55 protein-coding genes (1 of these 55 only partly in view) are annotated in these 56,254 nt (G+C 63.0%); 14 read left to right on the forward strand and 41 right to left on the reverse strand.

Translation table 11 applies throughout. The features are described from left to right. The 8 genes from ABIC75_RS13050 to ABIC75_RS13085 all read right to left on the reverse strand — a co-directional run. Positions 1-214: the 5' portion of a sensor histidine kinase gene (locus ABIC75_RS13050; RefSeq protein ID WP_354014286.1), read on the reverse strand. The gene continues 1,220 nt to the left of window position 1, outside the view; 214 of the gene's 1,434 nt are visible here — the first part of the coding sequence; the start codon lies at positions 212-214; the stop codon falls past the left edge of the window. Beyond that, positions 211-909, reverse strand: a complete 699-nt coding sequence (locus ABIC75_RS13055) for a response regulator transcription factor (protein WP_354014287.1) — start codon at positions 907-909, stop codon at positions 211-213. Before ABIC75_RS13055 ends, ABIC75_RS13050 begins: the two co-directional genes overlap by 4 nt. Before the next feature lie 112 nt (positions 910-1,021). Next, on the reverse strand, positions 1,022-1,879 hold the full coding sequence (gene rpoH, locus ABIC75_RS13060; protein ID WP_354014288.1) for an RNA polymerase sigma factor RpoH: 858 nt from the start codon (positions 1,877-1,879) through the stop codon (positions 1,022-1,024). A gap of 186 nt (positions 1,880-2,065) precedes the next feature. Further along, the gene (ung, locus tag ABIC75_RS13065; RefSeq protein WP_354014289.1) at positions 2,066-2,767 is read right to left on the reverse strand and encodes a uracil-DNA glycosylase; all 702 of its coding nucleotides are present in this window, start codon (positions 2,765-2,767) and stop codon (positions 2,066-2,068) included. Beyond that, the gene (locus tag ABIC75_RS13070; protein WP_354014290.1) at positions 2,764-3,606 is read right to left on the reverse strand and encodes a response regulator; all 843 of its coding nucleotides are present in this window, start codon (positions 3,604-3,606) and stop codon (positions 2,764-2,766) included. The genes ung and ABIC75_RS13070 overlap by 4 nt, the downstream gene beginning before the upstream one ends. A gap of 148 nt (positions 3,607-3,754) precedes the next feature. Next, on the reverse strand, positions 3,755-4,741 hold the full coding sequence (gene ftsX / locus ABIC75_RS13075; RefSeq protein WP_354014291.1) for a permease-like cell division protein FtsX: 987 nt from the start codon (positions 4,739-4,741) through the stop codon (positions 3,755-3,757). Next, positions 4,738-5,415, reverse strand: a complete 678-nt coding sequence (ftsE, locus tag ABIC75_RS13080) for a cell division ATP-binding protein FtsE (protein ID WP_354014292.1) — start codon at positions 5,413-5,415, stop codon at positions 4,738-4,740. The genes ftsX and ftsE overlap by 4 nt, the downstream gene beginning before the upstream one ends. Before the next feature lie 386 nt (positions 5,416-5,801). Then, positions 5,802-7,526, reverse strand: a complete 1,725-nt coding sequence (locus ABIC75_RS13085) for a DEAD/DEAH box helicase (RefSeq protein ID WP_354014293.1) — start codon at positions 7,524-7,526, stop codon at positions 5,802-5,804. A gap of 445 nt (positions 7,527-7,971) precedes the next feature. Between ABIC75_RS13085 and trxA the strand changes: the two genes are divergently transcribed. The 3 genes from trxA (at position 7,972) to ABIC75_RS13100 (ending at position 11,483) form a co-directional block, all read left to right on the forward strand. Beyond that, the gene (gene trxA, locus ABIC75_RS13090; protein WP_354014294.1) at positions 7,972-8,322 is read left to right on the forward strand and encodes a thioredoxin TrxA; all 351 of its coding nucleotides are present in this window, start codon (positions 7,972-7,974) and stop codon (positions 8,320-8,322) included. 166 nt (positions 8,323-8,488) lie between these two features. Further along, positions 8,489-10,231, forward strand: coding sequence for a transcription termination factor Rho (rho, locus tag ABIC75_RS13095; RefSeq protein ID WP_354014295.1), 1,743 nt, complete (start codon positions 8,489-8,491; stop codon positions 10,229-10,231). Positions 10,232-10,706: 475 nt separating this feature from the next. Continuing rightward, the gene (locus ABIC75_RS13100; protein WP_354014296.1) at positions 10,707-11,483 is read left to right on the forward strand and encodes a hypothetical protein; all 777 of its coding nucleotides are present in this window, start codon (positions 10,707-10,709) and stop codon (positions 11,481-11,483) included. Positions 11,484-11,576: 93 nt separating this feature from the next. On the opposite strand, the gene ABIC75_RS13105 is transcribed toward ABIC75_RS13100, so the two are convergent. The 4 genes from ABIC75_RS13105 to ABIC75_RS13120 form a co-directional block, all read right to left on the reverse strand. After that, complete coding sequence (locus ABIC75_RS13105) at positions 11,577-12,194, reverse strand: OmpA family protein (RefSeq protein WP_354014297.1); 618 nt, start codon at positions 12,192-12,194, stop codon at positions 11,577-11,579. A gap of 253 nt (positions 12,195-12,447) precedes the next feature. After that, positions 12,448-12,696: a hypothetical protein gene (locus ABIC75_RS13110; RefSeq protein WP_354014298.1), complete on the reverse strand. Its 249-nt coding sequence runs from the start codon at positions 12,694-12,696 to the stop codon at positions 12,448-12,450. 211 nt (positions 12,697-12,907) lie between these two features. Continuing rightward, entirely contained in the window at positions 12,908-13,345 is a 438-nt protein-coding gene (locus tag ABIC75_RS13115) for a GFA family protein (protein ID WP_354014299.1), read from the reverse strand. Then, a complete protein-coding gene (locus tag ABIC75_RS13120; protein ID WP_354014300.1) occupies positions 13,338-13,865 on the reverse strand; it encodes a GNAT family N-acetyltransferase in 528 nt (175 codons plus the stop codon). Before ABIC75_RS13120 ends, ABIC75_RS13115 begins: the two co-directional genes overlap by 8 nt. Positions 13,866-13,976: 111 nt before the next feature. Here ABIC75_RS13120 and ABIC75_RS13125 point away from each other — a divergent pair, with 111 nt between their 5' ends. After that, the gene (locus tag ABIC75_RS13125; protein WP_354014301.1) at positions 13,977-14,813 is read left to right on the forward strand and encodes an endonuclease/exonuclease/phosphatase family protein; all 837 of its coding nucleotides are present in this window, start codon (positions 13,977-13,979) and stop codon (positions 14,811-14,813) included. A gap of 42 nt (positions 14,814-14,855) precedes the next feature. Here ABIC75_RS13125 and rsgA read toward each other — a convergent pair whose 3' ends face one another. The 5 genes from rsgA to ABIC75_RS13150 all read right to left on the reverse strand — a co-directional run bounded on the left by rsgA (position 14,856) and on the right by ABIC75_RS13150 (position 18,349). Continuing rightward, positions 14,856-15,914 carry a ribosome small subunit-dependent GTPase A gene (rsgA, locus tag ABIC75_RS13130; RefSeq protein ID WP_354014302.1) on the reverse strand — a complete coding sequence of 353 codons (1,059 nt, stop codon included), beginning with the start codon at positions 15,912-15,914 and terminating at the stop codon, positions 14,856-14,858. Positions 15,915-16,211: 297 nt separating this feature from the next. Further along, positions 16,212-16,601, reverse strand: a complete 390-nt coding sequence (locus tag ABIC75_RS13135) for a hypothetical protein (protein WP_354014303.1) — start codon at positions 16,599-16,601, stop codon at positions 16,212-16,214. 72 nt (positions 16,602-16,673) lie between these two features. Then, positions 16,674-17,147: a PH domain-containing protein gene (locus ABIC75_RS13140; protein WP_354014304.1), complete on the reverse strand. Its 474-nt coding sequence runs from the start codon at positions 17,145-17,147 to the stop codon at positions 16,674-16,676. 175 nt (positions 17,148-17,322) lie between these two features. Then, positions 17,323-17,676: a hypothetical protein gene (locus ABIC75_RS13145; RefSeq protein WP_354014305.1), complete on the reverse strand. Its 354-nt coding sequence runs from the start codon at positions 17,674-17,676 to the stop codon at positions 17,323-17,325. Between the two features lie 22 nt (positions 17,677-17,698). Then, a complete protein-coding gene (locus ABIC75_RS13150) occupies positions 17,699-18,349 on the reverse strand; it encodes a glutathione S-transferase family protein (RefSeq protein WP_354014306.1) in 651 nt (216 codons plus the stop codon). Between the two features lie 113 nt (positions 18,350-18,462). Between ABIC75_RS13150 and ABIC75_RS13155 the strand changes: the two genes are divergently transcribed. Continuing rightward, positions 18,463-19,053 carry a TetR/AcrR family transcriptional regulator gene (locus tag ABIC75_RS13155; protein ID WP_354014307.1) on the forward strand — a complete coding sequence of 197 codons (591 nt, stop codon included), beginning with the start codon at positions 18,463-18,465 and terminating at the stop codon, positions 19,051-19,053. On the opposite strand, the gene ABIC75_RS13160 is transcribed toward ABIC75_RS13155, so the two are convergent. The 3 genes from ABIC75_RS13160 to ABIC75_RS13170 form a co-directional block, all read right to left on the reverse strand. After that, the gene (locus tag ABIC75_RS13160) at positions 19,040-19,519 is read right to left on the reverse strand and encodes a hypothetical protein (RefSeq protein WP_354014308.1); all 480 of its coding nucleotides are present in this window, start codon (positions 19,517-19,519) and stop codon (positions 19,040-19,042) included. The two genes, ABIC75_RS13155 and ABIC75_RS13160, sit on opposite strands and share 14 nt — an antisense overlap. A 177-nt stretch (positions 19,520-19,696) precedes the next feature. Next, positions 19,697-20,293 (reverse strand): hypothetical protein, encoded by a 597-nt coding sequence (locus ABIC75_RS13165; protein WP_354014309.1) that lies wholly within the window; start codon positions 20,291-20,293, stop codon positions 19,697-19,699. 146 nt (positions 20,294-20,439) lie between these two features. After that, complete coding sequence (locus ABIC75_RS13170; RefSeq protein ID WP_354014310.1) at positions 20,440-20,967, reverse strand: DUF6630 family protein; 528 nt, start codon at positions 20,965-20,967, stop codon at positions 20,440-20,442. Between the two features lie 93 nt (positions 20,968-21,060). Between ABIC75_RS13170 and ABIC75_RS13175 the strand changes: the two genes are divergently transcribed. The 3 genes from ABIC75_RS13175 to ABIC75_RS13185 all read left to right on the forward strand — a co-directional run bounded on the left by ABIC75_RS13175 (position 21,061) and on the right by ABIC75_RS13185 (position 23,853). Continuing rightward, positions 21,061-21,657 (forward strand): TMEM175 family protein, encoded by a 597-nt coding sequence (locus ABIC75_RS13175; protein ID WP_354014311.1) that lies wholly within the window; start codon positions 21,061-21,063, stop codon positions 21,655-21,657. Between the two features lie 115 nt (positions 21,658-21,772). After that, positions 21,773-22,777, forward strand: coding sequence for a restriction endonuclease (locus tag ABIC75_RS13180; RefSeq protein WP_354014312.1), 1,005 nt, complete (start codon positions 21,773-21,775; stop codon positions 22,775-22,777). 221 nt (positions 22,778-22,998) lie between these two features. Beyond that, complete coding sequence (locus ABIC75_RS13185) at positions 22,999-23,853, forward strand: hypothetical protein (RefSeq protein ID WP_354014313.1); 855 nt, start codon at positions 22,999-23,001, stop codon at positions 23,851-23,853. A 430-nt stretch (positions 23,854-24,283) separates the two neighbouring features. Here ABIC75_RS13185 and ABIC75_RS13190 read toward each other — a convergent pair whose 3' ends face one another. The 8 genes from ABIC75_RS13190 to ABIC75_RS13225 all read right to left on the reverse strand — a co-directional run bounded on the left by ABIC75_RS13190 (position 24,284) and on the right by ABIC75_RS13225 (position 31,902). Then, the gene (locus ABIC75_RS13190; protein ID WP_354014314.1) at positions 24,284-25,171 is read right to left on the reverse strand and encodes a hypothetical protein; all 888 of its coding nucleotides are present in this window, start codon (positions 25,169-25,171) and stop codon (positions 24,284-24,286) included. A gap of 128 nt (positions 25,172-25,299) precedes the next feature. Beyond that, on the reverse strand, positions 25,300-25,854 hold the full coding sequence (locus ABIC75_RS13195; RefSeq protein ID WP_354014315.1) for a hypothetical protein: 555 nt from the start codon (positions 25,852-25,854) through the stop codon (positions 25,300-25,302). 143 nt (positions 25,855-25,997) lie between these two features. After that, positions 25,998-26,312, reverse strand: coding sequence for a HigA family addiction module antitoxin (locus tag ABIC75_RS13200; protein WP_354014316.1), 315 nt, complete (start codon positions 26,310-26,312; stop codon positions 25,998-26,000). Positions 26,313-26,451: 139 nt separating this feature from the next. Beyond that, entirely contained in the window at positions 26,452-26,784 is a 333-nt protein-coding gene (locus ABIC75_RS13205) for a hypothetical protein (protein ID WP_354014317.1), read from the reverse strand. Positions 26,785-27,048: 264 nt separating this feature from the next. Further along, positions 27,049-27,834, reverse strand: a complete 786-nt coding sequence (locus ABIC75_RS13210; protein WP_354014318.1) for an RNA-directed DNA polymerase — start codon at positions 27,832-27,834, stop codon at positions 27,049-27,051. Between the two features lie 183 nt (positions 27,835-28,017). Then, positions 28,018-28,770 (reverse strand): TSCPD domain-containing protein, encoded by a 753-nt coding sequence (locus ABIC75_RS13215; RefSeq protein ID WP_354014319.1) that lies wholly within the window; start codon positions 28,768-28,770, stop codon positions 28,018-28,020. A gap of 285 nt (positions 28,771-29,055) precedes the next feature. After that, positions 29,056-29,640: a histidine biosynthesis protein HisIE gene (locus ABIC75_RS13220; RefSeq protein WP_436407919.1), complete on the reverse strand. Its 585-nt coding sequence runs from the start codon at positions 29,638-29,640 to the stop codon at positions 29,056-29,058. Positions 29,641-29,754: 114 nt separating this feature from the next. After that, positions 29,755-31,902, reverse strand: coding sequence for an adenosylcobalamin-dependent ribonucleoside-diphosphate reductase (locus ABIC75_RS13225; protein ID WP_354014320.1), 2,148 nt, complete (start codon positions 31,900-31,902; stop codon positions 29,755-29,757). A 350-nt stretch (positions 31,903-32,252) separates the two neighbouring features. On the opposite strand from ABIC75_RS13225, the gene ABIC75_RS13230 reads away from it, so the two are divergent. The 5 genes from ABIC75_RS13230 to ABIC75_RS13250 all read left to right on the forward strand — a co-directional run bounded on the left by ABIC75_RS13230 (position 32,253) and on the right by ABIC75_RS13250 (position 39,873). Beyond that, positions 32,253-33,623, forward strand: coding sequence for a Do family serine endopeptidase (locus ABIC75_RS13230; RefSeq protein WP_354014321.1), 1,371 nt, complete (start codon positions 32,253-32,255; stop codon positions 33,621-33,623). A 424-nt stretch (positions 33,624-34,047) separates the two neighbouring features. After that, positions 34,048-35,232, forward strand: coding sequence for a LysM peptidoglycan-binding domain-containing protein (locus ABIC75_RS13235; protein ID WP_354014322.1), 1,185 nt, complete (start codon positions 34,048-34,050; stop codon positions 35,230-35,232). An 11-nt stretch (positions 35,233-35,243) separates the two neighbouring features. Continuing rightward, a complete protein-coding gene (locus ABIC75_RS13240) occupies positions 35,244-35,936 on the forward strand; it encodes an HAD family hydrolase (RefSeq protein ID WP_354014323.1) in 693 nt (230 codons plus the stop codon). Positions 35,937-36,620: 684 nt separating this feature from the next. Then, complete coding sequence (locus tag ABIC75_RS13245; protein ID WP_354014324.1) at positions 36,621-38,000, forward strand: leucyl aminopeptidase family protein; 1,380 nt, start codon at positions 36,621-36,623, stop codon at positions 37,998-38,000. Positions 38,001-38,136: 136 nt separating this feature from the next. Next, a complete protein-coding gene (locus tag ABIC75_RS13250) occupies positions 38,137-39,873 on the forward strand; it encodes a M1 family metallopeptidase (RefSeq protein WP_354014325.1) in 1,737 nt (578 codons plus the stop codon). Between the two features lie 647 nt (positions 39,874-40,520). Here the strand turns inward: ABIC75_RS13250 and ABIC75_RS13255 are convergent. The 12 genes from ABIC75_RS13255 to ABIC75_RS13310 form a co-directional block, all read right to left on the reverse strand. Beyond that, positions 40,521-42,773 carry a carboxy terminal-processing peptidase gene (locus ABIC75_RS13255; protein WP_354014326.1) on the reverse strand — a complete coding sequence of 751 codons (2,253 nt, stop codon included), beginning with the start codon at positions 42,771-42,773 and terminating at the stop codon, positions 40,521-40,523. A gap of 18 nt (positions 42,774-42,791) precedes the next feature. After that, positions 42,792-43,793, reverse strand: a complete 1,002-nt coding sequence (gene lipA / locus ABIC75_RS13260) for a lipoyl synthase (RefSeq protein ID WP_354014327.1) — start codon at positions 43,791-43,793, stop codon at positions 42,792-42,794. Positions 43,794-43,803: 10 nt separating this feature from the next. After that, entirely contained in the window at positions 43,804-44,472 is a 669-nt protein-coding gene (lipB, locus tag ABIC75_RS13265) for a lipoyl(octanoyl) transferase LipB (protein WP_354014328.1), read from the reverse strand. Positions 44,473-44,602: 130 nt separating this feature from the next. Continuing rightward, the gene (locus ABIC75_RS13270) at positions 44,603-44,893 is read right to left on the reverse strand and encodes a YbeD family protein (protein WP_354014329.1); all 291 of its coding nucleotides are present in this window, start codon (positions 44,891-44,893) and stop codon (positions 44,603-44,605) included. A 13-nt stretch (positions 44,894-44,906) separates the two neighbouring features. Then, positions 44,907-46,139: a D-alanyl-D-alanine carboxypeptidase family protein gene (locus ABIC75_RS13275; protein ID WP_354014330.1), complete on the reverse strand. Its 1,233-nt coding sequence runs from the start codon at positions 46,137-46,139 to the stop codon at positions 44,907-44,909. Between the two features lie 58 nt (positions 46,140-46,197). After that, positions 46,198-47,133: a septal ring lytic transglycosylase RlpA family protein gene (locus ABIC75_RS13280; protein ID WP_354014331.1), complete on the reverse strand. Its 936-nt coding sequence runs from the start codon at positions 47,131-47,133 to the stop codon at positions 46,198-46,200. Further along, complete coding sequence (gene mltB / locus ABIC75_RS13285) at positions 47,130-48,158, reverse strand: lytic murein transglycosylase B (protein WP_354014332.1); 1,029 nt, start codon at positions 48,156-48,158, stop codon at positions 47,130-47,132. Before mltB ends, ABIC75_RS13280 begins: the two co-directional genes overlap by 4 nt. Positions 48,159-48,300: 142 nt before the next feature. Next, on the reverse strand, positions 48,301-49,419 hold the full coding sequence (gene rodA / locus ABIC75_RS13290; RefSeq protein WP_354014333.1) for a rod shape-determining protein RodA: 1,119 nt from the start codon (positions 49,417-49,419) through the stop codon (positions 48,301-48,303). Further along, positions 49,416-51,431: a penicillin-binding protein 2 gene (gene mrdA, locus ABIC75_RS13295; protein WP_354014334.1), complete on the reverse strand. Its 2,016-nt coding sequence runs from the start codon at positions 51,429-51,431 to the stop codon at positions 49,416-49,418. Before mrdA ends, rodA begins: the two co-directional genes overlap by 4 nt. A gap of 4 nt (positions 51,432-51,435) precedes the next feature. After that, on the reverse strand, positions 51,436-51,921 hold the full coding sequence (mreD, locus tag ABIC75_RS13300) for a rod shape-determining protein MreD (RefSeq protein ID WP_354014335.1): 486 nt from the start codon (positions 51,919-51,921) through the stop codon (positions 51,436-51,438). Further along, positions 51,918-52,916 (reverse strand): rod shape-determining protein MreC, encoded by a 999-nt coding sequence (mreC, locus tag ABIC75_RS13305; protein WP_354014336.1) that lies wholly within the window; start codon positions 52,914-52,916, stop codon positions 51,918-51,920. Before mreC ends, mreD begins: the two co-directional genes overlap by 4 nt. Positions 52,917-52,938: 22 nt before the next feature. After that, positions 52,939-53,985 carry a rod shape-determining protein gene (locus ABIC75_RS13310; RefSeq protein WP_204635946.1) on the reverse strand — a complete coding sequence of 349 codons (1,047 nt, stop codon included), beginning with the start codon at positions 53,983-53,985 and terminating at the stop codon, positions 52,939-52,941. A 282-nt stretch (positions 53,986-54,267) separates the two neighbouring features. Between ABIC75_RS13310 and ABIC75_RS13315 the strand changes: the two genes are divergently transcribed. Continuing rightward, entirely contained in the window at positions 54,268-55,203 is a 936-nt protein-coding gene (locus ABIC75_RS13315) for a carbohydrate kinase family protein (RefSeq protein WP_354014337.1), read from the forward strand. A gap of 146 nt (positions 55,204-55,349) precedes the next feature. Here the strand turns inward: ABIC75_RS13315 and ABIC75_RS13320 are convergent, their stop codons facing one another. Further along, positions 55,350-55,910 (reverse strand): TIGR00645 family protein, encoded by a 561-nt coding sequence (locus ABIC75_RS13320; protein WP_354014338.1) that lies wholly within the window; start codon positions 55,908-55,910, stop codon positions 55,350-55,352. Positions 55,911-56,254 lie beyond the last annotated feature (344 nt).

A 56,254-nucleotide genomic window follows, 5' to 3' on the forward strand; every position in this document is an offset into this window, starting at 1 on the left:
CGGCATCCACCGTGGCGGCAAGCCGCGCAGGATCGGTCGATGCGATGTAATGCATGCGCTGCTGCAGCATCTGGTCGATGACGCTGTTGAGGTAGCGCGTGGTTTCCCACTGGATCACGCCGACGAGCACCGCGCCCCACACGACGAACAACGCGCCGTAGATGAGGATCAGCCTCGACGTGGTCGAATGCCAGCTGTTGGGACGTGCGTTCATGACACCACCGGAGCAGTTTCGTTGGCGGCCGAGATCATGTAGCCGGTGCCGCGCACCGTATGGATCAGCGCCGGCTGGCCGGTGCCGTCGATCTTTCGCCGCAGGCGCGCGATGTGCACGTCGATCACGTTGGTGCCGGGATCGAAATGAAAACCCCACACCGTCTCGAAGATCATCGTGCGTGTAAGCACCTGCCCCGAATTGCGCATCAGGAATTCGAGCAGGCGATATTCGGTGGGCAACAAGGTGAGCGGCTGACCACCGCGGTAAGCGACGTGGCTCACCAGGTCCAGTTCCAGATCGGCCACACGCAAGCGCTGCACCGATTGGGGTTGGCGACGGCGCAGCAGCACCTCCGCGCGCGCGGACATTTCGTCGGGCGCGAAGGGCTTGGTGAGGTAGTCGTCGCCGCCGGCACGCAGGCCGCGCACGCGTTCGTCCACATCGCTCAAGGCGCTGATCATCAACACCGGCGCGTCGCTGCCGGCCCGGCGCAGTTCCGCCACCACGTCGATACCATCCATGCCGGGCAGCATGCGGTCCAGGGTGATCAGGTCGTAGCCACCTTGCAGCGCGCGGGTCAGCCCGTCGCGGCCGTTCGCCACCCATTCGGCCAGCATGCCGTGCGCACTCAACTCCGCGATGATTTCGCGCGCGGTGGTTTCGTCGTCTTCGATGACCAGCACTCGGGACATGGGGGCAATGACACGCAGTGATCCTGTGAGGGAATGCATGGGTCAACCGTGACCCCGCAAAGCCAAACGGCCCCGGGAGGGGCCGTTGGTCATCTTACGCCGACGATGAAGATCAGGCAGCGAAGAGGCCGCGCATCTTCTTCATGGCGTTGGCCTCGACCTGGCGGATGCGTTCGGCGGAGACGCCGTACTCGTCCGCAAGATCCTGCAGCGTGGCCTTTTCTTCGTTGAGCCAGCGACGCTGGATGATGTCGCGCGAGCGCTCATCCAGATTCCGCAGCGCGGTCGACAACGTATCGAGCTGGTTGTCGGCCTGGTCGGCATCGGCCACGTTGTCGTACGGGTCGGCGCCGTCGTCGATCAGGAACGCTTCCGGCGCCGGCTTGGCATCGTCCTCGGCGTCGGCCGGAGCTTCGAAGCCGATGTCGCGACCGGACAGGCGCGATTCCATCTCGCGCACCGTCGCTTCCGGCACGCCCAGATCCTTCGCCACCGTGCGCACTTCCTCGGCGTTCATCCAGCCCAGGCGCTTCTTGCTCTTGCGCAGGTTGAAGAACAGCTTGCGCTGCGCTTTGGTCGTGGCGACCTTGACGATGCGCCAGTTGCGCAGGATGAACTCGTGCATTTCGGCACGGATCCAGTGCACAGCAAAGCTCACCAGGCGAACGCCCTGGTCGGGGTTGAAGCGCTTGACGGCCTTCATCAGGCCGATGTTGCCTTCCTGGATGAGGTCGGCCATCTGCAGACCGTAGCCGCTGTAGCCACGGGCCACGTGGACCACGAAACGCAGGTGCGACATCACCAGTTTGCGGGCGGACTCGAGGTCCTCCTGCTCGTTGTAACGGCGCGACAGCGATTGTTCCTCGTCCTGGCTGAGCACCGGAATCCGATGGACCGCCGAGATGTAGGCATCCAGACTGCCGACGACACTCGGCACCGGCAGGTTGGCGGTCACCAAAGCTTGAGACATGTGTGGAACCTCCTGAATAGGGGATCAGCTTAGCACTCGCATAGTGGGAGTGCTAAAGGCCCCGAAAGGTTCCGGGACCTTTGATGAACTGAATAGTACAGGAATTTGAGGCGCCTGTCCAGCAGGGCACCCCGGGGAGGGTCCACTATGCGTTTCCGGCGGTTCAGCAGCCGTGAAAAGCCTGTTTCAGGCCAGTTCCGACCGCTTCGGCAGAGACCAGTCGATGGGGGCGACGCCTCGGCTCTCCAGATACTGGTTCGCGGCCGAGAAGTGCCCGCAGCCGATAAAACCGCGATGCGCTGACAACGGAGATGGGTGCACCGAGCGCAAAATGCAATGCCGGCGCCCGTCGATCAGCTGGCCCTTCTTCTGGGCATACGAGCCCCACAGCATGAACACCAGCCCTTCCCGCTCGCGGTTGAGGGCGTCGATGGCCGCGTCGGTAAAACCTTCCCAGCCCTTGCCCTGGTGCGAGCCGGCCATGCCCTGCTGCACGGTGAGCGTGGCATTGAGCAGCAGCACGCCGCGGTCGGCCCAGGGCGTGAGGCAACCGTGGTCGGGTGCACGGAAACCCAGGTCGCGCTGGATCTCCTTGAAGATGTTCTGCAGCGACGGCGGCGCCGGAATGCCCGGCCGCACGGAGAAGCACAACCCATGCGCCTGGTTCGGGCCGTGGTACGGGTCCTGCCCCAGGATCACCACCCGCACCGCGTCGAATGGCGTGTGGTCGAAGGCCGCGAAGATCTCAGGACCGGGCGGATAGATCACCTTGCCGGCCTGCTTCTCGGCGCGCAGGAAATCGGACAGCGCGCGCATGTCCGGTCGCGCCAGATACTCGCCGATGCGATCCTTCCAGGACGGCTCCAGCTTCACGGGATGATCGGTCACGCCGCCTCGCCCCGCTCGCGCAGGTGCTGGGATACGCGCAGCTGGAACAGCAGCTTGGTCATCAGCAGTTTTTCCTCGATGGGCTTCTCGACCAGATCGTTGGCACCGGCGCGCAGCAGCGCAGCTTGGTTGGCCGGATTCTCGTCGCCCGTCATCACCAGCACGGGCAGCCGGCCCTTGCTGTAGTGGTATTCGCGGCGGATGCGTTCGAGCAGGTCGCCGCCAGTGAGTTCGCCCTTGAGGCTGACGTCGGTGAGCACGATGTCGGCGCCCACCTTGCCTTCGTCCTTGGCCTTGTCGAGCAGGACCAGCGCATCTTCCACGCTGACCACGTGATAGACGGTGAGGCCGTGCTTTTCGAGGATGCGACGCGTGGCCAGCGCCACCACGCGACTGTCTTCCACGTACAGCACTTCGCCCTCGGCGGAATCGGAAGGCTTCACGTAGCCACGGATGAATTCCGCCAGCGCCTGGAAGCCCAGCGACTTGTCAAAGTAATCGGTGACGTGTTCGCCCAGCGTGCGATTGTGCAGACGATCGTCGACGTCGCCCGACACCACCACGATGGGAACATAGGCCTGCGCGGCGGATTCGCGCACGTGACGGGCAAGCTCCAGCCCATCCACGTCGGGCAGGCGCAGCGAGATGGTGATGAAATCGAACGCACCGCCGTCCAGCAGTTCCTTGGCTTCCGCGCCGCTGCCGGCGCCCACCACGTCGCTGTCTGGCAGCTCGGCCTTCAACACGCGGGCGATCAGCTGGCGCACCACCTTGGAGCCATCCACCACCAGCACCCTGGGCGCCGTTCCCACCACTCGACTGCTGAAACTTCCACTCATCCCCTGTCACCCACGTGTTGGCCAGCGTTCCCTGCCGGCGCCATGCCGGTGCTTCCTCCGAGCACCCGGTAACCCCGAGCAGGCATGCTGCACCATCCCCACCAACCTTGCATTACAACGTCGCCACGGCCGTGAGCCGGCGCACGGTTCATGCGGCCTTGCGCAATTGCCACGCGCTGACCAGACGCGCACCCAGCCAACCCAGCACGGCGGCGGCCACGGGCACGGCGCCAAGCAGCCACAACGGCAGCACGTCCACCTGCAACTTGCCGGCATACACCTGACCCAGGCGCTGCACGGGTTCGGCCAGCGCCAGTTCCACCAGCACGGCGAAACCCACCGCCAGCACGCCGGCGAACAGGCCGTACCAGATGCCCGCATACAAATAGGGGCGACGCACGAATGCACGACTCGCACCCACCAGCATCAGCACGCCGATTTCCTCGTGACGGCTGGCAATGTCCACGCGCACTGTGTTTCCCACCACCAGCAGCACTGCCACCGCCAGCAGACCAGCAAGAATCATCACGATGCGCTGGCCCACGCCGAGCAACGCCTCAAGACGCTGGCGCCACGTGCCGCCGTCCTGCACCTGATCCACGCCCTGCATGTCACGCATGTCGGTGACGAGTTGATCGACGCTGTCAGCGCTCGCCCCCGCCTTCGGCTGCACTTCCAGCACGAACGGCAGCGGGTTCGCCTCCAGCGCATGCAGCGCACCGGAGAAGCCCTGCATCTTGGCCAGCTCGTCCATGCCTTGGTCGGGCGACTTCACTTTGACGCCTGCCACTTCGCCGCGTTCGCGCAGTTTCTTGGCCATCATGTCGGCCGAGGACACGCTTTGCCCCGGCTTCAGGAACACGCTGATGGTCTGGTTCTGCCCCAGCGCATCGCCCATCTTCTGCAGGTTGCCCAGCAGCAGATAGAAAGTAAGCGGCAGCGCCAGCGCGATGGCCATCACCGCAACGGTGAGCAAGGTGCCCACCGGGCGCGACATCAGGCGACGCAGGCTCGATGCCGCGCTCCAGCCGTGATGCTCGCGCCAGCTCGCCACCGGACGCGGCTTGGTGCGGATGCCGCGCGACTGGTCGGACGTCAGCGGGCTTTCCATCGGAAATTCAGGCTGCGTGCTCATAGCACCTCCTGTGCGGCCACGTCAGCCACCAGGCGACCGTGATCGAGCACGATCACGCGCTTCTTCATGCGCTTGATCAACGGCAGGTCGTGGCTGGCTATCAGCACGGTGGTGCCCACGTTCTGGAATTCGGCGAACAGGCCCATGATCTCCACGGCCAGGGTGGGGTCGAGATTGCCGGTGGGTTCGTCCGCGATCAGCAGCGTGGGCTTGGCGACGATGGCGCGGGCAATACCCACGCGCTGCTGTTCGCCCGCGGAAAGCGTGGCCGGCAGTTGGCGTTCGTACGCAAGCAGGCCCACCTTTTCGAGCGCCGCGCGAACACGCTTGCCGCGTTCGTTCGGCGCCATGCCGCCGATCATCAGCGGCAGTTCGACGTTGGCGAATACGGTGCGGTCCATCAGCAGGCGATGATCCTGGAAGACCATGCCCAGACGACGACGCAGTTTGGGTATGCCGGTGCGCCCCACCTTGGCGAGGTTCTGGCCTTCGAGCGTGATCACACCGTGCGACGGCCGCTCGATCAGTCCCAGCAGTTTGAGCAGCGTGCTTTTGCCGGCACCCGAATGGCCGGTGACAAAGGCCATCTCACCCGTCGCCACTTCAAAGGAAAGTTGCGACAAGGCCTCGTGGCCACCTTCATAGCGCTTGCTGACTTGGTCGAAGCGGATCACCGCGTGTCCCCGATCCTAAAGAGCCTGCCCAATATCTTCCAATAGCCCGCGTTGTCCACCTGCGCTCACCGGAAAGTGGAGCGTGGCGCCGCACCTGACTGGTGGTCAGGTCAAGCCGCGCGCCGCTTTCCGGTGAGCGCAGGTGGACAACCCTTTGGGCCGGGTCTGTTTGCCCACGAGCCTGCGTCATCACTCAGTCGTGTATCGACATACACTTCTTCGTTCTTCCTTGACTCGCGGGCAAACAGCTCCCGGCGCGGGCCATTGGAAGATATTGGGCAGGCTCTTCGCGGCAAGGATAAGGGATGCACGCGTGAAGGTCAGTCGCTTTGTATCACCATGCTGCCGCGGGTTCAGCCCACGACAGCTCGTGGCAAGCCGATGGCTTAGTGACCGAACAGCGCGCGGCTGATGCGGCGGAACAAGCCCAGCTTCTTCGGCGCTTCCTGCTCGGCCGGCTTGCCGGACGTGATCGCCACATGACGCGACGGACGCGAGTGGTTGCTCTCGCCGTTGCCATTGCTGCGTTCACGCGGCGGACGACGCTCGCCACGCGGTGCGCGCGTGCCTTCGGCGGCCGTGTTGGCGGCGCCCTCGGCGACGGCCACATCACCACCCTCGCGGCGACGATTGCGACCGCCGCGGCGGCGACGACGCTTGCGCTCGCCAGCCTCGCCCGTTTCCGCCTGTGCCGGCGCGGGCGCGGCTTCCTTCGTCACGGCGACCTCGGCAGCTTCGGCGGTCGCGGTTTCAACGCGCGGCTTCCGCGGTTCTCGCGGCTTGTCGCCACGCGGGCGATCGCCGCCACGGCCACCGCCGCTGCGCGAACCCTTGCGAGGCGAACCATCCTTCTCACGCTGCTCGACCTTGTCGCCGAACGCGGCGCTGTCGGCCGCGGCATCGGCCACGAACTGAGCGTCCTGCTCGCGCGGCTGCGGCATCACCAGCAGTTCCGGTTCGATGTTCGCCACCGGAATGCGCTGGCCGATGTACGTTTCGATATCGGGCAGGCTCATCGCGTAGAGGTCGCACGCGAAGCTGATCGCATCGCCCTCGGCGCCCAGGCGCGCGGTGCGGCCGATGCGGTGCACGTAATCTTCCGCGTCCTGCGGCAGGTCGTAGTTGAACACGTGGCTCACGGCCGGAATGTGCAGGCCGCGCGCTGCCACGTCAGTGCACACGAGGATGTCGAGCTGGCCTTCCTGGAAGCGCTGCAGCAGCTTCTGGCGCTTGAGCTGCGGCACGTCGCCCGAGAGAGCCCCCACGCGGTAGCCGTAGCGCTTGAGGCGATCGGTGATCTTCTCGGCCGCCGCCTTGGTGTTGACGAAGATGATGCTGCGCTCGGCCTTGGTGCGGTCGAGCAGGTTGAGCAGCAGCGGCATCTTCTCTTCCTTGGCGGGGAAGTAGACCACCTGGCGCACGCGGTCGGCGGTGACGTTTTCCGTCTCCACTTCCAGCTTCTCAGCGTTGTGCATGTGCTCGTAGGCCAGCTCCAGCACGCGATGGCTGAGCGTGGCGGAGAACAGCAGCACCTGGCGCTGCTCGCGCGCCGGCAGGCGGCGGAAGATGAAGCGCACGTCCTTGATGAAGCCGAGGTCGAACATGCGGTCCGCCTCGTCGATCACCATCACTTCGACAGCGTCGAGACTGAACACGTGCTGCTTGTAGTAGTCGAGCAGGCGGCCCGGCGTGGCGATGATGATGTCGCAGCCGTCCTTGAGCTGCTGGCGCTGCTTGTCATAGTCCACGCCGCCGTAGATCAGCGCGCTGCGCAGGCCGGTGTAGCGGCCGATGGACTTGGCGTCCTTCTCGATCTGGATGGCCAGCTCGCGCGTGGGCGCAATGACCAGGGCGCGCGGGTCGCTGTCCTTGCGCTCGGCCACGGCCGGCGTGGTGAGCAGGCGATTCATCATCGCCACCAGGAAGGCGCAGGTCTTGCCCGTGCCCGTCTGCGCCTGGCCGGCGACGTCGCGACCCGTGAGCGCGACCGGCAGGGTCAGCGCCTGGATCGGCGTGCAGCGGGTGAAGCCCGCCTCGTCGAGGCCTTGCTGGAGCAGCGGATGGAGATCGAAATTGGTGAAAAAGGTATCGGTGAGAACAGTTTGGGACATTAGATGAGTGGGTACTTGGTGCGGGCGGCGCGTGTGCGTGCCCGGCTCCCCGGCAATGAGACGCTCAAGGGAACAGGTGGAGGGTCGGCGTGACCGGGAGGTGGCGGCAGCGGAATCCATGACGGATCGCGCATGCGGCGGCACGTGTCCCTGGCTGGCGCCGGCGGGAGCGGCGGCGTTCGACAGCTCCGCTGGCATAGGTCAAAGGACTGCGTGGCTAAGCCACTGACAGACAAGGAAAACCCTTTCATCTATGTCAACGGAACCGTCCCTGGCCGCCCTTGAATCGCTTGAATCGCGCCCCGAATTACGTTGGAATGAAGTCCTTGCCGCAATGGCATCAGACTTCCTTTCGGTACGACCCCGCGCTTCATGGGCACCCCAGTGTAGCCGATGCTGGGCACGCGGTCGTGAAACCCCCTACCCGCTACCTTCGGAGATCCCGGTGAGCGACCTGATTACCCACGTGAGCGATGACGCCTTCGAACAAGAGGTGCTCAATTCCGATACCCCCGTGCTGCTCGACTTCTGGGCTGAGTGGTGCGGTCCCTGCAAGGCCATCGCGCCAATCCTGGACGAGCTGGCCCAGCAGTATCAGGGCAAGCTGCGCATCGCCAAGATCAACATCGACCACAACCAGAAGACGCCCCGCAATTACGGCGTCCGCGGCATCCCGACCCTGATGGTCTTCAAGAACGGCAAGGTCGAAGCCACCCAGATCGGCGCCGTCAGCAAGGGCGCGCTGACCCAGCTGATCGACAAGGCCATCGTGGCCCCGGTCGACAAGGCCGTCTAAGGCCCTTCAGAAAAACTTTTCTGAACTTTACCGGCCGCGGCGCTTTACGTCGCCGCGGACCCGGTGCTAGATTTCTTCTCGCCTGTCGGGACTGTCCTGTCCCCCGCGCCATCCGCGCAACGCAACCTTCCCTCCTTTTTCAACGGCGCCCCGCAGAGGTTTGCCCGTGTCTGATATCGAAAGCAAAGAATCCAACGACGCCAAGAGCGCCGACGCCAAACCTGTGGCTGAACCCCGTACGCGCGCACCACGCAAGTCCGCTGCCGCTGCTGCTGCCGAAAAGGCGGAGAAGCAGGCCCAGTTGGACATGCCGCCCCTGCCGCCAGTGGAACGCGCCGCACCGCCCGCCGTTGAAACAAGCCATGCCCCCGCTTCCGCGCCGGCCGCCGACTCGGCGTCCAACGACGGTGGCCAGCGCCCGCCGCAGGAAGCCCGCGAGGGCGGCCAGCAGCAGGGAGGCCAGCAGGGCGGCGGCAACCCGAATTTCCGCAACGATCGCAACGACCGCGGCCGTCGCCGTCGACACGAACGCAACAACCAGCAGCGCGGCCCCGGTGGCGGCGGTGGTGGCAACCAGCAGCATCCGCGCAACAACAACGGCCTGCCGGTGGACGATGACTACGCCGATGCCGGCAGCAACGACCGCCTGATCAACCTGACCGAGCTCAAGCGCAAGAATGCGCTGCAGCTGCTGGAATTCGCCGAATCGCTCGGCGTGCAGGAAGGCGTAGCCCGTGCGCGCAAGCAGGACGTGGTCTTCAACATCCTCAAGGCGCACGCCCGCTCCGGCGGCGGCATCTGGGCCGAGGGCGTGCTGGAAATCCTGCAGGACGGTTTCGGCTTCCTGCGCTCGGCCGATGAGTCGTACCTGGCCGGCCCGGACGACATCTACGTCTCGCCCAGCCAGATCCGCCGCTTCAACCTGCGCACCGGCGACTACATCACCGGACGCGTGCGCCATCCGAAGGAAGGCGAGCGCTACTTCGCGATGCTCAAGGTCGACGACATCAACGGCGATCCGCCGGAGGCGTCGAAGAACAAGATGCTGTTCGAGAACCTGACGCCGCTGTTCCCGCGCAAGGCGTTCAAGCTCGAGCGCGGCAACGGCTCCACCGAAGACATCACCGGTCGCATCCTGGACCTGGTGGCGCCGGTGGGTCGCGGCCAGCGTGGCCTCATCGTGTCGCAGCCGAAGTCCGGCAAGACGATGATGCTGCAGAACGTGGCCCAGGCCATCCAGTACAACCATCCGGACGTCCATCTGATCATGCTGTTGATCGATGAGCGTCCCGAGGAGGTGACGGAAATCGCCCGCACCGTGCGTGCGGAAGTGATCTCCTCCACCTTCGACGAGCCGGCCGTGCGCCACGTGCAGGTCGCCGAGATGGTGATCGAGCGCGCCAAGCGCCTGGTCGAGCACAAGAAGGACGTGGTGATCCTGCTCGACTCCATCACGCGCCTGGCCCGTGCCTACAACACCGTGGTGCCCAGCTCCGGCAAGGTGCTCACCGGTGGTGTGGACGCCAACGCGCTGCAGCGCCCGAAGCGTTTCTTCGGCGCGGCCCGTAACGTGGAAGAAGGCGGCAGCCTGACCATCATCGCCACCGCGCTGACCGACACCGGCAGCAAGATGGACGAGGTGATCTACGAAGAGTTCAAGGGCACCGGCAACATGGAAGTGCACCTGAGCCGCCGCATCGCCGAGAAGCGCGTGTACCCGGCCATCGACATCAATCGCTCCGGCACCCGCCGCGAGGATCTGCTGATCGAACCGGACATGCTTTCCAAGATCTGGATCCTGCGCAAGCTGCTCCATCCGATGGATGAGCTGGCTGCCATGGAATTCATGCTCGACAAGATGAAGAACACCAAGTCCAACGACGAGTTCTTCAATTCGATGAAGCGCTGATCCGCTCATCGACACGCAACGCAAAGGCCGCCTTCGGGCGGCCTTTGTCGTTTCAGGATGCCAAAAGGGCCGGCCTATGCTGTTTGACCTATTTTCGCGCCGCCGCCACGCGGCAACATGATCGAGCCGCCCGGCGTTACCCAGGCAGATGCATCGTGACGACCGCAGGCTCAGGCCACGGCACACGATGTGCGAATCAGCCTGGCGACCTTGCGGAGCCGGCCACCCATGCCTTCGTGCCCGATATCCATTGCGGCCTGTCATGAGGCATCGCTCGTCCATCGCGCGTCGCCTCGCCATCTCATGGGCCACCATCGAAGGCTGAACCCAACGAAGCATCGCCGCTTCGAACCATCGCCTTACTCGCCCACCCATGGCCGCCCTGTTGATGCAAGCCATGACGCCACGGCGTGACCGTGGCGCCGACCCACCGACCTTCCCATATCAACCGGGGATTTCCCCAGAGGAGCACGCGATGAAGCACACCACGCTCGGGCTGGCACTGGCTCTGCTCTTTACCTGCACCACGGCCGCGCTGGCCGCCGACAACGCTAAACCCATGGTGGTACGCGACTACACCGACTGGGTGAATCCCGCCGATCAGGAAGCCTACGAGGCCGGCATCAAGGCCTTCAACCAATGCCTCGCCCAACACGGCTTCAAGTACAACTGGACCGCGTGGTCACACGAAACCGGTGACACCTATTCGTACTCCTATGTCACCGACCCGTTGCCCTGGTCCGCCTTCGACACCATGCGCACGGCCGGCAAGGCGTGCGACGCGACGCTGCGCACCAGCGTCAACCCGCACCTGAAGAGCGAGATCAGTGCCTTCATGGAGTTTCATCCCGAGTTGAGCCACATGGCCAAGGGCCAGACCATCAACGCGCCGTATATCGAAGTGCTCTACTTCAAGCTCAAGCCCGGGCATGAGGCGCGCGAAGCATTCATCGACGTGGTGAAGAAGATCACCGCGGCCGCCGAGAAATCCAAATGGCCGAACAACTACGTCACGGCCGAAGCGCGCGATGCCGGCGGCGAGAGTCCCGACTTCGTCGTACTGATTCCCTCCAAGTCATGGGAAGAGGTGGGCAAGGATCCCGAGACGCCGCTGTGGACCATGATGGAGAACGTGTACGGCAAGGCCGATGCACAGGCCATCCGCAAGTCGCTCAACGATGCCGTGCAGGAACAAAGCGCTCACGTCGACAGCTACAACGCCGAGCTGACCTACAAGGCTTCCGGTAAATAGACGTTTCCGGAAGCACGCGTCGGAAAACCACAAAAACAAAGGCCGCCCCAGGGCGGCCTTTGTGATGGAACCTCCCAGACTCCGGCAACAGGCTCAGCTACTGCCGGCACCGCTCGCACTGGCGGTATTGCTGGAAGCGCCGGCGAAATCCGTCACCAGCGACACGCGACGATTGGGCATGCCCTGCTCGCCCGTCGCACCCTTCACCACCTGGCGATTCTTCACTGCGCCATAGGCCACGGCACGCACCTGATCGGCGTTGAGACCACCGGTCTGCACCAGGTAGTCACGCACGGCCTGTGCGCGTTTGAGCGCGAGCTGCTGGTTGTAGCCGGCAGAGCCGGAGGGGTCGGCGAAGCCTTCAGCGGTAATCACCGCGTTGGTATGGTGATCGCGCATCACCTTCGCGAATTCATCCAGCCGTTGCTTGTCCTCGTCGCGCAACGTGCTCTGGTTGGTATCGAAATGCGCAATGGTGTCCACGCTGATGCGGCCTTGCATGGCGGTGATCTGCGTGTCGTACTGCGCAAACTTCTGGTGCATCTCCTGCGTGATCGCATCGATCTCCTGCTGTTGCTTCTGATCGTTGCTACGCAGCTCTGCGATGGTTGCATCGTAATCGCTTTTCTTGACGTAATCGGTACAGCCGCAAAGCGCGACTATCAACAGCCCGATGACGCCACGACCGATGCGAGAGCTGGTACTTGCCATGTGGATTCTCCTCTCGTTAGCGGTGCGCAAGCGCCAGCCGCCGTGGGCGGCAAGCGCATTCGCACAAGGAGTATGCACGGCGAGCGTCAAGCTGGCGCCAATACGCGAAATTACCTGTTTGGACGTCTATTCGCCTAACTCAGGCACACGAAAACCGCAGCCATACCCCTGATGGCCGCAGTCCATTGCACCATGCGCCAAAAAACCAAAACACCGCATGAATATGGCCGACAATAATGGCCGTCGATCGGGCTCAGGAACCCCCGCCCACCTTGCGGAAGCGACGTTCCTGCACCACCCACATGGCAATGCCGTAGCCCGCCCCCGCAAGCGCACCCCACAGGAAGGCCGACTGCATCACCGTCAGGCGCGGATGCGGAATCACAAACGTCATGATGAGGAACATGGGCAGGCCGTAGAACAGCACGCCGTTCAACAGCACGTAACGGAGCACACCCTGCTCACGGATCCTGGCCCAACGATCGAATTCCCTGGTCTGCATGCGCGCCCCCTGAAGCCTCGCTGTGAAAGTGGAACCACGCTTGGAACGCGCGAGCGCCCCATGCGTTGAATCCTTTCGCTGGATTCATTCAGGCGACCACCTATGACTTTCTACTTAGGTGGCAAAGGCTGGGCCCCTCGCCGCTGATGCCGTTCGCCCACGGGCAAGCCAGACAGGCCGAGTCAGGCATCGCGACGGCCATGCGTCACCGTCAGGCGATGTGTTCGATGTCGTCCGGCAGCGCGACCCATGGGTGCATGCATTCCTCGAATACCGAGACGGTCGGTGCGGGAAAGTTCGCATTGGAAAACGCGCCAACCGGCACGCCGACCAGGCCTTCGACCGAATCCAGCCGGTAGTACACCGTGGCGCCGCATACCGGGCAGAAATGGAAGGTGGCCGAGCCACCCGTGTCGCCGTGACGCACGTACGCCGTGGCGTTGCCGCGAATCACCACCGCACTTTCGCGAAAACGCGCCTGCACGCCGAACACACTGCCCGTGCGCCGCTGGCACGCGTTGCAATGGCAGATGGAGACACGCAAAGGTTCCTCCGTGGTGCGCAGCATGAGCTGGCGGCAACTGCAGGTGGCAACGCGCTGTGGCATGGCGGTGTCTTCGGTGACGAAGGTGGATGCGCGATCAGTCATCGCGCAGAACAAGGTGAAGGCCGTACACCTGCAAGTCGCCCTGCGCGAAGTCCAGCTCGTGGGCGCGCTGGAAACCCATGCGCTCGTACATGTTCCAGGCCACGCGCATCGCTTCGGTGGTGTGGAGCACCACGCGCGCGTGCCCATGGTCGCGAGCCAGCTGCAGGCAAGCCTCCATCAGCTGCCTGCCCACACCCTGTCCGCGCACGGAGGGGTGAACGGCGAGCAATCGGATGGCCGAAGTGTCGACCATGCTCATCGTCATCGCGGCGCCGTATTGCGTGATGTCCGCGAAATAGACCACGCCTCCCACCACCTGCCCGCCCGCGTCCACGGCCACCAGTACCTTGGCCTGCGGAATGCGGGTGAAATCGCCGATGTTCGCCAGCATGTCGTAGTAGTGCGGCTGCTGCGTGGGAGTGGGAAAGCCCGGCAGGTTACCGTAGACGTGCACCATCAGCTGGCCAAGCGCCCGATGTTCGTCGGGATGGATCTCGCGTACGACCACGGGCGCAGGCATGCAGATTTCCGAAAGAATGGACGCGCGAACTATACGCGCACCGACGCACCCGCAGTGCCTCATGCGCGAAGGCCGTGTTACGGTCGGCCTACTTCAGTACGGAGCCCAACCATGTTCCTGTCCCGCAGCTGGCTTGTCGCCACCTTCTTGCTCGCCTTCGCCAGTTTTCCGCTCGCCGCGCAAACCCTGCGCGTGATGAGCTTCAATGTGCGCGTGCCGGTGGCCGCCGACGGCCCCAACCGCTGGGAAGCACGGCGCGACCTGATGGTGCGCACCATCCGCGAAGAGCATCCCGACGTGATGGGCACGCAGGAACTGCACCAGGAACAAGGCGACTACATCGTCTCCAAGCTGCCGGAATACACCTGGTTCGGCATCGACCGCCGCGGCGGCCACAGCGACGAGCACATGGGCGTGTTCTATCGCAAGGACAAACTCGCACTGAAGGACACGGGCAGCTTCTGGCTGTCGGATACGCCCGAGGTGCCGGGCAGCATCAGCTGGGGCCATCCGCTTCCGCGCATGGTGACGTGGGCCTTGTTCGAGGACAAAACCACGCATCGCAGTTTCTACTACTACAACACGCACCTGCCCTATCGGGAACAGGACGAGCCGGCGCGCGTCAAAGGCGCGAAGGAGATCCTGAGCCGTCTCGCCGCGCTGCCGGCGAATGCGCCTTTCATTCTCACCGGCGACCTCAACACCGATGCCAGCAGCCCCACCTATGCGCTGCTCACCAAGGCACTCACCGATACGCGTGCCGTTGCGCCGACGGTCGAAGGCCCCGAGAAGACCTTCCACGACTTCACCGGCAACCCGAGCGAACGCATCGACTTCATCCTCGAACGCGGCTTTACGCCGACGCGCTTCGCCACCATCACCACGCAGCAGGACGGCCGCTATCCGTCCGATCATTTCCCGGTGATGGCTGACCTGCGCTGGAAGTAGCGCTGCGTTCTGCAGAAAAGAAGTGAACGCCGGGGCGGCGCATCACCGCCCCAGCCTTTCCCGCTTCGCCCGCATCACCTGCTTCGCCATCGCACCGAACTGGCGACCCCGCTCGCGCTGTTCGCGCAAAGTCTGCTGGGCACGCAGCGCCTCGCGCAGCAGCTTGCGATAGTTGGCGAGGCGGCGCGCGTCCAGCGCACCATCGGCAACCGCCGCTTCCACCGCGCACCCCGCATCACCATCGTGGTGACAATCGCGGAAGCGGCATTGCGAGGCGAACGCCACCACGTCCTCGAATACCGCATCCAGTTCCGGCTCGGCTGCGGCAAGCCGCAATTCGCGCATGCCTGGCGTATCGATCACCCAGGCGCCCGATGCGGTCGGGAACATCTCGCGCGCCGTGGTGGTGTGCCGGCCGCGGGCGTCGTCTTCGCGGATGCCGGACGTCAGTTGCGCGGCTTCGCCGATCACGCGATTGGTGAGCGTCGACTTGCCCACGCCCGAAGAACCGACAAATGCCACCGTCTTGCCTGGCGCCAGCCAGGGTTCGAGCTGCGATACCGAGGCATCGTCCAGCGCATTCACGGCCACCACGGGGACGCCGAACATCAACTGTTCCGCTTCGGCGACGTAACCGGCGACGCCATCGCCGATGTCGGCCTTGGTCAGCACGATCACCGGCGTCACGCCCGCATCGAGCGCGAGCGTGAGGTAGCGCTCCAGCCGTGAGGGATTGAAATCGTCATTGCACGACGACACCACGAACAACACGTCGAGGTTGGCCGCGATCGACTGGCGTTGCCGATCGCCACCGGCAGCCACGCGTTCCACCAGCGATTGCCGATCGAGCACGCAACGCACGCGCTCGACATCGTGCTCCACCAGCACCCAATCGCCCACGGCCACGCCGGCGTGCATATCGACAAGTGGGTGCGGCAGCACCACGGAACCGTGCCCGCGAGAAGAAAGAACGGCCAGGCCGCTGCGATGCACGGCGGTGACGCGTGCGGGATAGCCAGCTTCGAAATCGGCCAGCGTCAATTGCTGTGCGTACTCAGCGCGCCAGCCGAGCTGGTGCAGCGAAAACGTCTGAAAAGCCATGGGAACACCCTGGAGACAAGGAAAACGACGGCCACGCGAGAGGGGCCGAACGAAGCGCCGGGGTGCGAAACGAGGAATGAAGCGCATGCCAGCCGATGGCTGGCAGAAACATCAGAAGCGCGTCGACCCGGCAGAGGCTGCAGCTACAACAATCATTGTTCTTTCCTCCTAAGGCTGGGTTGATGGGAGGCGCAGAGTAGCCACGCGCAACGGGCGTTGCAAGTGCTGACTTTCGTTAGACGTTACGGAATCAACAACGCTGCGCCGGCCTAAAACATTCAATGGGCTATTTCTTATCTACTCACCAAAAGCCGCCTTGTAGGCTGCTTTGTCTGCCATTAATGCGTGTCGCGCTCGTTCCTCGGTGAGGCGCCGCCATGTCCATGTATAGGTCATCGCCCCCACGAACCGCTCTCGCTGGCCTTCCACGAAGGCCAACAGATAGACATCATGCGGACCTCGGCAAATCCACGATGCACTGCAGCCCGACCTGCCACTCATGGTCCGCGAACGAAAGATCACATCGAGCTCACGCGCGGGCACGCTCTGACCGCCAACCAATGCCACTTGATCACCGAAGGACGCCTCCATCGCAGCATCCAGATCCGAAGACGGTATGAAATAGCCAACGAGCGGTGCTGCGACGGCGAGCAATGCAAAAATAATAATGGCCCATTCGTCGCCCATATTTATCGTTCCTTGAAGGCGCGTTCACCGTTGGCATCGATTAGGTGAGCAGCACACACTGCGAATACGTAGTTACATCTGCTCCACCGGAAGCACGCGCCGCCGCGAGCGTTCGCGCAAAGAACAATCACGCAGCGTATCGGCCATCGCTTCCAGGTTCGGGATGCCGTAGAGGTACACGGACGTCATGCCCGCATCGGACGAATGCAGGTGCACGGTGCTATAGCCGAGCATGCGCTGCCCCAGTGGCTTGTGCAGGTCGATGTGGTCCACGCGAAACAGTTCCAGGTTGTCCTGCATCTTGGAGAACAGGCCGCGCTCGATGCGCACGCGCTGCGTGGTGATGGTGAAGCGCGTGGAGAGACTGCGGATCCAGTAGACCAGCCAGGCAATACCGATGGTGACCACGATGAGCACGTACTGCCCGGCCGAATACACCACCGCCGGATGGCCTTCGAACAGCGTCTTCTCCACCGTGGCCTCGCGCGCTGCCACATAGGCGTCGATATCCGTGCCGCAGAACCGGCATTTGTGCGCCGAGGCCATGATGAGTTCACCACAAGCCGGACACGGCTTTCGCTGCTCGTCCATCTCACACCCCACAGGTTGGTCCTGCGGGGATTATGCGGCCTGCGAATGCAAACTGTCTGACTGGCGCCCACGCACGGAGCCCTCCGGCCGCGTCGCCCGGCCCAGACCTACGTGCAGCGCAAAGTTCGCGCTAGCCCGGCAGCGGCAGGCATTCCATGATTTCCACGGAGTCGCCGGGGAAGATCGTGAAATGCGGGTGGCCCTCGAACAGCTTGGCAGCAGCCTCATGCGATTCGGCCTGCACCACGGTGAAGGCCGTCAGTGGATTGCGGATGCTCTCAATGCCGCTACGGGACACGCGCAACGTCTTGCCCAGCGGCGTACCCACCTCAACGATGGCATCCCGGTGCGCCTGCACCCAGGCGCCCCAGGCCTGCACGCCTTGCTTCTGCCGTGCCTGCCGATCCGCCTCGCTCAACGCATCCCAACCGGATGCCTTGTGCGCTGCCTCGGTGCCGATATAGACCGCGAGAAACTGTTTCATGCTTCGCTCCAAGGTGAGTGCTTCAAGCGTGTGCCAACGCAGACGCCTTTTTCATCGACGTGTGCGGCCAGGGATCGGCCCAGGCCGGCAGACGCATCAGGCCATCGAGCCAACGGATCACATTCGGATAGTCACCCAAAGGCATCTCCGAATGACGCCACTCGCACGCCATCGACGCCAGCTGGAAATCGGCGATGGTCAGGCGGTCGCAGGCCACGAAGTCGCGTTGCTCCAGATGCGCATTGAGCACCGCAGCGAGCGCTTTCAGCTCAGGAATCACCGGGGTGATTTCCGTCTGGTCGGGTTCACCAATGTGGAAGATCGCCTTCACCACGTGCTCGAAGTAGAACGGTGCCACCGCGCGCATCCAGTGCTGATCGTTCCACGACAGCCAGCGCAGCACTTCCACCTGTTCGGCGGGCTCGTGCGCTGGCCACATGTCCGAACCGTGCTTGATGCACAGATAGGTCATGATGGCTGAGGACTCCCACAGCACCGTGTCGCCATCGACCATGGTGGGCGCCTTGCGGTTGGGGTTGAGTGCCGCATACGCGGGCGTCTTCAGGCCGCCACCCATCAGGTCGATCTCGACGTATTCCGCATCGATGCCAAGATGCTTCACGAGCGCCAGTACGCGACGCGGCGCCTGGGCCTGGAACCAGTAGATCTTCATGCCTTCCTCCGGTGCGTTGTCCTTCTGCCGGGGCCCAGCTTACGCGGCACCAAAATATGTTAAAGAACATAATTTGAGCGCCTGCTATACCTGTCCTACGGAGGTTCGCAGCCATGCCATACAGTCCTGAACACAAGGTGCAGACGCGCGCCCGCGTGGTCGAATCCGCACGACGCCTGTTCAATCGCCATGGTTTCGAGCAGGTCACCATCGACCAAGTGATGGCCTCCGCCGGACTCACGCGCGGCGCGTTCTATCACCACTTCGACAGCAAGGACCAGCTCTACGCCGCCGCGGTCGCCAGCTTCACCACCTGCAATCCGTTTGCCGTGAAGGCAGCGCAGACGCCAAACGTCGTCATCGACGATCCCAAGCAGATGGCAGAAATGCTGATCGATCTCTACCTGAGCGACGAAGTGCTGGAGAACATCGACATGCAGTGCCCGCTCTATGCGCTGCCTTCCGATGTGGCACGCGCGGGGCTGGAGCCGCAGCAGGCGTATACGGATTTGATCCGCGGCATGCGCCACATCTACGGCGTGGCGCTCAACGGCATGCGCGATGCAGACATGCGCGCCGAGGCCATGGTGTCGCTATGCGTGGGCGGCATGGTGCTGGCACGCACCACCAACGATCCGCAGTTGCGCCAATCGCTGCGTGCTTCGGCACGGCATCAGGCGCTGGCGTTGCTCAAGGCGGAGTAGTGGTGCCTTCATCCTTGGGAATGTTCGCGTCGATCCACTGGATGATGAACTCGTCGAGCGCCACGCGCTCGGGAACGTCGATCTCGGTTTCGCGCACGAACGCCGCCGCGGCCTTGATCAGCGACTGACGCGAAATGCTGCTGGCCTGGCGTGCCGCCGCCTGCTTCTGCCGCAGCTGCACGATATGCGCCGAAGGCTTCCCGGGTTTCGCGTACTTCTGATAGCGGCGCAATTCGTCCGCGGCCATCGTCGTATCGAACGCCGCCTGCAGCGTGGCCTTGCGGGCGTGCAGCAGCGTGGCCAGCGACGTTGCGGCGATATTCCATGCCTTGGGCTCGCTCGCCGTCAGCAGCCAGCGCACAAGCCGCGGCGAGAGATGGACAGCTGCTTCTGCCGCGACGGGCTCGCCGGGCTGCCCCAGTTTGTCGAGAAAGCGCGCATAGGGAAAGCGCATGGTCGTGGTCATGGAGAAGCCTGCGGATCGGGGACAACGTCATGGTCCTCTAGAACCATAATGGTAGTCCACGACCACATGACACTCGTAGACCCGGCGCTGCTAGCGGACGAGTTGCCATAGAACTTATTGAGTTCTGCAAACCTTTCCATGAAACCGTATGCTCAGCCCCCATATCGGGGATGCGACTTACTTGATGGTACTCGCCACTTCCTGCTCGAGCTTTTGCAGCGTCTTCTCCCTGATTTGGATGTCAAGAGTGCGTTCGCGTGCATCAATATCGTAGAGACGGGCCTTCCATGCGCCCTCTGCCACGTCCTGCTCAAGCTTCTCGAGCGTCCGCTCTCTGATCATCAAATCGATTTTTCGAGCACTGTTTTCGAGATCATGTACGTTGACCTTCCATCCCTTAAAGCCGAAGTAGAAAAGAAAGCAGGCGGCTGAGACATAGATGATGACGAAGGTGCGGACATCCCATCGATCAAGAACCTTCAGCTGCTCGCCGGGATGTTCTTCGAGAACATGCTTATCTTTCTCAACTTCAGCTGTCTGCGCGGCGGAAGCTTGCGCGAGAAATTTTTCTTCGTCGGCAATATTGTCGTAGTGCCGCAGCCCGGGAAGCCGACTCTCCTCAAAGTGCTTGTTAGCAATAGCCTCCTGTCGAAGCTTGATGTCATGAAGAATACTCATCGAGGAAAAGTAAGCTCCAACATCCTTTGAGTGCTGTTCGATATCTATCTGTAGCTTGACCAGCCATCCCATGAAAACCAAAACACCGAGCAGCATGTATAGGCCGCACATCGCCATAAATTTGTACAAATTGTCAGTGGGAATTGGTGTCGTAGGTAGCAAACCCATACTCGTCCTCTGGTCTCCTTGGGGAACTTAGCAAAGACAATTGCTTTCAACCGCCGCCATGGCGTTACATGAGATCAACCGATTTCATTGCCTCGATGGATATGAACCCCCAGCTCCGGCGCCAGCTCACGCATCGGTTCCACATCGCGACTCAACGTCATCCAGCCGGCCACGCTGTCATCGTCCGTATCGCGCACCCATAGCGTGTAGCCGTGCGGCGCGAGATTGTCGTAAGCCGTGCCGAGCAAATCCGACGCGTCGATATCGGCGTGGAATTCGTCGTCGTCCGTATCGCCATCCCAATCGATGGCCAGATTCCAGCGCGCCGCCAGCTCGTCAATCGCCTGCACCAGCGCACGCGTGTCGTCGGCATCCACATGGAACGTGGCCCGCCAATCCGCCACCTGCCCCACCACCTGCGCCACGTCGATGTCGTCCTCCGGCGTATCGCCCACCGCATCGCGATACCCCGCGAACTGCTGAAACGCCGCGTCGTCGTCGCCCGGGTTGATCAACAACAGAAGCTGCCAGACCTTGGCGTCCAGCGAGTCGTCGTCATCATCGAAGGCGTGGGTGGTGTCGAAATCGTCGTCGGAGCTCATGGCCAGATCGCCTGTTGTGAGGGCGCAATCATCTCACTTCCACGGCCCAAGAATGGCGAATACCATGATGGCGACCCCTCATCGGCCAACGCCATGGCTAAGATAAAGGACGGACTGGCGCGCTTTTATGCGCTTTCCGACGGCATTTTTGCCGTCGTCATCACGGTGATGGTGCTGGCGTTCAAGCCGCCCACCGGTCACGACGCGCAAGCGCTGCTTGGCATGTGGCCCGACCTCATCAGCTATGCCGTGAGTTACGCATTCATCGCGGTCGTCTGGTTGAATCATCACGCGACGCTGCGGCACGCTCAGTATCTGACCGGCACCTTGGCGCTATCCAATTTCGCCAATCTGTTTGCGATTTCCTTCATACCCTTCGCCACCGCCTGGCTCGCCGAAAGCGACATAGCCGCTTTTCCGCTCACGCTTTATGCATCGGTCTTCTTCCTGGTGCAGGCCACCTACATGGTCATGATGCGCGAGAGCTACTCCCATCAACCGGACAGCGTCGATCCCCACTCCCGAAAGTGGCAGTGGTACAGGGCGTGGATCATGCTGGCCGTGTACTTCGTATGCGCCGTAGTCACCGTCATCCCGCCTTATTGGCGACTCGGGCTGCTGGCTTCCTTTCTCATTCTGTACGGCCGGCCGGATCCATTTCGGGAGGCCAGATCGATCCCGCCCGAATAGGCGCACAGCACAATGCAATCCCTTGCCCCTGTTTTTACCCCGGGGAATCGGCGACAGCCTTCACTGCCCCCGATATCTGCGATATGTTCGGGGTAGTCGCAACTCAGGGGGAGTTATGGCGAAGCGCAAGGAAAGCGGGATCGATTTGGTGGCGTCCCTGTCGTGGCCCACAGGCGTCGCGCTGGGGTTGATTGCTTTTGTGGGCATTCAATACGGCATCGGCTGGCTATTGGGCGCTAACGCGAACCCATTTCTATCGGCATTTGGAAAGCTCGCCTCAACGGGCTTCTATACCCCTTTTGCCTGGTTCATGCTGCTCGCATGCTGCTTGGGTGCGTTGGTTTCGTTCCTCCATCGGCGCAAACGACGGCAACTGCTCGAATCACAGACGGGCATGACCAGCCTGCGCAACATGGATTGGCGGACGTTCGAGACGCTGGTTGGCGAAGCCTTTCGGCGACAAGGCTACACAGTGGAAGAAAGTGGCCAAGGCGGCGCCGATGGCGGCAAGGATCTGTTGCTTCGAAAGGGCGGGTTGACGACCATCGTGCAGTGCAAGCAGTGGCGCTCACAGCGCGTTCCCGTGCAAGTCGTGCGAGAAATGTTTGGCGTTCTGATCCACGAACGCGCCAGCGCAGTGAAGATCGTCACGCTCTGCGGCTATACGCCAGAGGCGGCTGCATTCGCTCGCGACAAGCCCATCGAGCTAATCGACGGCCGCGCACTGCTGTCCACCGTCAAGACCATTCAGGCGACGAGGGAACCGGAAGGTCCATTGGACAATCCGCTGCTTTTCGCCGGCAGTGTCTTGGCTAGCGCACTGGTTGCGTTCGCACTTCCTGCACCGCAAACGCAACACCCCACCGAACCCTTCGGTTCTGCGACGCCACCGGCTGTGAGCTCGCGCTCGCCCGCAGCAACGGCGCCGATGGCCGCCATGGCTCCCCCTGCCCTCACACCCATCGCGATACCGGCCGCGGCCCGGCCTGCTCCCAACGTCTATAAAGCCGATCCACCCATGTCTGACCAAGAACTGCGCGAATGGCAGAAGCGGAACCGCGAAGCCATGAAGATTCTGGAAAAGACCACACCGGAACTGGAGACAGCGCCCGCAAATTGATCCTTGTGGCGTCGAGTAAAGCAAGGGGCAAAACCATACTTGGCCGCAACCCCAAAAAAAACCTTTAAAAAAAAGGAGCGCCAGGGGGAATCTTTTAGTCTCCGATTTCGAGGCCCCTGCAACTACTTACAACTTAGGAAATATCGTTTCACTCCAAAACCGGGTGATAGCGTTGCGCGCCACACTGGCGCATTGCATTTCCACCTGATGGGAGATGGGACATGACGACCCTCTATGCCTGGGCCACGCCTGCGTTCTCGACAGATTCGCCCGTTGACCACACGTTTGTCACCGATTATGACAACCGCGTTGATGTCTACCCATCCATTGAGAAAGTCGAGCAGGCGCAAGCGAACTACTGGTACTGCTGGGGCATTTTTCACGCCCAAGGCGACAGTTCGCAGCAACCCCAGGGATATCTGGGCAGCGCCAACGGCAACTTCTCGCTGGCGCAGTGCCTATGCCTTCCCAACAAGGCGTCGGACAGTATCGATCCGCATATTCGACCTAATGCCTGCGGCACCATCTACCACTATGGCCTGGATGGGGTCTGCCACCAGCTTGCCAACCAGGTGCTATGGGCCACCGGCGGCGCGAGCACCGCGCCGTTGACGGTAGCGCTGGCGCGAGGCTACCGTGCTAGCAGCTTCATCTACGGCACTTACGGCATCCTGCATCTCGACTGGAAGGCTAATATCTCGCGCTGCGCGGCAGCTCCGCCTTCTCCATCGTCTCCAAGCGCGGTCACCACCATGAACGCCAACGACGACTTCGCCATCCACGCCCAAAAGGTGTTGGCCGCGCTCAATGCGTCGGACAAGCTCGCGCCCCTGCTGGCGTTGCGCGACAGCGTGCGTGAAGAGCAACTGGCTCAGAGGGAGACCCTTCTCAGAGGAGCAGTGATGCCCTCGGCGGAAGCACTGAACGCGCGTAACCAGGCCTACTTCCGGCGCGCGGAGGCGTTGCTGACTAGCGCGGAGTTCGAGGCGGTGTTCGGATTCGCGCCCGGCCGGACGATCGACCTGGTCGATGCTGATATCGCGCGCAAGCCGCCAGGCGGAACCATAACGGGGTAAGGACGCATGGAAGACAGTCGAATGAGTCTGAGGGTCGAAGAAACGTACCGGCGCGTACGTTTCGACCCCTGCGAACATTCGGTTGCGTAGCGACCCACGGCGAAGCGTCGGAAAGTACACGCCGATCGATATTTCGTTCGACATCCGCTGTGTTTTTACGACTTACTAAGACTCTTCTGATGATCGCGCAACAATCGGTCGCTTAATCTGAAGTTGCTCCCGAGTTGTCTGGACGACTCGGCCAAGCATGCGACCGCCCTGCTGGCGGAGCACCAACGGTCCGCCGAGCACGGCGGAACTGGCTGGACTGATGGGCGGTTGCGCGAGCACCGCCCATTTCCTTTTCTGGCGCTAGCCCAGGCTTGTTCCCGCCGTTATGACGGGACCACGAATCCGCCGTGAGTTCCCGCTGCCTGTCAGGCAAGCCCAGTCACTTCACAAGGTCTACCAAAGCCTGTGCCTCTCGAACTAGCGCAGGATACGACGCCGTGCGCGGCAGGCGCAGGGCATAGCAGTGGATAAACGCATTGCTCAGCGTCTCGTCCCGATCGACGGATGGACCGACTACCCTCCCAGCGGCAACTGCCCCGCGGTCGGCGGCGTCCTGCTCCCGGGCTTTCTTGCTGTCTCGCGCGTAGGCCGCAGAGCACTCAGGGATGTCCGGCGCCACGAGTGCCTTCCGGAACAGTACAACCCTGTTGCCGCGCATCACGGCGACGAGTACGCCCGTTGGAGCGTACGGCGCCGGGTAGTCCTGATAGGGCTTGAACAAGATGGCCCTTGCTATTCCCGCACCCTGGTCGACAGGCAACTCGGCGTACTTGTTATAGGCGATGTCGCTGTCCGACATAGCGCTGGTATAGAACTCACCAGACACGAAAGCATCAACAACATCCATCGAACCCGATTTCGGTGGATGTTGAAGGTCTTCGCTGTTCTGAGCCAACCAGATCCGAAGCAGTGACTCCGTCGTTACAACCGCCAGGATCTGCCCATCATCTGATTTGACGGACATGCCATCGAGCATGCCGAAGCCCATCTCCTTCAAGAGCGTATCGAGGTTGTACTCGCCCTTCGTCGGAAAGCCTTCCAGATGGATGGGCCCGACGATCCCTTCCATCATGCTCCCCAGCTTCTGCAGCGAAGCGTGGTCGCGACGCACGAGTTCTGCGTCTGGCATGTGGGGAGCGGCATCATTGAGTTCGGCAATCGCCCTGTCTCTGGCCGTTGTGTAACTTGCCGTCGCGGCATCCATCGCATGCGACGTGGCGAATGCCAGCGCACCTATCCAGGCCAATCCCACTGCAATCCTGCGCATGCGCACTCCTGAAGTGAAAGCTGCAACCATCAAAGGAGACTGAAACCAGGTCTACTCAAGCCAGCTCAACCCAGACTTTTTGAAAAGCGCACTCCGACCCTTTTTTTGGTTTTTTTGGAGCGGTGCAACTAGGCTCCGGCGTCCGTTGCAAGCGGGTGTTTGGTTGCGCTCATAGTTTGGCGGGCTTGAAACAGTGCGGCCAGAGTGAGCAAGCGGATACCGGTCGCAGCAATAAGCATCTTGGACATATCTCCACCCATGGAGACGACCGGCAAATCGACTGCGTTCATCACTATTCCAAAGGCCTGATAGAGAGCCAGCCAATACAGTGGCGCGTTGGACGGTCTCAGGACTAACCACACAAGACAAACTGCAAGCAAAACCACATCGAAAACGTTGAAAAATAGAGGTGATTTAAAGCCGAAAGCGAGGAAGCCCGCTAGCAGCCCTATAAGCTGACCAGCCTGTACGCTGAAGGGAAATACCAGTATTCGCCGTGCCTCACCAAACCAATGGTAAGTGGCGAAGCCGATGATCAGCGCGGCAATGACGGGCACGGTCACCATGACGCCGCCATACCATTCAACCATCAAGCCGAGAATTGCATAGGCAACTGTGCTATTCGGTGACTTGGGAGGGTGCTCGCCTGAATTCTGTGTGCCACGAAATTCAGACGGGTTCATTGGCTCGTTCAAGGGACCACCAAAGATGAAGTGCGAAAGGCACATTGTGTAATTTTTCGCGGCGCGTGTCTTTTAGACAGGTCTTGATCGACGGCGCGGCACAATTCGCAGCTGTAGTGAAATCGTCGCCGACACCATTTCGCTTAATCAACAAGCGGACGATAGGCGTGCACCACAGGCTTTGCCTTTTCCAGATCGTAGCGCGCCTGAAGTGCCAGCCAGTAGAAGGCAGTGGTGTCGAAGGCGAGGGAGAGGCGGAGGGCGATCTTGGGGGTGATGGGATGGGTGTCGGCGATGAAGGCTTTGATGTGGGTGGCGGGTATGCCGGTGCGGCGGGCGAGTCGCGCGGGGTTGAGGGCGTTGGGGATCAGGTAGGCGTGCAGCAGGATGTCGCCGGGGGCTCGCAGCGGTTGCGAGGGGTCCACGTCCGAATGCGGGGTGAGCTGGATCAGTTCCATGGTTCTTCCCTGTGAGGCACGGCCGTGCAGCGGATAGGCGCTTACAGCGCTCCGTGTCAGTGAATGCTTGTCTGCTTCGTCGGTGATCGCCCGAATGCGGCGCATCGCCTTGCTGGCCGATGCGCCGCCACGGCGATCATCAGCGGCGTGTGGTGTTCACTCGATGCTCATTACCGAGCAGGCGGGCGAGGCCGTGAATGGCCGTGTCCAGGCTGGCCACGACGGTCACGGGAAGCGGCCATGGCAGCGGCCTGCCGGGGAATCCCCGCGCCTGCGCGTCGCGGCACTGCTCGCTGTCGACACGCAAGCGTGTGAGCGCGAGCACCGCGAGTGCGATATCACCGCGAGTGCGTAAACGCAGGGCTTCAGGCCACGCCACACGCGTGCGTGATGCGTCGCCAAGTGGAGGAGTGGAGGTGTCGTCAGGGGGAACGGACGAGCGAATGCGTACCGTATGATCGCGGGTAGCCATGATCAACTCTCATCTAGTTGGTGATGGTTAGCGGGTCGTGGGTGTTAGCGCACCCGCGGCCCGCGCCTCATGACTTGATCGTCATGGTCATTCGCGAAGCCCATCAGAGAGACAGCGCGAGTGACAGACCGACCCTAACCAGCAGGGTTTGGATCGTCTGTCAGGGATCGGTGAGAAGGGTGTCCACCTGCGCGAGGTTGAGCGTGACGGCGCCGGGCTGACCGGGTGTCAGCACCATCCCCTTGAAAGACCTGAAGCCAGCGTTCAAAAAGAGGTGTGTGCTGACCTAGGATGTGTGCACTCAAAGGCACAAACGCATCCTGCATCAACCTTTTTGGACTTGGCCGCATTGAGAAGAAGGTCTTGATCGGCTACTGCGCTAGATATCTCTTCAAATAGAGATTCCGCAGATCTAGCAGCAATGACAAGTATGTCGTCGACGTACCGAATATAGAGATATACACCCGGCAATTGAGATATGCGCTCATCAAGCTCTTTGAGATATAGCTCGGCAAGCGTCGAAGAGACAAGGATGCCTCGAGGAAGTCCTCGAGAGTATTTATTTGCTCCAAACCTTTTTGCTTGGGCCAAAAATAACTCAAGCAAATGGATCGTCTGACTGGACACTTTCGCGTCGCGCCGGAGCTTTTCTGTGACTTTTCTCGGAGTAATGCTTTCGAAGCAAGACTTAAGATCCAGCGACACGATTCCTTTCGGAGTCCACTCGGCGAGAGCCACTCTCGCCAACTTAACAGCCTGGCTACGCTGAGTTTGTCGAATGCCGTACGCCCGGCGGATGTTGTCGTTAATCTTTCTCAGGACCAAAGCGTCTGCAGCACTGAATGTCGAGAGTGCAGGCTTGCCGGACGCAATCGATGCAAATAGGCCTTGAAATCGAAAGGTACCACTCGCGATTTTCTCTTCCGTGACTTTCGCCAGCTCAAGCCAGCCATCCTTGTTTGCAGGAGCATGCTTTTTGATGCTCTCCGAAACCTTTCTACCCTTCATCCAGAAAAGGTTTTGAGCAGTGAAATCCTGCGTAGGCTTCATGGGTCTTGCCCCTTAGCTACATCACTTGAATATTTTGGACTCTCGTTCTCTATCAGAGTAGAGAAAAAGTGTGGAAGTTTGCATTTTGGTCCATCTCCACCCTTTCCTTCTTGTCCTATGCAGCAAAAAAAGGGCGGCATTGCTGCCGCCCTTTTTATCCGATCGGCGCCTAAGCGCAGAACTTTAACCGCACTTGCTATACCCACAATTCAAACAAGTCTGGCACCCATCCATCAGCACCAGCGCCTGCGTGTTGCACTTGGCGCAAAGGGTGGCGCCGGCTGGGAAGCCGGTGTTCGATTCGGTGGCGGCGGTTTCCGTGGTGGCGGTGGTGGCGGTGGTGGCCTTCTTGCCGCTCGCAGCGGCCTCGTAGGCGGCGCGCTTCTCGGCGACCAGCTTGCGGGTGGATTCGTCCATTTCCGGGTCGTGGATGAGGCCGATCATCTTCATGTGCTGCTCGATGACGGCGCCGATCTCGGCGACGATGGAGGGCATGTAGACGCCGCCGGCCTTGAAGTAGCCGCCGCGCGGGTCGAACACGGCCTTCATTTCTTCCACGAGGAAGGTGACGTCGCCGCCCTTGCGGAACACGGCGGAGATGATGCGGGTGAGCGCCACGATCCACTGGAAGTGGTCCATGTTCTTCGAGTTGATGAAGATCTCGAAGGGGCGGCGCTGTTCGTACTGGGTGCCGGCGTTGAGCACGATGTCGTTGACGGTGACGTACAACGCGTGTTCGAACAGCGGGGATTTGATCTTGTAGGTGGAGCCGACGAGCGTTTCGGGACGCTCCAGGCTCTCGTGCATCTGGATCACTTCCGCCTTGGGCGCTTCCTTGGAAGCTGCCGGCGTGGCGGCGAGTGCGGCGGCGGCGGCCTTGTCCTCGGGCTTGACGACGTTGTAGCCCTTGATCTTCTTTTCGATCTTGATCGCCATGGTGTGTTCTTCCGACGGGTTTGGCGGCGCGCTGCGGCCTGGGATGGCTGACTGACTGGTGCCTGGGAGGACTCGGGTTTGAGAGCTCTGGAGGCACTGGATTCCAGCTTTCGCTGGAATGACGAACTAAAAGCAATGACGAGCTAAAGGCAATGGCGAGCTAAAGGCAATGACGAACTAAAAGCTAATGACGAGCTAAAAAACTGACGAGCTGAAAACCGGAACGACGTGCCCGGGAACGATCCGGCCCGGCGTGTTGAGCGCCGGGCCGGGTCGCGTTACGGCTTACTTACGGCGTGCGGCTTTCTTGGCCGGCTTGCGCACGGCCTTCTTCACGCTCGCCTTCTTGCTGGCAGTGGACCTCTTGACCGCCTTGGCGGCGGTCTTCTTACCAACGGCCTTGCGGGCCGTCTTCTTGACTGCGGCCTTCTTGGCCGTCTTCTTGCTGCTGACCTTACGAACAGCCTTCTTGGCAGCGGTCTTGCGCACTGCCTTCTTGGCGGCCTTCTTCACCGCCTTCTTGGCAACCTTCTTGGCAACCTTCTTGGCGGCAGCCTTCTTCACCGCTTTCTTGGCGACCTTCTTGGCAGCCGCCTTCTTGACCGCCTTCTTCACGGTCTTCTTGGCAGCAGCCTTCTTGACGGCCTTCTTCGCAGTCTTCTTGGCACCGGCCTTCTTCACCGCCTTCTTCGCGGTCTTCTTTGCAGCTGCCTTCTTGGCCGGAGCTGCCTTCTTGGCTGCGCTCGACTTCTTGGCACGAGCCTTCTTGGGCTTGGCTGCCGGGGTCACTTCGACCACGGGAACCTCGACCGGCGCGTCAACGACCTGGACGTTCTCTTCTTTCACTTCAAACTCGGTATCGATGGACATGCGTGTAATCCCCTCCGACGTGGATTCTGGAACCTATGTTGAGCCTTGCCGCAAGGTATACGGTGGTGCTCTTGGCAGTGGGCTGACACCCGAAATCAGGTATCGGCGGTTAGTTTAGAACTTTCCGTAATACCCTTCCTTCAAGGCATCGAACAGGTTGGCGGCGGTATGCATTTCGCCGTCGTATTCCACTTCTTCGTTGCCTTTCAGTTCGACAACACTACCGTCCTCCAATTCGAAGCGGTAGAGGGTGCTCTCAAGGTCGGCTTCTTTGACGAGCACGCCCTGGAACGCCGCGGGGTTGAAACGGAAGGTGGTGCATCCCTTCAAACCCTGCTTGTACGCGTAAAAATAGATGTCTTTGAAGTCTTCGTACGGGTAGTCGGTGGGGACGTTCGCCGTCTTGGAGATGGACGAGTCGACCCATAGCTGCGCGGCAGCCTGGATGTCCACGTGCTCCTTGGGCGAGATGTCGTCGGCGGCCACGAAGTACTCGGGCAGCTTGGACTTCGGATCGTCCGAGAAGGGCAGCGCGTCGGCGTTGATGAGTGCGCGGTAGGCGAGCAGCTCGTAGCTGTACACCTCGACCTTTTCCTTGGTCTTGCGGCCTTCGCGGATCACGTTGCGCGAGTAGTGGTGCGCAAAGCTCGGCTCGATGCCGTTGCTGGCGTTGTTGGCCAGCGACAGGGAAATGGTGCCGGTGGGCGCGATGGAGCTGTGATGGGTGAAGCGCGCGCCGGTTTCGGCGAGCTGGGCCACCAGGTTGGGCGCCACGCTGGCAATGCGCTGCATGTAGCGGCTGTACTTGGCGTGCAGCACGCGGCCCGGAATGGCGTCGCCCACCTTGTAGCCGTCGGCGACCATTTCCGGACGCTTGCGCAGCATTTCGCCGGTAACGGTGTAGTCGCGGGTGAGCACGGGCGCTGGGCCCTTTTCCTTGGCCAGATCCAGCGCCACTTCCCAGCCGGCCACGGCCATTTCGCGGGAGACTTCTTCGGTGAAAGCCACCGACTCCGACGTGCCGTAGCGCATCTTGAGCATGGTGAGCGTGGTGCCCAGGCCGAGGAAGCCCATGCCGTGGCGACGCTTGGAGAGGATCTCGTTGCGCTGCTGCTCCAGCGGCAGGCCGTTGATCTCCACCACGTTGTCGAGCATGCGGGTGAAGATCTTCACCACTTCGCGGTATTCGTCCCAGTCGAAGCGGGCCTTGGGGCCGAAGGGGTCGCGCACGAAGGTGGTGAGGTTCACCGAGCCGAGCAGGCACGAGCCGTACGGCGGCAGCGGCTGCTCGCCGCAGGGGTTGGTGGCGCGGATGTGCTCGCACCACCAGTTGTTGTTCATCTCGTTGACCTTGTCGATCAGGATGAAACCCGGCTCGGCAAAGTCATACGTGGACACCATGATCATGTCCCACAGGTGACGCGCGCGGATGTGGCCGTAGATCTTGCAGGCGACCAGGCCGTCTTCGCGTTCCACGTAGTTTTCGTGGGTGGGCCACTCGCGCCACACGATGGTGTTGGCGTCGTTGAGGTCGACCTCGTCCTGTTCCTTCACGTGCACCGGGAAGACGAGCGGCCAGTCCTGATCGTGCTCCACCGCCTGCATGAAGCCGTCGGTGACGAGCAGCGAGAGGTTGAACTGGCGCAGGCGGCCGTCTTCGCGCTTGGCGCGGATGAATTCCTTCACGTCGGGATGGCTGACGTCGAACGTGCCCATCTGCGCGCCGCGACGGCCACCGGCCGACGACACGGTGAAGCACATCTTGTCGTAGATATCCATGAAGGACAGCGGGCCGCTGGTGTACGCACCGGCGCCCGACACGTACGCGCCGCGCGGACGCAGCGTGGAGAACTCGTAGCCGATGCCGCAGCCGGCCTTCAGCGTGAGGCCCGCTTCGTGCACCTTCTCCAGGATGTCGTCCATGGAGTCGCGGATGGTGCCGGACACGGTGCAGTTGATGGTGGAGGTGGCGGGCTTGTGTTCCAGCGCGCCGGCATTGGAGGTGATGCGGCCGGCGGGAATGGCGCCGCGACGCAGCGCCCACAGGAAGCGCTCGAACCAGTGTTCGCGCAGCTCGGGTGTGGCTTCCACCTCGGAAAGGGCGCGGGCAACGCGCTGGTAGGTTTCGTCGACGCTGCCGTCGACCGGTGCGCCCGACTTGGCTTTCAGGCGGTACTTCTTGTCCCAGATGTCATAGGACGCAGGCTGCAGCGGAATGGCGGCGGTATCGCGGGTTACGGCTGGTGCACGCGCGGTGCTCATCGGCTTCCTGACCTCTCGGTTTGGCCTCACGGCCCCGTGTTGGCGTTTGTTCTGTTCGGCTAAGCCGCTCGCATCGGGTCACGCCTGAAAAAGCAAAAGCCGCGCGTAGTGCCCGATCCTTGCGTTCCCTGCCCGACCCTTCGACAACTCCCCCCTGAGAGTGTCCTGTGACACCAGCTCTTGGGTTGACTCCCGGCTTGGTCACACAAGATGTTGTGGTCGCGAACGGAAGAGAAAGTTACCCCTGCCCTTTCACGATGTAAAGTAATTTCGTCAATGGCGAGGATGGAACCGCCGACACCGTGCTGAGTCGAATGAGCAACGATTCAACCCGTGACCAAGGAGCCTCCATGTTTGTCCGTTTCATCCGCCGGCTGGCCGCTGCGGCGCTGATACTGACGGCCGCGACACCGCTGGCCAGCCACGCCGCCATCCCCACCGCTATCGATGGACAACCGCTGCCCTCGCTGGCACCAATGCTGGAGAAGGTGACGCCGGCGGTCGTGAACATTTCCACCAAGACGCGCGTGCAGGTGCGCGATCCGTTCTTCGACGATCCGGTGTTCCGGCAGTTCTTCGGCCTGCAGGGTTCGCCGCGTTCGCGCGTGGAGCAGAGCCTGGGTTCGGGCGTGATCGTGGATGCGGCCAAGGGCTACATCCTCACCAACAACCATGTGGTTGGCGGCGCCGACGACATTACGGTGACCTTGCAGGACGGCCGCGACTTCAAGGGCAAGCTGGTGGGCACCGACCCGGACACCGACGTGGCCGTGGTGCAGATTCAAGGCAGCAACCTGCAGGCGCTGCCGCTCGCGGATTCCTCGCAGCTGCGCGTGGGCGACTTCGTGGTGGCCGTGGGCGATCCGTTCGGGCTCGGGCAGACGGTGACCTCGGGCATCGTGTCGGCACTCAGCCGCTCGGGCCTGGGCGGCACGGGCTATCAGAACTTCATCCAGACCGATGCGTCGATCAACCCCGGCAACTCCGGCGGCGCGCTGGTGAACCTGCGCGGCGAGTTGGTGGGCATCAACACCATGATCTTCTCGCCCTCGGGCGGCAACGTGGGCATCGGCTTTGCCATTCCCACCAATCTCAGCCGCGAGGTGATGGAGCAGCTGGTGACCAACGGCAAGGTGAATCGCGGCAACCTGGGCGTGGAAACGCAGGACATCACCCCGCGCATCGCCAAGGTGCTGGGACTGAAGGACAACAACGGCGCCGTGGTCACGCGCGTCACCACCGGCTCGGCCGCCGATAGTGCGGACATCCAGGTGGGCGACGTGATCACCGCGCTCAACGGCAAGCCGATGCGCAACGCGCAGGAGCTGCGCAACGCCGAAGGCCTGATGCCGCTGGGCAGCACCGTGAAGCTCACCGTGCGGCGCAACGGCGCCGCGCGCGACGTCTCCGCCAAGCTGGTGCCGGAGAAACTCGCCACCGTGGATGGCGCCAAGCTCGACGCGCGCCTGGCCGGTGTGACCTTCAGCGAACTCTCGCAGAACCTGCGCGCGCAGGGCATCGGCGGTGTGGGCGTGGGTGCCGTGCGTGCGGGTAGCCGCGCCGCGCAGGCCGGGCTGCAGGCCAACGACATCGTGATCGGCATCGGCAACCTGCGCATTCCCGACCTGCGCACGCTGCAGCAATTGGCTGGCGTGAATCCACGTCAGTTGGTGCTGGTGGTGTCGGGCGATGAAGGCGTGAGGTATGTGGATATTCGCTGAGGCGCCTGCGCCAAGGCTTGCGTCACCGATGGCGCTTGCTTGCCGTCATCCTCGGTGAGCACACGGCGCCGGTGAAAAGGTCGATGAAGCGAGTCGTTGGATGACTCGCTTCATCGCAACCAACACGAAAACGCTCCGTGTGCCTTTCAGGCGAGGCTGGCAAGCCACGGTGCGGAGAGAAGAAGTAGGCGCCCTCCGTCGCATTCAATCTGCGACACGGGCGCATTTGGCCTCGGCGGACTAACGGGGGATGAACGCAACCGCGATGCGTGCCCGGCGTCGCGTTTTTCCTCGATGCAGGCCCGCAAATACGCTTGCGGTTTGTGCGGTAGCTGGCTGAAATAGACGAGTTACACACCTGCACGCGCGCCCGTTTAAGGCGGCTCGCGAACACCATCATCATTACTCGGGGTTCCCAACCGCCATGTCATCACGCATTTCCCGCCTGCTCATCGTTGCGCTGCTTACCGCAAGCGCAGCTACCGGCGCACTCGCCGCCGGCAAGACCACCAAGTCGACCAAGAAGCCGACCACCCCGCCGCCCCCGGCCCTGGTGTGGCGCGGCGACTACGCCACGGCACGCGGCGTGGTGGAAGACGTGAGCAAGGCCTGGGAAAAGACCGGCAAGGGCCGCATCGACATGCAGCCGTTCAACACCGCCTCGGGCCTGGACGCCGTGGCGCACGGCCTGGCCGACGTGGCCGGCAGCGCCCGCAACAGCGCGGGCGGCAGCGAGAGCGACCTGGTGTTCACGCCGGTGGCGTTCGACGCACTGGTGATGATCACGCATCCGTCCAACAGTGTGCCCAACCTCACGGTGAAGCAGCTGCACGATATCTACTTCGGCAAGATCACCAACTGGCGCGACGTGGGCGGCAAGGACGCACCGATCAACCTGTATGCCGTGGCCAGCCCCGGTGACGGCGTGGAATACAGCCTGCGTCGCCTGATCTTCGGCCGCGGCAACCAGCCGGTGGCTGCGCCGCGCCTGTACGTGAACACGGCGAAGCTGGAAGAAGCCGTGACGCTGGACCCGAACGCACTGGGCGTGACCACGCTCTCCGGCGTGGCCAGCAACAGCAAGGTGAAGATGGTCAGCGTGGACGGCGTGCGCCCGAGCGTTTCCACCGTCACCGACGGCAGCTATGTGCTGTACACCCCGCTCTATCTGGTCACCAACAAGGAAAGCCCGAAGGCCGCGCAGGTCACCGCCTTCATGGAATTCCTGCACACCGACCAGGTGCGGGCGCTGGCGCGTTCGCATCAGCTGGTGCCGTACAGCGATGCGCCGCAGCTGGCCGCGAACGACAAGGCCCGCCGCGAGAAGCTGCTCGCCGAGAACAACATCAAGATGGACGTGGTGGCTGATCCGATTCCGGTGGCGACGCCGGTGACCGCGCCCACCGCACCGGCTGCTGCCGACGCGCCTGTGGCCGCAACGGAGAAGAGTGCCGCTGCTGCCGGCCAGACCCACACCGTTTCCAAGGGCGACACGCTCGGCACCATCGCCAAGAAGTACTCGGTGACGGTGGCGCAGCTGAAGGACTGGAACCATCTCTCGAACGACAACGTGAAGTTGGGCCAGGTGTTGCAGGTGAGCGGCAACTGATCCTGCCCCACGTGCGCATCCGCGCCCTGACGCTCGACCTGGACGACACGCTCTGGCCGGTACTGCCGGCCCTCGAGCGTGCCGACCGCGACCTCGACGCGTACCTGCGCAAGCACTATCCCGACGTGGCGCGCGCCTGGCCCATCCCGGCCATGCGCGCGCTGCGTGCCGAGGTCGCCGCCGAGCGCACCGACCTCGCGCACGACTTCACCGCACAACGCCACATCACCATGCAGCGCGCCTTCACGGCGTGCGGCATCGACGAAGCACCGCTGGAAGCGTTGTGGGAGGTTTATTTCTCCGCGCGCAACAGCGTCGAGCTCTATCCCGACAGCCTGCCCGCCCTTCAGCGCATCACCCGCCGCTGGCCGGTGGTGAGCCTTACCAACGGCAACGCCGACCTCGACCGCATCGGCATCCGCGCGCACTTCACGCATCACGTGTGCGCACGTGACGAATGCGTGGCCAAACCCGACGCCCGCATTTTCGTCGCCGCCGCCGGACGGCTTGGACTGGCGCCGGAGGAAATTCTCCATGTGGGTGACGACCCGGAACTCGACGTCGTCGGCGCCCGCGACGCCGGCCTGCGCACCGCATGGATCAACCGCGCCGGCCACCCATGGCCCGGCCTGCTGGGCACCGCACCGGATCTCGACCTGCGCGATATGAGTGCGTTGGTGGATTGGTTGGAAGCGCAGGACTAGCCTCCCCGTCCCGTTGCACTTTCTGCGCAAACACAGACACAGCAACTGCGGCTTCTATGCCGCAATAAGACAAGAGCCTCGCCTGGCCACCGTGAAGGTGGCAATGCCCATCTTCTTCCCGAAAGAGGAAAGGGAGTGCATGCCTCGCATTGGCTAGGCGAAGCGGGCCCCGCCTTAAGCCCTCTTCGTTGTGGCGCGTTGCGGTGTAGCCGAAACGCATGTCGGACGATCGCCACGCTTCCGAGCCCCTCAACCGGCAAGGCTCGTATTCAACAGAACGCTATGAGCCTATCGCTCTGAAGGCCATTTTCTTTGGGTTACTTTTCTTTGACTCCGGGCATCCTGCCCTCCGCCCTTCGGGCCGGCTTCGCCGTTCGCATGCGCTCCTGCGCATGCGTGGGCCAGCAAAAGAAAAATGACTCGAGCGGCGGCAGCCGATCTAAACGCCCGCCGCGCAGGCGGCCCGGTCGCGGAAGCGCCTCAAAAGCGCGCCCAAGGTATCGCGACAACCTAAAACCGAGGCACTGGATCCCGGCCCCCGCCGGGATGATGAGCCAAAAAGCAAAAGCCGCCACGCCTCGACATGACACCAAATACCGTCTCGCCCCCGCCCCCAAAAACGCGCATCATTAACCATCATCCTCCTGCCACCGCGGCCCGTGCACGCGCCGCGCAAGGAACTCCATGTCCGTCCTGATCGAACGCAAAACCAGCGACCGCAACAGCATCGCCATCGAAACCACCGACACCCAGCACCTTGCCGCCACCAAACGCCGTCTCACGGCCGCGCAGCGCCGCTGGGTGGCCGACTCCGCCTTCGAGGCGGCGCCCGGCACGTTGGCGCTGATTGCGGATGAGAGCGGCAAGCTGGTGCGTGTACTGGTCGGCGTGGATGCCAGCGATGCACTGAGTGCGCTGGGTGCACTGCCGCGCGCGCTGCCCGAGGCCACCTATCACCTCGCCGACGAAGGCGTGCTCAAGGACAAGTTGCAGGCCGCGCTGGGCTGGGCGCTGGGTGCCTACGAATTCACCCGCTATCGCAAGGCGCGTCGCGCACCCGCCAAGCTGGCGATTGCCGCTGCCGACCTCGCCACGCTGCAGCCGCTGGCCGAAGCCACCACGCTGGTGCGCGATCTGGTCAACACGCCTACCGAGGACATGGGCCCCAAGCATCTGGCCGACGCCGTGAAGCAGTTGGGCAAGACGCACAAGGCCAAGGTGCGCGAATGGGTGGGCGAGGAACTGCTCGACGCCAACTTCCCCACCATCCACGCCGTGGGCCGCGCCAGCCATCGTTCGCCGCGATTGATCGAGCTCACCTGGGGCAAGAGCAGCGATCCGAAGATCGCCGTGGTCGGCAAGGGCGTGTGCTTCGACACCGGCGGCCTGGACCTGAAACCCGCTGACGGCATGCGCTGGATGAAGAAGGACATGGGCGGCGCCGCGCACGCGATCGCGCTGGCCGGCCTGATCATGCAGGCGAAGCTGCCGGTGCGCCTGCAACTGCTGATTCCCGCCGTGGAGAACGCGGTGTCAGGCGCGGCGATGCGCCCAGGCGAAGTGATCACCACGCGCAGCGGCATCACCGTGGAAGTGGACAACACCGACGCCGAAGGCCGCCTGGTGCTGTGCGATGCGCTCACCTACGCCAGCGAGCAGAAGCCCGAACTGCTCATCGATTTCGCCACGCTCACCGGCGCGGCGCGCGTGGCATTGGGCCCCGACCTGCCTGCGCTGTTCGCCAACAACGATGACGCCGCCGACCGCGTGATCGCCGCCGGCCGCGCCACCAACGATCCGCTGTGGCGCCTGCCGCTGTGGCGTCCGTATCGCAAGATGCTCGAATCGTATCTGGCTGATATGGCCAACTCCGGTGCGTCGCGCCATGCAGGCGCGATCACGGCTGCGCTGTACCTGGAGCGTTTCGTTCCCGACACCACGCCGTGGCTGCACCTGGACACCTATGCGTGGAACGACAACGACCGCCCTGGCCGTCCGCGCGGTGGCGAGGCGCTGGGGCTGCGCGCGTTCTTCGCGTTCCTGCAGGAGCGTTACAAGCGCTGATCCTCGCGGTTGTTCGAGAGAAAAGGGCGACGCGAAACGTCGCCTTTTTTCGTGGCGCGATGCCGTGACTTCCGGCGATGACAACGGCGCGTTCCGCCTGTCATTCTTGGGCCTGGTTCCCTTGCCAAGCCGATCCATGACCAGCTCGCGCCTGCTTTCCCTGGCCCTTTGCGCCGCACTCGCCACCTCCGCCCACGCCGCTGACGACGCGACATCCGCGCAACCGCCGCTCACCGAACAGACGCAGCGCTCCGGCGGACAACTTCCCGCCGAACAGCAGCGCGTCGACTTCGAACAGGCGGAATTGCACTTCAGCGTTGATCCGTCGCAGCAAAGCCTGGACGCCGAAGCCATCCTCACCTTCGGCGCCCGTGAAGCAACCGATGCGCTGCTGCTCGATCTCGATCCGCACTTCGCCATTTCCAAGCTCAGTGTCGACGGCAAGACGCTGCCACCCGGCCAGTGGAGCAATCCGGATGGCCGCCTGCGCATCACGCTGCCCAAGCCGCTCGCCAAGGGCGGCAAGGCCGTGGTCGACATCCGCTATGGCGGCAAGCCGCACGTGGCTAAGAAGGCGCCGTGGGATGGCGGTTTCGTGTGGAGCCACACGGACGATGGTCAGCCGTGGATCGCCACGGCCGTGGAGGGCGAAGGCTGCGACCTGTTCTGGCCGTGCATCGATCATCCGCAGGGCAAGCCTGCCCTGGTGGACACCTATGTGACCGTGCCCAAGTCGCTGGCGGCGCCGGGTAACGGCGTGCTGGTGGACATCAAGGAACGCGGCGATACGCACACGTATCACTGGCGCGCGAAGCACCCGACCACGTACGCCATCTCGATCAACGTCGGCCCGTTCGATGTGCTCAAGGGCGACTACCACAGCCGCTACGGCAACACGATACCGATGCAGATGTGGTATCTGCGCGGTCACGAAGCGCAGGCCAAACAGTTGTTCGCCGAGTTCCCGCGCATGCTCGATTTCTTCGAGCAGGAAATTGGCCCCTACCCCTTCGGCGACGAGAAGATGGGCGTGGTGGAAACGCCGCATCTCGGGATGGAACACCAGACCATCAACGCATACGGCAACGGCTATCCACGCAGCGAATACGGCTTCGACTGGCTGCTGCAGCACGAGTTCTCGCATGAGTGGTTCGGCAACCAGATGACCAATGCCGACTGGGACGACATGTGGTTGCACGAGGGCTTCGGCACCTACATGCAGCCGCTGTATGGCCAGTACCTGTACGGCGACATGCCGTATTTCTCGATGCTGCAGAACGAGCGCAGCATGGTGAAGAACGCCTTCCCCGTCGTGGCCGGCCGCAGCCAATACGAAGAGGATGTGTACGACGCCAAGCGCGGCCCGGGCAACGACATCTACTACAAGGGCTCGCTGATGCTGCACACGCTGCGGCAGATGATCGGCGATCAGGCATTCTTCGAGAGCATCCGCCGGCTGGTGTACGGACGCCCCGATCCCAAGCCCGGCAACTTCACGCCGCACTACGCCACCACGCACGATTACATCGAGATCGTGAACCAGGTAAGCGGCCGCAACCTCAACTGGTTCTTCGACGTGTACCTGCGCGAAGCCGCACTGCCAAAGCTGGAGACACGACAGGAAGGCAATACCCTCACCCTGCACTGGCAGGTGCCGCACGACAAACCGTTCCCGATGCCGTTGGAAGTGCAAGTGGGCGACAAGCTGCTGACCGTACCGATGATCGGCGGCAACGCCTCGTTGACGGCACCCGCGGGAACGCTGGTGATCATCGACCCACGCAGTAAGGTGCTACGCGACCTCCCCCACTTTGCCGACTACCAGCAGTGGAAGAAGGAACAGGCGGACAAGAAGGCCAAAGGCGCGAAGTAATCGTCGAGCCAGGAAAAAAAGGCGGCCATTGGCCGCCTTTTTTTATAACGCCCTGATAGGCGTGCAGAGACCAGATTAGCCCTCATCCACAGCGCCGCGTGGCAGAAATGCAGTGCGCCGCGAACTCAACGCGATGCGAAGCGAGCCCCGCTTTAAGTCCTCTTCGCGTTGGCGCGTTGCGGTGTAGCCGCAACGTTGATCAGAGAGATCGTGACGTTCCGGGCTCCAAAACTCTCAAGGCTCGTATCCCACAGAACGCTATGAGCTTGAAGCTCTAAAGGCCATTTTCTTTGGGTTACTTTTCTTTGACTCCGGGCATCCTGCCCTCCGCCCTTCGGGCCGGCTTCGCCGTTCGCATGCGCTCCTGCGCATGCGTGGGCCAGCAAAAGAAAAGTGACTCGAGCGGCGGCAGCCGATCGAAACGCCCGCTGCGTAAGCGGCCAAGTCGCGAGAGCAGTCAAGAGGGGCGAGACGCTGCTACGACAACCGTAGCCTACAGTCACAGGATTCCTGCTTTCGCAGGAATGACGATCCAAGAGCGGCACTCGCGCTCCAACACGAATAACGAGCCCCAAAAGAACACGCAGCTCCCACCCACAAAGAAAGGGCGGCCTTCCGGCCGCCCTTTTCATCATTCACACCGAACCTCAGTGAGCCTGCGCCGGCGCCTTCTCCGGCGCTGCCGCCGCCGTCGTGGCGCTGATGTTCGAGTACTTGCCACCATACGGCAGCACTTCCGCCGCCAGCTTCGAGTCGCTCTTGATCAGGCCCACCGCGTCGAACAGGATGTGCGCGGTTTCGTCCAGCTGCGGATCCGGCGCCTTCTTGGCGTCCTTCTCCTGCTTCAGCTCGCTCTTCAGGCTGCGCTCGTTGGCGTTGAGGCCATCGTCCACGGCCAGCGTGTCATCGTCGTCCGTCGCGTTGCCGTCGATCGCCTTGTGGCGGGCGCGGAAGTCGGCCTGGATGGCGTCCAGATCCTTGCGCTCGGTTTCGCGCTGGGCGAAGTTGAGCGAAATGGTGGTCTTGTCGCGCATCTTCCGGTACTGCGCCAGCTCATCGAGCATCAACTTCCACGCGGGCGACTTGGTCGCACGCACGTCATGCTTGCTCTGCAGCTGGCCGAGGTAGGCCTTCAGGTCGGCGACCGGCTTGTAGTCGGCCGGCGCGATCTGCGTCCACGGCAGCGCGTTGTCGTAGGTCGACTCGCCGAAGTCCTTCTCGTCGCCGTTCTTCGGGAACTGGATGTCCGGCGTCACGCCCTTCAGCTGGGTGGAACCGCCATTGATGCGGAAGAATTCCTGGATGGTCATCTTCAGCTCGCCGAACTGCGGCTTCTCGCTGTTGTTGCGGGTGAAGCGGTCCAGGTCCACCAGGTTCTGCACGGTGCCCTTGCCGAAGGTCGGCTGGCCGATGATCAGGCCGCGACCGTAATCCTGGATGGCTGCGGCGAAGATTTCCGATGCCGACGCCGAACCACGATTCACCAGCACGGCCATCGGACCGCTCCAGGACATGCCCGGCTCGTCGTCACCCTGCACCTGCACTTCGCCGCGCGCATCGCGCACCTGCACCACCGGGCCCTGGTCGATGAACAGACCGGTGAGCTCGTTGGCCTCGGCCAGCGAACCGCCGCCGTTGTTGCGCAGGTCGATCACCACGCCTTCGACGTTCTCGGCCTTGAGTTCGCCGAGCAGCTTGGCCACGTCGCGGGTGGCGCTCTTGAAGTCCTTGTCGCCTTCGCGGCGCGCGCCGAAATCGGAGTAGAAGCTCGGCAGGTCGATCACGCCGATCTTGCGCGTGACGCCGGCATCCTTGATCTCGATGACCTTCTTCTTGGCGGCCTGCTCTTCGATGCTCACCTTCTGGCGAACCAGGCTGATCATCTCGTGCTTGCCGTCCACGCCCGCATCGGCCGGAAGGATTTCCAGGCGAACCGTGGTGTCCTTCTTGCCGCGGATGTGCTTGACCACGTCGTCGAGGCGCCAGCCGATGACATCGGTCATCGGGCCGCTGGTGCCTTCGCCGATGGCCACGATGCGGTCGCCCACGTGCACCTTGCCCGACTTGGCGGCCGGGCCGGCCGGCACGATTTCGCGGATGGCGGTGTACTCGTCGCGCGCCTGCAGCACCGCGCCAATGCCTTCCAGCGAGAGCTTCATGGAGATGTCGAAGTTCTCCGCCGCGCGGGGACCGAGGTAATCGGTGTGCGGGTCGGTGGATTCGGCATAGGCGTTCATGAAGGACTGGAACGCGTCTTCGCCGTCGAGCTGCTTCACGCGGTCGATGTAGCCGGCGTAGCGCTTGTCGAGCGTCTTGCGGATGTCGTCGTCGGTCTTGCCGGCGAGCTTCAGGCGCAGCCAGTCGTTCATGGTGCGCTCGCGCCACAAGGTGTCGAGCTCGGCCTGGTCCTTCGGCCAGTCGGCCTTCTTGCGGTCGTAGTTGTAGCTTTCCTGCGTGTTGAAATCGAAGCCCTGCTTCAGCAGGCCGCGCGCATAGGTCATGCGCTCGATGGCACGCGTGATGTACAGGTTGAACATCGAGAACGGGCCGCTGAGGTCCTGGTTCCAGATGGCGTCGTCCATCTGCGTCTTCAGCGGCGCGAACTTGGTGAGGTCGGCCTGCGTGAAGAACACCTTCTCGCCGTCGAGGCTATCGATGTACGCCTTGTAGATCTTCTGCGACATCGCATCGTCAAGCGGCTTGGCGTCGTAATGGAAACGCGTGAGGAAGCGTGCGGAAAGCTGCGCTGCCTGTGCCTGCGTGACGGAAGGCTTCAGCGGCAGCGTGGAGAACTTGCGCGGCGCGCTGCCGTCGGTGAGGTCGGCCGCCGATTGCGCATAGGCAGCGGCGCCGCTAACGGCCAGGGCAAACAGCAGGGCAATCGAGGGGCGCAGTTTCATAGTGTTTCTTGGGCCTCTTCAGGCGTTCTCGGTGACGCCCGCGGCGTGAGCCTGCAGGTCAGCGTGGTAGGACGAACGCACCAGCGGGCCGGAGGCAACGTGATGGAAACCCATCGCTTCGCCGGCTTCGCGCAGTTCGTTGAATTCGTCCGGCGTCCAGTAACGGACCACCGGGTGATGGTGCGGCGTGGGTTGCAGATACTGGCCGATGGTGATCATGTCCACATCGTGCGCGCGCAGGTCGCGCATGGTTTCCAGCACCTGCTCCATCGTCTCGCCCAGACCGAGCATGATGCCAGACTTGGTCGGCACGTCCGGATGCTGCGCCTTGAAGCGCTTGAGCAGGTCCAGCGACCACTGGTAGTCCGCACCCGGGCGCACTTCGCGATAGAGGTGCGGCACGGTTTCGAGATTGTGGTTGAACACGTCCGGCGGGAAATCCTTCAGCACTTCCAGCGCGCGTTCCATGCGGCCCTTGCCGCGGAAATCGGGCGTGAGGATTTCGATCTTGATGTTCGGTGCTGCATGACGCGTGGCGCGGATGCAAGCGGCGAAATGCTCGGCGCCGCCGTCGCGCAGATCGTCGCGATCCACCGAGGTGATCACCACGTACTTCAGGCGCATGTCGCGAATGGTTTCGGCCAGGCGTGCCGGCTCCAGCGGATCGGGCGCAGCCGGACGGCCATGCGCCACGTCGCAGAACGAACAGCGGCGCGTGCACACCTCGCCGAGGATCATGAAGGTGGCGGTGCCCTTGCTGAAGCACTCATGGATGTTCGGGCACGAGGCTTCCTCGCACACCGTCACAAGCGAGTTCTCGCGCAGGCGCGACTTCAGCTGCTGCACCGCATTGCCTTGCGGCAGTCGCACGCGGATCCAGCTCGGCTTGCGCAGCGTCGGCACGTTGGTGTCGAAACCGGCGCGGTTGAGCCCGATCTTGTCATTGCCGAGCTGCTTTTCGACGGGCGTGCCGCCAACGACGCTGATCGGGATGACCTTGGAAGAGGAAATTTCGCTCATGTAGGGAAGCTCAGACCGCTACGCGAGCGGGTAGTTCAGGGAGTATGGGGGGCGCCGCCTCGGCGACGAATCCGAACTGGCGGCAGAACTCCTCCACCAGGGCGTCCTCGACATCCGACAGGCGCGACGGACCACCCAAGTCTAGCACCTGCGTGACCTCCAAACCCTTGTAGCCACAGGGATTGATGCGGTGATAAGGCTCCAGGTCCATGTTCACGTTGAAGGCCAGGCCATGGAAGCTGCAGCCGCGGCGCACCCGCAACCCCAGCGCCGCCACCTTGGCGCCCGCCACGTACACACCCGGAGCGCCCTCCAGGCGGTCCGCGCCGATGTTCCAGTGCCCCATGGTGTCGATGATGGCTTGCTCGATCTTGTGGACCAGCTCGCGCACGCTGACGCCGGCGCGGCGCAGGTCGATCATCGGATAAGCCACGATCTGGCCGGGACCGTGATAGGTCACCTGGCCGCCGCGGTCCACGTGGATCACCGGGATATCGCCCGGCGCCAGCACGTGTTCGGTCTTGCCGGCCTGGCCGAGCGTGAATACCGGGTCGTGCTCGAGCAGCCAGAGTTCGTCGGGCGTGTCGGTGCCACGGTTATTGGTGAATTGGCTCATCGCCTCCCAGGTCGCCTCGTAGGGCTGGCGACCGAGACGACGAACTTTGAGCGGCAGGGACATGGGGAATGGCCTGGGAGCGGAGCTGATTATCTGCGGCCGTGCGAGGGCCCTTGCAAGGGCTGGAAGTCACCGTTGCCGGCGGGTACGGTCGGCCCGCCAGCCCATGGGGCGCCAGGGCGCCCCGGGGTTGTCACAGCGTGTAGCGGATGTCCGGGTCGGCGCGCAGCGAGGCGTGCGCCTCGTCGTACTGCTCGCGCGTCTCGGCGCGGAAGCTCACCGTCACCGAGATGAAATTGCCTTCGCGCGAGTGACGGTGCTTCACCGTCTCATGCAGCACATGCAGGCCGATGCCTTCCAGGATCTGCGGCACGCGGGCCTTCAGGTCCACGGCGGCATTACCCATCGCGGTGATTTCGAATTCGCCGGGAAACTGGAAACCCTGGCCTTCTTGCTGGGCTTCGATGGAGTCGATATCGCGCATCAGTGCACCTCCCTCACTTCTTCTCGTCGGGCTTCTTGTCGCTATGGAACCACAGCATGATGCTGTCCCACAGGCGACCGAAGAAACCGGCCTGCGGCGCGTCGGCGAGCGCGATGAGCGGCACGTTCTGCACCGGCTGGCCATCGAGCGTGACACGCAGCGTGCCCACCTGCTGGCCCTTGGTGAACGGCGCGATCAACGTGGCCGGCACGTCCATGGTGGCCTGCAGCTTGTCGTAATCGCCGCGCTTTACCGTCACCAGAACGTTATCCGCCACGCCCAGCGGCAGCTGGTTGGACTGGCCCTTCCACAGCTTCGGCGTCGCCAGCGGCTTGTTGCCGTCATACAACTTGTGCGTCTCATAGAAACGGAAACCGTAGCTCATCAACGCCATGGCGGCGTCGGCTCGGGTCTTCTCGTTGGTCGAGCCCATCACGATGGCGATCATGCGTGCGTCGCCCTGCTTGGCCGAGGCGGCCAGACAGAAGCCGGCGGCCGCAGTGTGGCCGGTCTTGATGCCGTCGACGGTCGGGTCGCGCCACAGCAGCAGGTTGCGGTTGTGCTGCTTGATGCCGTTCCACTCGAAGTCCTTGATCGCCGAGATCGCATAGTCCTCGGGGAAGTCGTGGATCAGCGCGCGCGAAAGAATCGCGATGTCACGCGCCGTCGAGTAGTGATTGGGGATCGGATAGCCCGACGCGTTCTCGAAATTCGTGTTGGTCATGCCCAGTTGCTTGGCGTAACCGTTCATCAGGCCGGCAAACGCCTGCTCCGAGCCGGCGGTGTGCTCGGCCAGTGCGATGGCGGCATCGTTGCCGGACTGGATGATCAGGCCGTACAGCAGGTCCTTCAGCGGCACCTGGCTGTTGAGCTTGAGGAAGCTGGTGGAACCGTCGGTGCCTGCACCGCCGCTGCGCCATGCGTTCTCGCTGATGTTCACCGGGTCGGTCATGTGGACCTTGCCATTGGCGACCTCGGCCGAGACCACGTAGTCGGTCATGATCTTGGTGATCGAGGCCGGCTCCACGCGCAGGTCGGGTTCCTTCGACGCCAGCACCTGGCCCGTGGCGTAATCCATCAGCACCCAACTCTTGCCGTCCACGTCCGGCGGCGGCGGCACCGGGGCCTCCGGCGTCACCGGCCGCGGCACCGGAGCGGGCTTGGGCGGCGTCTGCTGGGCAACGGCGGTGCCGACGACCAGAGCGGCGACGGCGAGCGAGGAGAGGGTACGGCGGATCAGGTTCATCGTTCGATTCGGTCCAATGGCAATCGCGACGCCAGGGCGCCGCAAGAATTTCAATACGTCAGTCTACCGCGACCTGCGGCCTGGGCAGCCCCATGCCCTCGATTCGCGAGGTCACATCGTCGGCCTGGTCCACGCTGGCAAGCGGACCCACGCGCACGCGCCGGATATTGCGACCGTTGATTTGGGCATCCACCACCTGTACCGGCGCAAAATTCGCGGTGCGCAGCTGCTGCGCCACGCGTTCGGCGTTGACCACGTCGGAGAATGCGCCCACCTGCAGATAAATACCGGGCCCCGGGCTGGCAGGTTTAGGCGCAGGCGGTGGCGGCGGCAAGGTTTGCGCCGTGAGCGGCTGCGACGGATCGATGGCACGCACTTCGACCAGGCCCGTGCCCTTCGGCCACACGCCAATGCGTACGGCAGCGGCGTAGGAAAGATCGATCACGCGGTTCTCGTGGAACGGGCCGCGATCGTTGATGCGCACGATCACGCTCTTGCCGTTCTCCAGGTTCGTCACGCGCGCATAGCTGGGGATAGGCAGCGTCTTGTGCGCAGCGCTGAACTGGTACATGTCGTAGTCCTCGAGACTCGACGTCTTGTACCCGTGGAACTTGTTGCCGTAGAACGAGGCGATGCCGCGCTCCACGTAACCGTTCGGCGAGGCCAGCACGTTGTAGGTCTGGCCCAGCACGGTGTACGGCGACTTGTTGCCATAGAGCGCGCGCGGTTCCACCTTCGGCACCGGCTCGGGCAGCTTGGCGATGACTTCCGGCGGCGGCCCCTGCGGCACGCTGTCCACGTCATCGCGATAGCGACTGCTCTGCGGCCGGCTGGTGTCGTCATTGACGCCGCCGCGTGACGACGATCCGCTGCCGCCGGACGAATAAGGGCCACGCGAGGACGCGCCCTGACTCGTCGAAGGACGGGTCTTGCCGCCACTGCAACCGGCCAGCAGCGCCATCAGCAGGAGTGGCAGCGCGAGCCGCCAAGTCATTGCGTGGCTTCCATCCTGTCGGTTCCCTGGCCGTTGGCCCCTTGCGCGATCGCCTGCGCCAGCTGGTGCACCGCCAGCGCGTAGAGCGGACTGCGGTTGTAGGTGGTGATCACATAGAAATTCTGGAAGGTGAACCAGTACTCCATGCCGTCCGCACCCTGCAGTGATTGCAGGCTGGTCGGCTGCCCGGGATTGAGCGACTGCATGGGCGCATAGCCCCATGCTTCGAGCTGCTCGAGCGGCCATTGCGGTTTGGAGTCCTTGACGGCTATGGGCTTGGCGGCGCCATCGGCCTGCGCCGGCGCGGCCACCAGGCCGCCGGTCTGCCAGCCATGCTTGGCGAAGTAGTTGGCAACGCTGGCGAAGATATCGGGCAGCGAATTCTTCAGATCGATGCGGCCATCGCCATCGGCATCCACGCCGAAGTCGCGGATGCTGGACGGCATGAACTGTCCCCAGCCCTGCGCACCCGCATACGAACCCGTGAGCGTATCGACGGGACCTGCCAGGTGATTGTCCGGCAGCTCCAGCAGCGTCTTTAGCTGCTCGCGGAAGAACGTGGCGCGCGGCGGGTAATACAGGCCCAGCGTCACCAGCGCATCGAGCACCTTGTACTTGCCAGTGATGCGTCCGTACGAGGTTTCCACGCCGACGATGGCCACGATGTATTCGGGCGCCACGCCGTATTGCTTGCCGATGCTTTCCAGCAAGGCACGATGCTCGCGATAGAACGCGATGCCGTCGTTGATGCGCTGGGGCGTGAGGAAGATCGGCCGGTAATCCTTCCACGGCTTGGCTTCGGCGGGCCGGCTGATGGCATCGAGGATGCCCTGCTGCTTTTTCGCGCCATCGAGCAAGCTGTTGAGCGACGCCGCACTCTTGCCCGTATCGCGGGCCACTTCGCTGACCAGCTGACCCTGTCCGGGATGGGTTTCTGCGAGGGCCGGCATGCATGCCGTGGCGAAAAGGAGGCCCAGCGTGGCAACGAGGCGACGAGTCGGGAGCGACGCGGGAATCGAGGGCATGAATGACTTCGCTGTCGAAAACGGCTACGCGGCAAGCCTAGCACGCGATGAGACGAAAACCGGCCTTTTGCCGTGACTTTTCAACGCATGCCGGTGCCGCCGATGCAGGCACCGCGCCACCGGCGGAACGACGAAGGCGCGCTTACTTGTGAATCTTCCGGTTCGCGTAGATCGACATCAGCACGCCGAAGCCCGTGAGCAACGACACCGCCGACGTGCCGCCATAGCTGATCAACGGCATCGGCACGCCCACCACCGGCAACATGCCGGCCACCATGCCGCCGTTGACGAACACGTACACGAAGAAGCTCATGCCGATGGCGCCCGCGAGCAGGCGCGAATACGTGTCGCGCGCCTCCATCGCAATCCACAGGCAGCGGCCGATGATGAAGGCGTAGAGCAGCATCACGCCGATTACGCCGACCAGGCCGAATTCTTCGGAGAACACGGCGAAGATGAAGTCGGTGGTGTGTTCGGGCAGGAAGTCCAGGCGCGACTGCGTGCCGTGCTGCCAGCCCTTGCCGAACACGCCGCCGGAACCCACGGCGATCTGCGACTGGATGATGTGCCAACCGTTGCCGAGAGGGTCGGATTCCGGATCGAGCAGCGTGCGCACGCGATTGCGCTGGTATTCGTGCAGGAAGTGCCAGGCCACCGGGATCATGCCGCCCACCACGGCCAGCAGGCTGCCGATCTTCCACCAGCGCATGCCCGACAGGAACAACGCGAACGCACCGGCGGCGGACACCAGCAAGGCGGTGCCCAGATCCGGCTGTTCCGCGATCAGGCCCGCCGGAATCGCGATGAGGATGCCTACGGTGATGATGTCCTTCCAACTCGGCGGCAACTGCCGCGGATGCAGGTACCACGCCACCATCATCGGCATGGTGAGCTTGAGCAGTTCGGACGGCTGGAACGACATGACGCCCAGGTTCAACCAGCGCTTGGACCCGCTGCGGATCTCGCCGATGCCGGCCACCACCAGCAATAGGAAAACGCTGCCGGCGAAGAGCCATGGCGTCCAGGTGCGCAAGGTCTGCGGCGGAATGCGCGAGATCAGCATCACCAGCACGCCGCCCATGACGAAGCGCGCAGCCTGCCCGCCGATCATCGCCATGTTGCCGCCGCTGGCGCTGTACAGCGTCACCAGGCCCACGGTGGCGAGCACGATCAGGCCGAAGGCGAGCGGAATGTCGATGCGCGGCCGCGTCATCACGCGACGGATGAAGCGCACAAGGCGCGCCTGGAGCTCGTCGATCACGGGTTGCCTCCGTCGTCAGGTGGCGCCGTGCTGGAGCTGTCGGCGGGCATGGCAGATAGATCGGCCGGCGTGGCGACCGGTGTGTCCTCAGGCAATTCGGAGACACTGGACGGCACGGCAGGACCGCCCTCCGGCGTGTTCGACGGCGGCACGGGACCGCCAGTCGAGGCAAGCCACGCCTCCATCACCTTGCGCACGATGGGACCGGCATCCGCAGCGCCCCAGGCGCCTGACTCGAGCATCGCCACCACGGCAATTCGTGGCGCATCGGTGGGCGTGTAAGCGATGAACCATGCGCGGTGTCGCGTCGCCAGATAGGCCAGGTTCTTGTTGGTGTCGTACTCGTTGCTGCGGCGAGAGAAACGTTCCGCCGTGCCGCTCTTGCCTGCGACTCGAAGCGGAAATCCTTTGAAGACGCCGGCCTGTTGCGCCGTACCGCCCACGCCGTACACCACCGCTTCCATGCCCTCGTTCACGACGTTCCAGTCATTGGGCTTGCGGATCACCGACGGTCCGGCGGGCGGATTTGGCAGGGGCGTCGGGCGTTCCTTCACCGCGGCCGTCGCCATCACCAGTCGTGGCGAGTAAGGCGTGCCGTGGCCCGCAAACGTGGCGGTCGCGTGTGCCAGCTGCAACGCGGTGACGTTCCAGTAGCCCTGGCCGATACCGGCAATGACCGTTTCACCCTGGAACCACGGATATTTGCTGCGCGTGGCCTTCCACTCGCGCGACGGCAGGATGCCCTCGGCTTCGCCAAGCAAATCGATGCCGGTCTTCTTGCCAAAGCCGAGGCTGCCCATCCAGTTGGCAAACCGATCGATGCCCATGTCCAGCGCGAGCTTGTAGAAATACGTGTTGGTCGATAGCTGGATGGCGCGAATCATATTGACCGTGCCGTTGCCGCCGCGGACGTCATCGCGATAACAACGCTGCTGTCCCGGTATGCAGAACTCGCCCGTCGACAACACGGTGTCCTCGGGCCGGCGAATGCCCAGCTCGAGTCCGCCCAGCGCCAGGAACGGCTTCACCGTCGAGCCCGGCGGATACGCGCTCTTGAGTGCGCGATTGAGCAGCGGCTTGTCTTCGGCATTCATGTAGCCGGTGTAGTCGGCCTTGCTGATGCCGTTGACGAACAGGTTCGGATCGAAGCTCGGCACACTGACCATGGCCAGCACCTGGCCATTGCGCGGATCGATGGCCACCGACGAACCCGGGCGTCCCTCGAATGCATCGTTGGCCGCCTTCTGCACGCGAACGTCGATGCTCAGATAGAGGTTCTTGCCCGGCGTGGGTGCGTGGGTTTCCAGCACACGCTGCACGCGGCCATCGGCATTCACTTCCACCAGCTCATAGCCGGGCTCGCCGTGCAGCATGTCTTCGTACGAACGCTCCAGGCCGCTGCGCCCCACATGACTGGTGCCCTTGTAGCGATCGGCATCCAGGCGCGCCATGTCATCCGCATCGATGCGGCTGACGTAGCCCACCACATGGGCAAACAACGCACCGTAGGGATAACGGCGGGTGAGATATGGCACCACGTCCAAACCCGGGAACCGCCAACGGTTGATGGCGAAACGCGCGATGTCGTCTTCGGTGAGATGCAGTTTCAACGGCACGCTGTCGAAGCGCCGGTTCTGCTTGAGCTGCTTCCTGAAGGCATCGATGTCGCCATCATCCAGCGGTATGACCTCGCGGACCGCGGCCAGCATGGCCGGCATGTCCTTCACCTGCTCGGGCACCACTTCCAGGCGGAAGGCCGGCACGTTGTCGGCCAGCAGCACGCCGTTGCGATCGAAGATGAGGCCGCGTGCGGGCGGGATGGCGCGCGGCTTCACGCGATTGTTTTCCGAGCGCAGCGCGAATTCGTCGTGGCGCTGCACCTGCAGGTATTGGTAACGCGCCACCAGCACGCCCAGGCCCAACAGGATCAGGGCGAAGCCCACCATGGCGCGCACGCGGAACAGCGCGGCTTCGCCACGCGTGTCCTTGATGGATCGTCGCCGCAGGGCCATGGCGTTACTGGATGCGCAGGCGCATGCGCAGGTCGTCCATGAGCAGGAACAGGAACGGCCACAGCGCGGCGCCGACAAACGGCGAGATCCACCAGGTTGCCGGCGGCAAGGCGTCGCCGGCAAAGGTGCGCACGATCAGCAGCAGCACGCGGTCGTTCAACAGCAAAGCGAGCACAGCCAGGGTCTGCTGCCACATCGGGAAGAAACGCAGGCGCGAGCGGAAGCGCAGCACGATGAACACCAGCGCGCACAAGCGCATGGCCTGCTCGCCCAGCAACACGCCGTCGAGCAGGTCCGCGCACAGGCCGATGATGAAGGCCAGGCCCAGCGTCACGCGCTCGCCCGACTCCAATGCCCAGTACAGCAGGAACAGTGCAGGCCAATACGGCTTGAACGGCTGCAACGGCGCTGGCAGCGGAATCAGCATCGACAGCACGGCGAACACCAATGTGCCCACGAACCAAATCAGACTGACGCGTGATTTGCTCATGGCTGCACCGGTGGATTCGTGGTGGCTTGCGGTGTCTGTGTCTGCGCCGGCGTCGCATCGGTACGCGGTGGCGCGGCCGTGCTGGCGGACGGTGCGGGAGCGAGATCGGCCGGCGGCCCAACGGGGGCAGCCGGTGCAGGCGGCCCGGCCGGTTCGGCCAGATCGTGCAGCAGCAGCACGTTGTCGCTGCGATCCAGATCGGCGGTGGGACGTGCGCGCCCTTCCAGGAACATGCCCGAGGCCGCCGGTTCCACGCTGCGAATCTCGCCCACGGGGAACCCAGGCGGGAAACGCCCACCCAGGCCGGATGAGAGCAACTTGTCGCCCGGATGGATGTCGGCTGCCATGGAGATGTTCGGCAGGCTCAGCAGGTCGCCATCACGCGTGCCGTAGGCCACGGTGCGAAGACCCGTGCGCTCGACCACCACCGGAATGGCGTGATCAGGATCGGTCACCAGCATCACCAGCGAGGTACGCGGCATCACTTCCACCACCTGCCCCATCACGCCGTGCGCATCGATCACCACCTGCCCGGGCTTCACGCCATCGTGCGAACCCACGTTCACCAGCATGCGATGGCGATACGAGCCCAGGTCCACGTCGATCACGCGGGCCAGCTGCACATTGAGGTCAAGGCTGTGCTGCGTGTCGAGCAGCTGCTTCAGGCGCTCGTTCTGCTCGGCCACGGCCGCCATGCGGTTGAGCTTGGCGTTGGCGAGCAGCAGGTCTTCGCGCAGGCGCTGGTTCTGCTCGGTAAGCATCTTGCGGTCGGCGAAGGCCACGCTGAGCGTGTGCATGCCAGAAGCCGGCAAGCTGGCCAGCCGATACACCGGCTCCACCAGCACCGAGGTGGCGTAGCGAAGGCGCCAGATCCAACCGTTGCGATGGTCGAGCACCATCAGCACCATGGCCAGCGCAAGATAAAGAATGAGCCTGAGGGTACCGGCGACGGTACCGGCAAACAGGGGCGAGGATTCCTCGCGCGCAAGCGCCATGGCCTAACCCCTGTCGCTAGGTTTATTCCGGGGCGAAGAAATCGCTGCCGTGCTGATCGATCAGCTCCAGCGCCTTGCCACCGCCACGGGCCACACAGGTCAGCGGCTCGTCGGCCACCTGCACGTGCAGGCCGGTTTCCTCGGAGATCAGGCGATCCAGATCGCGCAGCAGCGCGCCACCACCGGTGAGCACGATGCCGCGCTCGGCGACGTCGGAGCACAGTTCCGGCGGCGTCTGCTCGAGTGCCGACTTCACCGCGGCCACGATGCCCGACAGCGGCTCGTGCAGCGCTTCCAGCACTTCGTTGGAGTTGATGGTGAACATGCGCGGCACGCCTTCCGCCAGATTACGGCCGGAAATCTCGATTTCCTTGACGTTGGTCTGCGGGAAGGCGCAACCGATCTCGAGCTTGATGCGCTCGGCAGTGGATTCGCCGATCAGCGTGCCGTGGTTGCGGCGCACGTAGTTGATGATGGCCTCGTCGAAGCGGTCGCCGCCCACGCGCACGGACTGCGAGTAGACGATGCCGTTAAGCGAGATCACGGCCACTTCGGAGGTGCCGCCGCCGATGTCCAGCACCATCGAGCCGCGCGCCTCGTGCACCGGGATGCCGGCGCCAATCGCAGCTGCCATGGGCTCCTCGATCAGGAACACGTCGCGCGCACCGGCGCCTTCGGCCGATTCCTTGATGGCGCGACGCTCCACCTGGGTGGAGCCGCAAGGCACGCAGACCAGCACGCGCGGGCTCGGACGGAGCATGCGCGACTTGTGCACCTGCTTGATGAAGTGCTGCAGCATCGCCTCGGTCATCGAGAAGTTGGCGATCACGCCATCCTTCATCGGACGCACCGTGGCAATGTTGCCCGGCGTGCGGCCCAGCATGCGCTTGGCCTCGGTACCTACGGCGGCCACGGCACGAGGACCACCCGGACCACGGTCCTGGCGGATAGCAACCACCGATGGTTCGTTCAGCACAATACCCTGTCCCCTTACATAAATAAGGGTGTTGGCCGTGCCGAGGTCGATCGAAATATCGTTGGAGAAAAATCCGCGAAACTTCTTGAACATGGGTCCGCCGCGTGCCGGCTGTGGCTAAAAAGTAAGCGCGCCAGTCTAGTCAGCAACCCACAGGACCGCAAGGACATTCTCGTTAAGAAAGCCTTTGTTTACGCTGTGATATGAGACTTTCGTGCGTTCTTTTTGTGGCTTTTGCGGGTTCTTCCGAATCCGCCGTGGCCCGCAAGAAAGTCGCGGCCGGCCCAAGTTCCCGGTATGATCGGGAACTTTGAGCCAGGCTGGCGTCACGCTGCCCGGACTGCCTATTCATCTGCCAGGGATCATCCTCGCATCATGTCAGCCGTCATCTGCGGATCGCTTGCCTACGACACCATCATGGTGTTCCAGGACCAGTTCAAGAATCACATCCTGCCCGACCAGGTGCACATCCTGAACGTGTCGTTCCTGGTGCCCCGTATGCGTCGCGAATTTGGCGGTTGCGCGGGCAACATCGCCTATAACCTCAAGCTGTTGGGCGCCGATCCGCTGCCGGTGGCAACGGTGGGCCAGGACTTCGGCCCGTACCAGGCCCATATGCAAAAGTGCGGCATCCGCATGGACTACGTGCGCGTGTTCGATGACCAGTTCACGCCGCAGTGCTTCATCACCACCGACCTGGACAACAACCAGATCACCGCCTTCCACCCGGGCGCCATGCTGAGCGCGCACACCAACCACGTGCGCGACATTCCGGAGATCAGCTTCGCCATCGTGGCGCCGGACAGCCGCGACGCCATGCTGCAGCACGTCGATGAATTCGCTGCGCGCGGAGTGCCCTTCATCTTCGATCCGGGTCAGGCCATGCCGTTGTTCGACGGAGCCGAGTTCCGCTCGATGATCGAAAAGGCGACGTATGTGATCGTCAACGACTACGAGTCGCAATTGCTGCAGCAGCGCACCGGCTGGAGCGCGCAGGAGATCGCCTCGCGCGTGAAGGCTTATATCGTCACGCTGGGGCCGCGCGGCTCGCAGATCTATACCGAAGGCACCACGCACGAGATTCCGCCGGCACGCGAGCGCCAGGTGGTCGATCCCACGGGTTGCGGCGACGCTTATCGCGCCGGTCTGATCTTCGGCATCATGAAGGGCAAGGACTGGCCGACCGTGGGCCGTATGGCCTCGCTGATGGGTGCGCTGAAGGTTGAGCACCCGGGCACGCAGAACCAGCGCTTCGACTACGCGCAATTCTCCAAGGAATTCGAAGAACAGTTTGGTTACGCGATCGACTGATCGTTCGCCTTAACCGCAATTCGGATGAATTGATACGACGAGGCCTCCTATACGGAGGCCTCGTTCGTTTTCAGCGCGTGCGAACGCTCGAGGCGCAGTGGCCGCATCTTCTTGGCCGCGATGGAAATGATTCGCGCATCGCCTGGTCAGTGCGCCGCGGCCTTCTCGCCCGGCTGCATGATGCGGTCGATAAAAGCGAGCGCGAGCGCAGACACCACGAACGCCAGATGCAGCAGCACCTGCCATTTGATGGTTTGCGCATCGAGCGAAGCTGCCTTGATGAAGGTGGCAAGCAGGTGGATAGACGAAATGCCGATGATCGCCATCGCCAGTTTCACCTTCAGCACCGTCGCATTCACGTGCGAAAGCCATTCGGGCTGGTCGGGATGGCCTTCGAGCTTCAAGCGCGACACGAACGTTTCGTAACCGCCCACGATCACCATGACCAACAGATTGGAAATCATCACCACGTCGATCAGGCCAAGCACGGTGAGCATGATCGTCGTTTCGGCGCTCTCCGCCGTCGCGCTTGCGTCGAAATGCCCGAACAGCGTGGCATCGACGAGATGCCAGAGCTCGCGCACGAACTGCACCACGTAGATCGCCTGGGCGACGATCAGGCCGAGGTACAACGGCAGCTGCAGCCAGCGGGAAGAGAAGATCAGATAGGAAAGCGGACCGAGGCGGCTCTTCTGAGGAGTCGTCATGCGCATCACATTGTCGATGGTGGGCTACCGATATTCGCAAATTCATGCGACAAACGGCATGTCACTTCGCGTATTCGTTCAGGCTCAGGCAAGCTGCGCGCACTGACCACGGCCCCCTCAGGCCAACCGCGATCACCAAAGCCCGAATCCATGTCGACTGCGTCTAGACGTCCAGAGTTTGGCCGTCCAAATCCCACCGCGCCACTCGTCCAAGTTTTGGGTTCGCGCAAAGACAAACGCCTTCCCGTGTGGGAAGGCGTTTGAGGGATAAAGCCCCTGGCGGTGACCTACTCTTGCATGAGGATTCACACTACCATCGGCGCAGCTGCGTTTCACTTCCGAGT

The organism is Dyella japonica, assembly GCF_040545895.1.
Taxonomy (GTDB): Bacteria; Pseudomonadota; Gammaproteobacteria; order Xanthomonadales; family Rhodanobacteraceae; genus Dyella; species Dyella japonica_D.

Excerpts from the sequence above, each read along its gene's own strand:
- rpoH (WP_354014288.1), bottom strand. The coding sequence starts at position 1,879 with ATGTCTCAAGCTTTGGTGACCGCCAACCTGCCGGTGCCGAGTGTCGTC.
- ABIC75_RS13150 (WP_354014306.1), bottom strand. The coding sequence starts at position 18,349 with ATGAAGATCTACTGGTTCCAGGCCCAGGCGCCGCGTCGCGTACTGGCG.
- ABIC75_RS13055 (WP_354014287.1), bottom strand. The coding sequence starts at position 909 with ATGTCCCGAGTGCTGGTCATCGAAGACGACGAAACCACCGCGCGCGAA.
- ABIC75_RS13135 (WP_354014303.1), bottom strand. The coding sequence starts at position 16,601 with ATGGGCGACGAATGGGCCATTATTATTTTTGCATTGCTCGCCGTCGCA.
- ABIC75_RS13320 (WP_354014338.1), bottom strand. The coding sequence starts at position 55,910 with ATGACGACTCCTCAGAAGAGCCGCCTCGGTCCGCTTTCCTATCTGATC.
- ABIC75_RS13140 (WP_354014304.1), bottom strand. The coding sequence starts at position 17,147 with ATGGCCTCGGCGCACAAATGCCGGTTCTGCGGCACGGATATCGACGCC.
- ABIC75_RS13175 (WP_354014311.1), top strand. The coding sequence starts at position 21,061 with ATGGCTAAGATAAAGGACGGACTGGCGCGCTTTTATGCGCTTTCCGAC.
- ABIC75_RS13100 (WP_354014296.1), top strand. The coding sequence starts at position 10,707 with ATGAAGCACACCACGCTCGGGCTGGCACTGGCTCTGCTCTTTACCTGC.
- rsgA (WP_354014302.1), bottom strand. The coding sequence starts at position 15,914 with ATGGCTTTTCAGACGTTTTCGCTGCACCAGCTCGGCTGGCGCGCTGAG.
- ABIC75_RS13105 (WP_354014297.1), bottom strand. The coding sequence starts at position 12,194 with ATGGCAAGTACCAGCTCTCGCATCGGTCGTGGCGTCATCGGGCTGTTG.
- ABIC75_RS13255 (WP_354014326.1), bottom strand. The coding sequence starts at position 42,773 with ATGAAACTGCGCCCCTCGATTGCCCTGCTGTTTGCCCTGGCCGTTAGC.
- ABIC75_RS13310 (WP_204635946.1), bottom strand. The coding sequence starts at position 53,985 with ATGTTCAAGAAGTTTCGCGGATTTTTCTCCAACGATATTTCGATCGAC.
- ABIC75_RS13315 (WP_354014337.1), top strand. The coding sequence starts at position 54,268 with ATGTCAGCCGTCATCTGCGGATCGCTTGCCTACGACACCATCATGGTG.
- ABIC75_RS13170 (WP_354014310.1), bottom strand. The coding sequence starts at position 20,967 with ATGAGCTCCGACGACGATTTCGACACCACCCACGCCTTCGATGATGAC.
- ABIC75_RS13070 (WP_354014290.1), bottom strand. The coding sequence starts at position 3,606 with ATGAGTGGAAGTTTCAGCAGTCGAGTGGTGGGAACGGCGCCCAGGGTG.
- ABIC75_RS13270 (WP_354014329.1), bottom strand. The coding sequence starts at position 44,893 with ATGCGCGATATCGACTCCATCGAAGCCCAGCAAGAAGGCCAGGGTTTC.
- lipA (WP_354014327.1), bottom strand. The coding sequence starts at position 43,793 with ATGAGCGAAATTTCCTCTTCCAAGGTCATCCCGATCAGCGTCGTTGGC.
- ABIC75_RS13280 (WP_354014331.1), bottom strand. The coding sequence starts at position 47,133 with ATGACTTGGCGGCTCGCGCTGCCACTCCTGCTGATGGCGCTGCTGGCC.
- ABIC75_RS13275 (WP_354014330.1), bottom strand. The coding sequence starts at position 46,139 with ATGAACCTGATCCGCCGTACCCTCTCCTCGCTCGCCGTCGCCGCTCTG.
- ABIC75_RS13180 (WP_354014312.1), top strand. The coding sequence starts at position 21,773 with ATGGCGAAGCGCAAGGAAAGCGGGATCGATTTGGTGGCGTCCCTGTCG.
- ABIC75_RS13120 (WP_354014300.1), bottom strand. The coding sequence starts at position 13,865 with ATGCCTGCGCCCGTGGTCGTACGCGAGATCCATCCCGACGAACATCGG.
- ABIC75_RS13250 (WP_354014325.1), top strand. The coding sequence starts at position 38,137 with ATGACCAGCTCGCGCCTGCTTTCCCTGGCCCTTTGCGCCGCACTCGCC.
- mltB (WP_354014332.1), bottom strand. The coding sequence starts at position 48,158 with ATGCCCTCGATTCCCGCGTCGCTCCCGACTCGTCGCCTCGTTGCCACG.
- ABIC75_RS13205 (WP_354014317.1), bottom strand. The coding sequence starts at position 26,784 with ATGGCTACCCGCGATCATACGGTACGCATTCGCTCGTCCGTTCCCCCT.
- ABIC75_RS13190 (WP_354014314.1), bottom strand. The coding sequence starts at position 25,171 with ATGCGCAGGATTGCAGTGGGATTGGCCTGGATAGGTGCGCTGGCATTC.
- ABIC75_RS13165 (WP_354014309.1), bottom strand. The coding sequence starts at position 20,293 with ATGCTGCTCGGTGTTTTGGTTTTCATGGGATGGCTGGTCAAGCTACAG.
- ftsX (WP_354014291.1), bottom strand. The coding sequence starts at position 4,741 with ATGAGCACGCAGCCTGAATTTCCGATGGAAAGCCCGCTGACGTCCGAC.
- ABIC75_RS13220 (WP_436407919.1), bottom strand. The coding sequence starts at position 29,640 with ATGTCCATCGATACCGAGTTTGAAGTGAAAGAAGAGAACGTCCAGGTC.
- ABIC75_RS13125 (WP_354014301.1), top strand. The coding sequence starts at position 13,977 with ATGTTCCTGTCCCGCAGCTGGCTTGTCGCCACCTTCTTGCTCGCCTTC.
- ABIC75_RS13160 (WP_354014308.1), bottom strand. The coding sequence starts at position 19,519 with ATGACCACGACCATGCGCTTTCCCTATGCGCGCTTTCTCGACAAACTG.
- ABIC75_RS13225 (WP_354014320.1), bottom strand. The coding sequence starts at position 31,902 with ATGAGCACCGCGCGTGCACCAGCCGTAACCCGCGATACCGCCGCCATT.
- mrdA (WP_354014334.1), bottom strand. The coding sequence starts at position 51,431 with ATGGCCCTGCGGCGACGATCCATCAAGGACACGCGTGGCGAAGCCGCG.
- ABIC75_RS13195 (WP_354014315.1), bottom strand. The coding sequence starts at position 25,854 with ATGAACCCGTCTGAATTTCGTGGCACACAGAATTCAGGCGAGCACCCT.
- ABIC75_RS13230 (WP_354014321.1), top strand. The coding sequence starts at position 32,253 with ATGTTTGTCCGTTTCATCCGCCGGCTGGCCGCTGCGGCGCTGATACTG.
- mreC (WP_354014336.1), bottom strand. The coding sequence starts at position 52,916 with ATGGCGCTTGCGCGCGAGGAATCCTCGCCCCTGTTTGCCGGTACCGTC.
- ABIC75_RS13235 (WP_354014322.1), top strand. The coding sequence starts at position 34,048 with ATGTCATCACGCATTTCCCGCCTGCTCATCGTTGCGCTGCTTACCGCA.
- ABIC75_RS13110 (WP_354014298.1), bottom strand. The coding sequence starts at position 12,696 with ATGCAGACCAGGGAATTCGATCGTTGGGCCAGGATCCGTGAGCAGGGT.
- ABIC75_RS13200 (WP_354014316.1), bottom strand. The coding sequence starts at position 26,312 with ATGGAACTGATCCAGCTCACCCCGCATTCGGACGTGGACCCCTCGCAA.
- ABIC75_RS13155 (WP_354014307.1), top strand. The coding sequence starts at position 18,463 with ATGCCATACAGTCCTGAACACAAGGTGCAGACGCGCGCCCGCGTGGTC.
- ABIC75_RS13210 (WP_354014318.1), bottom strand. The coding sequence starts at position 27,834 with ATGAAGCCTACGCAGGATTTCACTGCTCAAAACCTTTTCTGGATGAAG.
- ABIC75_RS13245 (WP_354014324.1), top strand. The coding sequence starts at position 36,621 with ATGTCCGTCCTGATCGAACGCAAAACCAGCGACCGCAACAGCATCGCC.
- mreD (WP_354014335.1), bottom strand. The coding sequence starts at position 51,921 with ATGAGCAAATCACGCGTCAGTCTGATTTGGTTCGTGGGCACATTGGTG.
- ABIC75_RS13185 (WP_354014313.1), top strand. The coding sequence starts at position 22,999 with ATGACGACCCTCTATGCCTGGGCCACGCCTGCGTTCTCGACAGATTCG.
- ABIC75_RS13085 (WP_354014293.1), bottom strand. The coding sequence starts at position 7,526 with ATGTCCCAAACTGTTCTCACCGATACCTTTTTCACCAATTTCGATCTC.
- ABIC75_RS13215 (WP_354014319.1), bottom strand. The coding sequence starts at position 28,770 with ATGGCGATCAAGATCGAAAAGAAGATCAAGGGCTACAACGTCGTCAAG.
- lipB (WP_354014328.1), bottom strand. The coding sequence starts at position 44,472 with ATGTCCCTGCCGCTCAAAGTTCGTCGTCTCGGTCGCCAGCCCTACGAG.
- ABIC75_RS13145 (WP_354014305.1), bottom strand. The coding sequence starts at position 17,676 with ATGAAACAGTTTCTCGCGGTCTATATCGGCACCGAGGCAGCGCACAAG.
- ABIC75_RS13115 (WP_354014299.1), bottom strand. The coding sequence starts at position 13,345 with ATGACTGATCGCGCATCCACCTTCGTCACCGAAGACACCGCCATGCCA.